The organism is Enterobacter cloacae complex sp.6700776 (assembly GCF_048284255.1).
GTDB lineage: Bacteria > Pseudomonadota > Gammaproteobacteria > Enterobacterales > Enterobacteriaceae > Enterobacter > Enterobacter intestinihominis.
The window spans coordinates 57,672-114,483 of sequence record NZ_JBLVYK010000011.1; the positions used below are offsets into that span (position 1 = coordinate 57,672).

The following is a 56,812-nucleotide window of genomic DNA, read 5'->3' on the forward strand; positions in this document are numbered from 1 at the left end:
AGCTCGGTGATAATCGGAGCCGCCACAATGATTTTGCTTTCGCTGCTGCCGAAATCGTCTTCCGTCCAGGCCTGCGCCATCAGACGCAGTTCGCCGTTGAAATCACCGATCGGCAGCGTGATGGTGCCTTCACCGTTGGCATCAAGCGTAACCGGCTGCGCCTGCTGAGCAATAATGGTGACATGGTTCACCGGTGGCTTACCGCCGCGTTTCAGTTCATCGCCGTCTCCGCCAAAGCGCAGTGCGGCCAAACGTCCCTGACCTTCAATCACCTGGCCGTAAACATCATAGATGTCCGCGCCATAGCGCTTCTGACCGAAGAAAGCTTCCCACGGATCCGGCGTGACGTAGTCGGTAATGTTCAGCACGCCGCTATCAACAGCCGAGACCAGCACGTTCACCTTCTGTGGCACAGCCCCCTCTTTTACGCTGGCTTTCACTTTCACAGAAAGCGTCTGGTTCGGACGCATTTTTTGTGGGTTATCAAGTGCGATGCTCAGGCGACGATTTTCGTCCCCCATTGGCAGATGCAGCAGACCAACCGCGCGTTTTGGCGTGGCGGATTTAGATTTATCGCCAGGACGAACCACCAGCGTGCTGAGGTAGAGATCGTGACGTTTCCAGGCCTTATCCACCGGAATGGCGAGATCCAGACCGTTAACCGGTACGTCGATCTCTTTCCACCACAGTGGCCCTTCGCTGGATTCGATCATTGCATAGCCCTTGCCTGCGGCCGGCGCTGCAATATGCAGGTTGATGGTATCGCCTGGCTGATAGGATGGCTTGTCCAGTTTCAGCGTCACACGATCCGGGCGTGCAGCACCCGTGCCATCGCTGTTATCCTGCCAGCTGTACCCCGCCCAGAAGCGCACGCTGCTGACCATGCTATCAGGGGCTTTCACTTCCAGACGGTATGAGCCCCACTCCACCGGGAAGGTGACTTTACCGGTTTCATCGGCCTTGAGGTTAAGTTCCTGCTCGCCCTCAACCAGATCTTTTTGATCAAACTGAGACTGCCAGCCCTCGCTCTCGGACCAGTTCCAGAAGTAGTCGCGACGCTCACGGACCAGACGCACCTGCAGACCAGATACCGCTTTTTTCGCCCCGCTGGCATCGGCATAGACGATGTCAAAGCTGGCGTTGCCGTTCTCATCAACAATCGGCTGGTTGACGGTGGTATCGGTGCGGTAGTCGTACACGGCCTTGCTGGCGAACTGTGGGCGGATCCCCGGAAGTTCAGCCGCAGGCCAGATAGCCTGCTCGGCGCGTCGCGTTACCGGACGCCCGCCTGATTCCAGCAGGCTGGCTTGCAAAATCAGTTGCAGCGGCGAGTGCACCTCTTTCCACTGGCTTTCGGTGGTAACCTGTCCGCGCCCCTGTTCGTCCAGCGTAAGCTGCACTTCATCCAGGCTGCGGCTCAGGTTCTCCTCGGCAATATCACCGAACTGGAAGCCAGGCAGTGCAGGCACCGCGTCACGCAGCGGACGCAGGAAAAGCAGGCCTTGCAGAGAATTACCGTTAGCCGGCGCGCCATACAGGTAATAGCCCACAACGTTAAAGTCCACATCCTCCTGCGGGGAAACCGGCGTTTTTTGCCCGGTCAGATTCAGCGCCATACGCTCAGGCATAAAATCTTCGACGTGGAAATCCCACATGCGCTGCTGGTTATCCCCCGTATTCGCGCGAATATGCCACATGCCGGTCTGGGCGCTGCTATCAAGCGGATAGTTGAAGCGATAGAGACCGTTCTCAGGTTGCACAACGACCGTACGCGCTACCTGGCCGTCCGGACGCAGCACGTCAAGTTTTACAGGCTGCTCGGGAAGCGGTTTGCCATCGCTGTCGCGAAGCAGGCCGTTAAGGATCACCGTTTCACCCGGACGATAGAGATCGCGCGGGCCAAACATAAAGAACTGTTTGCTGTAACCCGGGTTACCGGCGATATCAAACTCCGCCAGATCCAGCGCCGGAAGTTTGAGGTCAAGAAGCGTGGTCTGGCCATCTTTACTGGCCAGGATCAGCGCGGCTTCTTTATCGGTTTCCAGTTTCGCATGACCATCGGCGTCGCTGTTCGCCTCGGCCAGGGTCTGTCCTTTATCGTTCAGAAGGGTAATGGTCACGCCTGACTGCGCCGCACCGTTTTCAAGACTCTGGGTGAAGATGTCCAGGCGGTTATGATAACGGTGAGCGGACAGCCCAATATCACTTAAGGTAAAGAGCGTCGCGGCGTTACTGTAGTTATAGTGACCAGCCTGATTCATCACGGCGATATAGACGCCAGACTGCTGGAGCGGCTTAATATCTTTGAGCGGCAGGAGCAGTTTTTCACGCGTGTTGCGCGCCGGGTTGAGGTCGAAACGGCCGGTGTAGACCAGTTCCGCCATCTTCAGCAGGTTGTCAGATTCCCAGTTGGTCAGCGAGTTACGGTACTCCCACTGGCTGACAAACGAGGCCAGCGACTCCGGCTTAACGCGGTAGAAGTTCACGTCCACATTGTTGACGTTGAGCGCCATCACCGGCAACCCTTCCACCACTTTACCCGGCAGCAGCGATCCGCGGCTGGCGAATCCGACCGTCGGTTCAACATCCCGGGTGGTGATCGCTTTTTCATAGTCAATGCCGAATGTCGCTTTGTTCAGCGCGAGCAAATTACGCTCGACGGTGACGACCAGATTACGATTCGGCTCCAGATGGCGCAGGCGCAGCTCTTTGAGATTGGGGGCCAGTTCCCAGGCGCCGTCCACTTTGCCACTTTTTTTATCCACCACATGCACCGTTTTCGCAAAATCCTGGCTGGGATCCAGCGGGACAGAGAAGGTCAGAACCAGTGTCGCAGCACCGTCGAGTTGCACTTCAGAGGCATCCAGCAGCGTCAACGCCTTACCCTGACTCTGCGCGGCCAGCTTAGCCAGCTTTTCAGGATCCGGTTTTGCCGGGGTTTTCTGTTCTGATGTAGTAGACGCTGCGGGGGCAGCGGCCTGAGGTTTGTCATCGCTGTTATCACAGCCGGCAAGCGTAAAGGTGGTGAGCAGCGCGAGAGAGATCGCAGCTAAGCGAAACGGTTTCATCCTATGTCCCTGGCCTGAGGGGCCTGTTGGTCGTCGTCCGGATAAGTATTATCCGCAAGTTTCGTTAATACAAAAAGTCCAATTTTATAACCTGGAAAGCGCCTCGCAGAATGGCATCGTACTCGCATGCGAGGGTGGAACCGCGATCACACAGCGTAACGTAACATGTTACCTTTCGCGTCATTTGTTTTTAAAACAAGAAGATAGCTGGATAAGCTCGCATCATGCCTGCTAGTTTTATGACCATGACGCACCCCGAGTGCGCGGTTCAATAAGAGAGAAAGCCATGAAACGAGCCGTGAACGCCCTACAAAATTTCGGAAAATCACTTTACGGACCTGTACTTATCTTACCTATCGTCGGTCTGTTTATCGCCTTTGGGAATGTGCTGGGTAACGGCAATCTGGCCGAGTACCTGCCGTTTCTCGGCCATCCGCTGATCCAGAGTGTCGGCCAGCTGATCGCCAAATCTGCCGTGTCGGTGCTGGTCAACCTGGCGCTGGTGTTTGCCGTCGGGATCCCCATTGGCCTGGCAACCCGAGACAAAGGCTACGCGGCGCTGATTGGGCTGGTGACCTTTATCGTATTCATTAACGCGATGAACGTGACGTTACAGCTTCAGGGAGAACTGGCCCCTGCAGAGCAGATGAAAGCCGCCGGACAAAGCATGGTTCTGGGCGTCCAGGTGCTGGAGATGGGCGTTTTCGCCGGGATCCTGACCGGGGCGCTCTCCGGTTATCTGTACAACAAATATTCCGGTGTCCAGTTTAACGGCGCGATGGCGATATACTCCGGCCACTGCTTTGTCGCGATTGTGATGTTGCCAGTCTCTATGCTGCTCGGCGTGGTCATGAGCGAACTCTGGCCGTACGCACAGCATGGAATAAGCGCCCTGGCGCTGGCGATCAAAGGGTCCGGTCCGTTTGGGGTGGCGATCTACGGTTTCCTTGAACGCATTCTGGTGCCGACGGGCCTGCATCATCTGGTCTATACGCCGTTCCTGTATACCGAACTGGGCGGTACGCAGGAGGTGTGCGGTACGGCTTACCAGGGCGCGCGCAATATCTACTTCGCCGAGATGGCCTGCCCGGACGTGAAGCAGCTCAGCAGCACCGTGGTGTGGGATGCTCGCGGCATCAGCAAGATGTTCGGCCTTCCCGCCGCCGCGCTGGCGATGTACATGACCGCGAAGCCAGAGCGTAAAGCGATTGCGAAAGCCATTCTGATCCCGGCGGCGCTGACCTCGCTGCTGGTCGGCGTAACCGAGCCGATCGAGTTCTCTTTCCTGTTTGTCGCCCCGCTGTTGTTCGTGGTGCATGCGGTGCTGACCGGCATTGGCATGATGCTGTTCACCCTGTTTGGCGTTCACGCCATCGGCGCCAACGGAATTATCGATTTTATTCTCTACAACCTGCCGCTCGGCACGGAAAAGTCCAACTGGCCCATGTACATCGTGGTCGGGCTGATCATGTTCGCCCTTTATTTCGTGGTGTTCCGCTTCCTGATTCTGCGTTTCAACATGAAAACGCCCGGTCGTGAAGATGACGATCGGGAGACGCGCCTCTACAGCAAGCAGGAGTACCAGGCGAAGGGCAATAACGACGGGCTGGGCGAATCGATCGTTGTGGGTCTGGGCGGTCGGGAAAATATAGAGGTAGTGGATAACTGCTACACCCGCTTACGCGTCACGGTGAAGGACGTCGCCATCATCGACGAACCGCGCCTGAAAGCGACCGGCGCGAAAGGGATAATCAAACAAGGTAACAACGTTCAGGTGGTCTACGGGCTGCATGTCAAAAAAATGCGAGAAGCCGTTGAGACGTTTCTCTGAAAGGAGCTAAAGATGTTTACACCCCCATTTATTCTGTCGATTGCCGGCGGCGGTAGCACCTACACGCCAGGTATTGTGAAAAGCCTGATGGTGCGTCTGCACGATTTCCCTCTGGCAGAGATCCGCCTGTATGACATCGACGAGGCGCGCCAGAACACCATTGCGCCCGTGGTGGAAAAGGTCATTCGCGACCACAGCCAGAGCATCAAATTCACCGTCACCAGCGATCCGGAGGTGGCCTTCAGCGGCGCGCATTTTGTTTTTGCTCAGATGCGCGTCGGACAGTACAAAATGCGCGAGCAGGATGAAAAAATTCCGCTGCGCCACGGGGTGGTCGGCCAGGAAACCTGCGGACCCGGCGGGCTGGCATATGGCCTGCGTACTATCCTGCCGATGGTAGAGCTGATCGATAGGGTGGAACGCTACGCGCACGAAAAGGCGTGGATCGTGAACTACTCCAACCCGGCGGCGATTGTCGCTGAGGGCGTGCGTCGCCTGCGCCCCAACGCACGCGTGCTGAACATCTGCGATATGCCTGTCGCCGCGATGCGCAATATGGGCGCCATTCTGGGCGTGGATCGTCATAAACTGGAGGTGGACTATTTTGGCCTCAACCACTTCGGCTGGTTTACCCGCGTGCTGGTGGACGGCGAGGACAAATTACCGGAGCTGCGTAAACATATCGCGAAGTTTGGCCTGCTGACGGAAGACGCGGCCAAAACCGACCCGCAGCACTCGGATCCGTCATGGGTGAAAACCTGGCGCAACATCAAGCCGATTATGGATAACTTCCCGGAGTACCTGCCGAACCCGTATCTACAGTACTACCTGATGCCGAACCAGATTGTGGAGCATCAGAACCCGGACTATACCCGTGCCAACGAAGTGATGAACGGACGTGAGAAAAAGCTGTTAGCCGCCGCCGAAGAGTACCAGCGCAGCGGAATTTTACCGGATGCTTTCCACGTAGGTGTTCACGGCGAATTTATCGTCGATGTCGCCTGCTCGCTGGCATTCAACCTGCGCCAACGTCATCTGGTGATGGTGGAAAACCGCGGGGCGATTACCAATCTGCCGTACGATGCGGTGGTGGAAGTACCTGCCTATATCACCTCCGAAGGGCCGGAGCCTGTCCGCGTGGGTCAGGTGCCGTTGTTCCACCAGACGCTCCTGCAACAGCAGCTCGCTTCTGAACAGCTGCTGGTGGAGGCAACCATCGAAGGCAGCTACGAGAAAGCGTTGCAGGCGTTTACCCTGAACCGCACCGTGCCGACCATGGAGCACGCGAAAGCGATTCTGGATGAGATGATCGAAACCAACCGCGACTACTGGCCAGCGCTGCAAAAGGCATGGCAGGACGGTGAAGCGGTGAAAAAATAGGGGCTTGCTCGCGAGTTGAACGTGGTTAACTTGTCGGTGTCAGAAAAAACACCGACAATCCTTTTTTACGGAAAAGAATGGAGGCAACCATGTCCACCTCATATTTTGTCGCCGCCGACTGGCTGATTGAGCACGGCGACGACCCGGAAGTTCAGATTATCGACGCGCGCATGGCCCCTCCGGGCCAGGAGCATCGTGACGTTCCCGCTGAATATCGCGCAGGGCACCTGCCTGGCGCGGTTTTTTTCGATATCGAAGCCCTCTCCGATCACACCTCTCCCCTGCCGCACATGCTGCCTCGTCCGGAAGCGTTTTCCGTGGCGATGCGCGAGCTCGGCATCAGCAAAGACAAACATCTTGTTGTTTATGATGAAGGTAATCTGTTTTCCGCGCCGCGGGCGTGGTGGATGCTGAAAAACTTCGGCGTGGAAAAAGTGTCGATTCTGGCGGGCGGACTTGCAGGCTGGAAGCGCGACGAACTCCCGCTTCAGCAGGGTGACGTCACGCTGCCGGAAGGCGAATTCGATGCCACGTTTGACGCACACGTGGTCAAGCGCCTGACCGACGTTCTGGTCGTGAGCCACGAAAACACGGCGCAAATCGTCGATGCGCGTCCCGCTCCACGCTTCAACGCTGAAGCGGATGAGCCGCGTCCGGGACTGAAACGAGGACATATCCCGGGGGCGCTGAACGTGCCGTGGGGCGATCTGGTGTTTGAAGGCGAGCTGAAAACCACCGATGAATTGCGTGCCATTTTTGAACGTCAGGGCGTGGATTTGCATCGTCCGGTTATTGCCAGCTGCGGCTCCGGCGTGACGGCCTGCGTGGTGATCCTGGCGCTGGCAACCCTTGGCGCGAATGACGTGACGCTGTATGACGGCGCCTGGAGTGAATGGGGTGCACGGGACGATCTGCCGGTAGAACCGGCTAAATAATGGATAACCGCCTGGCAACGCTGTTAACACGCGGGTCGTCACTGACCCGCGCGGAGTATCGCGTCCTCGCCCACCTCACTGAGCATCCGCTGCTGGTGGGCAATATCACGGTGCGCGAGCTGGCGCTGGCGACATTTGTTTCCACCGCGACGATTATGCGGCTGTGCCAGAAGCTGGGCTTCAGCGGATTTAGCGAGTTTATCTGGCACTGCAAGCAGCTGCTTTCTGACACGCCGCATATCACCGTACAGTCTGCGCAACATGCAGAAATGCCCGCGCTTTTTGCCCGGTTTATTGCCAACTATCAGCAGACCTTCCAGTGGGTTACCCAGGACAAACGCCAGCAGTTTGCCAGCCTGCTGCGCCAGAAAGAGAGCTTCTTTCTCTACGGCGCCGGGTTTTCATATCTTTTTGCCGAGTACCTGACCAAGAAGTTGCAGGTGCTGGGAAAAACCGCGTTCATCTCCGGACCGGGGGACAGCCGGAATATTTTTCTCAGCAACGCCGCACGCTATCAGGTATTTATTGCCGTTTCGCGCAGCGGCGAAACGGAGCAGGTGCTGGATAAAGCGCGGATCGCCAAAAACGTCGGCATGACGATCGTCGCGTTTACCCGCGCGTCGGCCAATACGCTGGCAGGTATGGCCGACGTGCATTTTGCCCTCTATGACGAAGCGGTACATTTCGCCGCCGAAGCCGCAGGGGTGACGTCGTTTGAGTCGAATCTGGTGCTGCTGATGGATTTACTGTTGCTGGAAGCAACGGGGTGAAGGTCACCCCGCCGTAATCAGATAATGCGGTTGGTCTTGAGATCGCGCAGGAAGCCGCCCCAGCGACGCTCGTAGAACGGGGTGATGTGCTCGGTAATAAAGTGGCTGATGCCCTGCTCACCTTTCTTCACCTGACAGATATCAATCGGCTCATCGCCCGGGAGCGTGTCGGTCGCTACGCTTCCCGCCCCCTGGATGATCTCGTCGATATCGCCATCGGCCTCAATTCCAATCAGCAGAACAGGCTTTTCGTCAGCGCTCTCTTTGATGGAGCAGAGGAACGCGCGTTTTACCGGCTTGATGGTTTTAAACAGCGTGGTCAGGGAGTCAATCATCTGCGCGGGCGGCTCGGCCACTTCAGACAGCAGCAGCGTTTCGCCCCCTTCCAGCACCTCCTGGGTGCTGAGCGGGTTGCCCTCGTCACCAATCAGATGGCTGATTTCACGCGGAGTGAACTCTTTCCCTGTCGGCAGTTTGGCGTTGAGGAACAGCGTCTGCCCCAGGGTCATTTCGAACAACGTGCGCACCGGCATCACCACGAACGCCTGTTCGTCTTCTACCGCTTCCTGCAAGGCCTCGAGCGAGGTAAAGAACGGGATCACCGACGTGCCGTCGTCTTTCTCCCAGTGCAGCAGATCCAGCGCGCTGTCTTCGACAACCTGCTCCCCTTCCGCGGCGGTGCCCGGCACCCAGACGGTGGATTCCAGCAGCGTGCGGAAAAAGGCCGGACGGTGGGCGGGCTCGGTCGCCGCCTGCTCCAGCAGGGTTTCTAATTCGTTTTTGGTTTCTGACATAGTTTGGCTACTTCACAATTGCCCGGTGGCGCTACGCTTGCACGGGCCTACGGGTTTTGTAGGCCGGGTAAGCGTAGCGCCACCCGGCAAAAAAGATCACTCAGCCGTCAGCAGGTTCGCCACGGTACGCACACCCAGACCGGTTGCGCCTGCTGACCACTGCTCAACCGCCGCTTTACGGTAGGTTGCGGAGCAGTCAATGTGCAGCCAGCCTTCATGGTAGTTCTCAACGAAGTGAGACAGGAAGCCTGCTGCTGTGCTGGCTCCCGCCGGGTACGCCGCGCTCGCGGTGTTGTTCAGCTCGGCGAAGTTAGACGGCAGCTGGCTGCGGTGGAACTCGGCCAGCGGCAGACGCCAGAACGGCTCGTTTTCCGCCGCCGCGCTGGCCAGCAGGCGAGCGGCCAGCTTGTCGTCGAAGCTGAACAGCGCATGGTAATCGTTGCCAAGGGCAGTTTTCGCCGCGCCGGTCAGGGTCGCCATGTCGATAATCAGCTCCGGCTTCTGCGCAGAGGCGTCGATCAGGCCATCGGCCAGCACCAGACGGCCTTCGGCATCGGTGTTCATCACCTCAACATTTTTACCGTTGCGGTAGCGAATGATGTCGCCCAGCTTGAAGGCATTGCCACTCACCATGTTATCCGCGCAGCACAGGTAGAGCTTCACGCGTTTGTTCAGACCACGGGTGATGGCGAACGCCAGCGCGCCGGTAATGGTCGCCGCGCCGCCCATGTCGGACTTCATGGAATCCATGAACGCGCTCTGCTTCAGGCTGTAACCGCCGGTATCGAAGGTGATACCTTTCCCGACCAGACAGGCAAAGACCGGCGCTTCTTTATCGCCGGTTGGGTTGTAATCCAGCGCCAGCAGGACCGGAGGACGCTCGGAGCCACGACCCACGGTGTGGATACCCATGTAATTTTGTTCGCGCAGGTCTTCACCTTTGGTGATGCGGTAGGACATCTTGTCGTCCGCCACGCCGCACAGCAGGTCAACCGCGCGCTGCGCCAGCTGCTCAGGCCCCAACTCTTCCGCCGGGGCGTTGATGGTGTCGCGCACCCAGTCGATAATTTTCAGGCGGCTTTCCAGCTCTTTCTGACCGGCTTCATCGAGGTTCGCCCACTCAATTTTACGGGTGCCTTTCGGCCCTTTGTAACCCGCCCAGAAAGCCCAGCTGCGGTCTGTGTCCCAGCCTTCGCCAGCCAGAGTGACATGCTTAATGCCCAGGCCGTCAATTTTACGCGCGGCGCGCTGGATCAGGCCCAAATCATCGTTACCCGTCAGGTGCAGGGTAATACCGTCGTTATTGATGCTCCAGGTGGCTTTCTCGCCCCAGCGTGCGTCGGCTGGCTGCGTGGAGAGCGTAATCTTCATCGCTTCGGTCATTTTATTTGTCCTTATTAGCAAACGGGCCGCCTGAAGGCAGCCCGTTAAGTGATTTAATCTGCTTCATCTAACCAGACTAACAGAATCGCCTCCAGAATTTTTTCATTGGATGCGTTTGGATCGTCGTCAAAATCCTCTAAATCGCAGATCCACTGATGCATGTCGGTGAATCGTACGGTCTTCGGATCGAGATCCGGGTTCGCGTCGTAGAGCGCTTCGCCGATTTCACGGCTGTCTGTCCACTTCAGTCCCATATTAATGCTCGCGTGCGTGGTTGATGGTGTAGCGTGGGAATTCCACGACCAGATCTTCATCGGTCACCGCCGCCTGGCAGCTTAAGCGGCTGTCTGGCTCCAGACCCCATGCTTTGTCCAGCATGTCGTCTTCGTCTTCGGTGCTCTCGGCGAGAGAATCAAAACCTTCACGCACGATGCAGTGGCAGGTGGTGCAGGCACAGGATTTTTCACAGGCGTGTTCCACTTCGATACCTGCACGCAGGGCTACATCGAGAATGGTTTCACCGGTCTTCGCTTCCAGAACAGCGCCATCCGGACAGAGGTCCGCATGAGGCAAAATAACAATCTTTGGCATATTAAACCTCGTCCACGGACTGGCCTTTCAGCGCGACGCGGACAGATTTGTCCATGCGGCGAGCAGCGAAGTCCTGGGTTTGTTTATCAACGTTTTTAATGGCTTCTTCTATTGCGTCAGCGTCATTGCCTTCGGCGACTACGCTTAAGCGCGCGGCAGCCTCGTCAATCACCTGGCGCTCAGCGGCGCTTAACAGCGCGGCGTCGGCAGCGAGCGCGCCGTTCAGGCTCTCCAGCACGCGTGCGGCTTCCACTTTTTGTTCCGCCAGCATACGCGCCTTCACATCCTGCTCGGCGTAGCTCATTGAGTCCTGAATCATGGAGGCGATTTCGCCATCGGTCAGGCCGTAGGACGGCTTCACCTGAATGGACGATTCGACGCCGGTGGATTTTTCCATCGCCGTCACGCTCAGGAGACCGTCCGCATCCACCTGGAAGGTGACGCGAATATGCGCCCCGCCCGCCGGCAGCGCCGGAATTCCGCGCAGCGCAAAGCGCGCCAGAGAGCGGCAGTCCTGCACCAGCTCGCGCTCGCCCTGCATCACGTGGATGGACATCGCGGTCTGGCCGTCTTTGAAGGTCGTAAACTCCTGCGCGCGCGCCACCGGAATGGTGGTGTTACGGGGAATGACTTTCTCCACCAGGCCGCCCATGGTTTCTAAACCCAGAGACAGCGGGATGACGTCCAGCAGCAGCATTTCGCTGTCCGGCTTGTTGCCGACCAGGATATCGGCCTGGATAGCGGCACCCACGGCAACCACTTTGTCCGGGTCGATAGAGGTCAGCGGCGTGCGGCCAAAGAATTCCCCTACGCGCTCACGTACCAGCGGCACGCGGGTTGAGCCGCCAACCATGACCACTTCCAGCACCTCGTTAGCCTCAACACCCGCATCTTTCAATGCGCGACGGCAGGCCAGTAGGGTACGCTTAACCAGAGGCGCAATCAGTTCGCTGAACTGGTCGCGGGTGATCTCACCCTGCCAGCCTGCGACGTTCACGCTGACGGACTGCGCATCGCTCAGGGCGATTTTGGCGTCGATGGCCGCATCCAGCAGTTCACGCTGGACGCGCGCATCGCTGCGATCGCTGATGCCCGCCTGCTCGCGGATGTAGTCCGCCAGCAGATGGTCGAAGTCATCGCCGCCGAGCGCGGAATCCCCGCCGGTGGCCAGCACTTCGAACACACCGCGGCTTAAGCGCAGGATAGAGATATCAAACGTCCCGCCGCCGAGATCGTAAACCGCAATCACCCCTTCCTGACCGGAATCGAGGCCGTAGGCAATGGCTGCCGCTGTCGGTTCGTTCAGCAGACGCAGCACGTGCAGGCCCGCCAGACGCGCGGCGTCTTTGGTGCCCTGACGTTGTGCATCGTCGAAGTAGGCCGGAACGGTGATTACCACGCCGTCCAGATCGCCACCGAGCGTCGCCGTCGCGCGCGCCGCCAGCGCTTTGAGGATGTCAGCAGAAACACGAATCGGGTTCAGCAGACCGGCAGATGTCGCAATCATCGGCAGGCCGTTTTCGCTGGCCTGTAACTGGTACGGCAGATGCGGATAACGGGTCTGGATATCCGCCAGCGAGCGGCCCATCATGCGCTTAACCGAGCTGATGGTGTTAGCCGGATCGCGCGCGGCATTGGCGCGGGCATCAAAGCCGACAGCGTGACCCTGCTGCTGGTAGTGGACCACGGAAGGCAGCAGATGGCGGCCCTGCTCGTCAGCCAGCGTTTCCGCCTGGCCGCTACGCACGGTCGCCACGAGAGAATTGGTGGTGCCCAGGTCAATACCGACCGCCAGACGACGCTGGTGCGGTGCGGCGCTAAAGCCTGGCTCACTAATTTGTAATAAGGCCATAATTGCTTCCGAAATTAAAAATCGAGCAGCTTTTCTTCGAGTTGTTCAGCACTGCTTCGCAGTTTATCGAGAAAACGGAGTTTGCGCACAGTGTCTGCCGCCACGTCCCAGGTCTCGTTGTTCAGTTGCTCAACCATCTGCTGATGGCGGGTATCGAACATGCCCTTTACGCGCTGGAGAAAACGTTCCAGACGCGCTTCGTCTTTAGCCTGTTCAATTTCATCCAGCTCTTCGCGAAGCTCCAGCTGCTCCATCAGAAACGCGGTGTCGCGCACGGTATGCTGTTCGCTCGCCAGATCAAAACCGTGGAGCGAGAGCAGATATTCTGCACGCGCCAGCGGATGACGCAGCGTTTGCCAGGCCTGGTTGATGGTTGCGGAGTGTGATACCGCAGCCAGCTGCTCTGCCTGCGTCCCGCTGGCGAATTTATCCGGATGGTACTGACGCTGGAGATCCTGAAAACGGATCGTCAGCGCCTGGAGATCAATCGGGTATTGAGCGGGTAGTCCGAAGAGAGTGAAGTAATCCATAACAATCTCAGGGGTAGCCTGTTAGAACAAACCCCACGCGTAGCACAGCCACGGTGGGGTTATACCTTCTTACTTCGCGCTGCAGATGCGTTGTCTGCGCTCGTTCACCCCAGTCACTTACTTAAGTAAGCTCCCGGGGATTCACTCGCTTGCCGCCTTTCTGCAACACGAATTAATCGGTATAACAGCGTAACGCGGTTAAACGTGGAAGCTTTCGCCGCAACCACACTCGTCTTTGACGTTCGGGTTCGTAAATTTGAACCCTTCGTTCAGGCCTTCTTTTACAAAGTCCAGCTGAGTGCCGTTGAGAAATTGCAGGCTTTTGCCATCGACCACCACCTTCACGCCCTTGTCTTCAAACACGGTGTCATCAGACGCCGGTTCGTCAACAAACTCCAGTACGTAAGCCATACCAGAACAGCCGGAGGTACGTACGCCCAGTCGCAGGCCAAAGCCTTTACCACGGTTCGCCAGAAAAGAGCTTACTCGCGCGGCAGCGCTGTCGCTAAGGGTAATCGACATACTCAAACCTCAATTATTTTGCTTCACGTTTGCTTTTGTAATCCGCAATGGCGGCTTTGATCGCGTCTTCTGCCAGAATTGAACAGTGAATTTTCACCGGCGGCAGTTCGAGTTCTTCAGCAATGTCCGTGTTTTTGATTGCCTGTGCTTCGTCCAGAGACTTGCCCTTCACCCACTCGGTGACCAGGGAGCTGGAGGCGATAGCAGAACCGCAGCCGTAGGTCTTGAAGCGCGCGTCTTCAATGATACCTTCATTGTTGACTTTAATCTGCAACTTCATCACGTCGCCACACGCTGGCGCGCCAACCATACCGCTACCGACAGATTCGTCGCTGTTGTCAAAAGAGCCAACGTTGCGCGGGTTCTCGTAATGATCGATAACTTTTTCGCTGTATGCCATGATTGAATTCTCCTTATGTACCGATTAGTGATGTGACCATTCAATGCTGTTCAGATCCACGCCCTGCTTGAACATTTCCCACAGTGGAGAAAGGTCGCGCAGACGGCCGATGGAGTTACGAACCAGTTTGATGGTGTAGTCAATCTCTTCTTCGGTAGTGAAACGACCTAAAGAGAAACGGATAGAGCTGTGCGCCAGCTCGTCAGTCATGCCCAGCGCACGCAGCACGTAGGATGGCTCCAGGCTTGCAGACGTACAGGCAGAACCGGAAGAAACGGCCAGGTCTTTCAGCGCCATGATCAGCGACTCGCCTTCAACATAGTTGAAGCTGACGTTGAGGATGTTGGGCGCGCCCTGCTCGAGATCGCCGTTCAGATAGACTTCTTCCATATCCTTCACGCCGTCCCAAAGACGGTTACGCAGCGTACGCAGGCGTGCCATCTCGCTTTCCATCTCTTCTTTCGCGATGCGATACGCTTCGCCCATCCCCACGATCTGGTGAACAGGCAAAGTACCGGAACGCATGCCGCGCTCGTGACCGCCGCCGTGCATCTGTGCTTCGATGCGGATACGTGGCTTACGACGAACGTACAGCGCGCCGATGCCTTTCGGGCCATAGATTTTGTGACCGGAGAAGGACATCAGGTCCACTTTCAGCTGGCTCAGGTCAATAGGCAGTTTGCCCACGCTCTGGGTCGCATCCACGTGGTAGATGATGCCGCGCGCACGGCACATTTCGCCGATGGTGGCGATGTCCTGCACAACACCGATTTCGTTGTTAACGTGCATGATGGAAACCAGAATGGTGTCATCACGCATCGCCGCTTCGAGCTCTTTCAGGTCGATGATCCCGTTGCTCTGCGGCGCCAGGTAAGTCACTTCGAACCCTTCACGCTCCAGCTGACGGCAGGTGTCCAGCACGGCTTTGTGTTCGGTTTTGCTGGTGATGATGTGCTTGCCTTTTTTCTGATAAAAGTTGGCTGCACCTTTGATCGCCAGGTTGTCGGATTCGGTCGCACCGGAGGTGAAAACAATTTCACGCGGGTCGGCACCGACCAGGTCAGCAATCTGATTACGGGCGATATCAACCGCCTCTTCAGCATGCCAGCCAAAACGGTGTGAACGGGAAGCTGGGTTACCAAAGTTTCCGTCCAGGGTCAGACACTGCATCATTTTCTCGGCAACACGCGGGTCCACCGGCGTGGTTGCGGAGTAGTCGAGATAAATCGGTAATTTCATTGCTCTATAAACTCCGTACATCGCTTCAATGCAAGGAATCAGGCAACCGGCTGGATGTACGACCGAGTACGCGGGGTGTGACCACCCCGGCCTGATTCTGAATACTTATCTTTTTAATTACGCGCGCAGTTTAACGTCGATGGCGTCCTGCGTGCGGGTGCTGCGTTGTGAATCCTGACTGTGCTGACGACCAGAAACATCCAGAACTTCCTGGTTATTAACCAGCTCACCCAGGGTGATGTTATTCAGGAAGCCGGTCAGACGGTCGCTCAGATCGCGCCACAGCGCGTGGGTCAGGCATTTATCGCCGCCCTGGCAGCCGCCTTTGCCCTGGCAACGGGTCGCGTCAACGGATTCGTCAACTGCGCTAATCACTTCGCCAACCGCAATACTGCCCGCGTCTTTACCCAGCAGATAACCGCCGCCCGGGCCACGAACGCTGGACACCAGTCCATTTTTACGCAGTCTGGAGAACAGCTGTTCCAGATAAGAGAGGGAGATCCCCTGTCGTTCAGAAATATCAGCCAACGGAACCGGGCCCGCTTCGGAGTTGAGCGCAACGTCCAGCATCGCGGTCACGGCATAACGCCCTTTAGATGTCAGTCTCATGTCTTACTTAACCTCAAACTCGCCCCTGCCCGGGGTTTTTTATTGTAAAATGGGGGTATTGCATAGCAGGGCCAAGTCTGACATTCCTGACTAAATTGGTCAACTATTTACTTGACTGTTTTAGTCAGGTATTTAACCTTCTGTGCCGTATTTTTTGCCCGGCGGCGCTGCGCTTGCACGGGCCTACGGGCTTTGTAGGCCGGGTAAGCGAAGCGCCACCCGGCGAACACACGGCACTACTCTTTATTCTTCTGCTCAATCGACGCCAGGATCCCGCGCAGGATGTTCAGCTCCTGGCTTTCCGGACGCGCGCGGGTGAACATACGGCGCAGCTTGTTCATCACCTGCCCTGGATGGCCTTCACGGATAAAGCCGGTAGAGAGCAGCGTCTGCTCCAGGTGGCCGTAGAAGCGCTCCAGATCGTCCACCAGCGGGTAGGCCGTCTCTTCTTTAGGTTCGACCGGTTTTTCCTGCGTCGCCAGCCATGCCATGCGCACTTCGTAGGCAATCACCTGCACCGCCATCGCCAGGTTCAGCGAGCTGTATTCCGGGTTTGCGGCAATCGCCACGTGGTAGTGACACTTCTGTAGTTCCTCGTTGGTCAGGCCAACGCGTTCACGACCAAACACCAGCGCAACCGGCGCCTGTTCCGCTTCTGAGATACTTTTCAGGCCGCATTCGCGCGGGTCCAGCATCGGCCAGGGCAGCGTACGGGAGCGCGCGCTGGTCCCCACCACCAGACTGCAACCGGCCAGGGCTTCGTCCAGGGTGTCCACAATCTGTGCATTCCCGATCACGTCGCTGGCGCCGGCCGCCAGCGCAATAGCCTGAGAGTCTGGTTTCACCAGCGGATTAACCAGCCACAGGTTCGTTAAGCCCATGGTTTTCATAGCGCGGGCCACAGAGCCCATGTTGCCGGTGTGCGATGTTTCGACCAGCACGATTCGAATGTTTTGCAGCATAATTTTTAGATGTCTGGATTCAGTGTCTGAAGAATATTCGGGCATATTATCATAAACGAGAGACATAATCCGATCCCGCTGCTATACTCTGCGCCGATTTTCCTGTTCTTTAACATCCAGTGAGAGAGACCGATGCATCCGATGCTGACCATCGCCGTGCGCGCAGCGCGCAAGGCGGGTAATGTAATTGCCAAACACTACGAAACCCCAGACTCCGTAGAAACCAGCCAGAAAGGCAGCAATGATTTCGTGACTAACGTCGATAAAGCCGCCGAAGCGATTATTATCGAAACGATCCGCAAATCTTACCCGCAGCACACCATCATCACCGAAGAAAGCGGTGAACATGAAGGTACCGATCAGGATGTTCAATGGGTTATCGATCCACTGGATGGCACCACCAACTTCGTTAAGCGCCTGCCACACTTCTCTGTGTCTATCGCAGTACGCATCAAAGGCCGTACTGAAGTCGCCGTTGTTTACGATCCAATGCGTAACGAACTGTTCACCGCGACCCGCGGTCAGGGCGCGCAGCTGAACGGCTACCGTCTGCGCTGCAGCAATGCACGCGATCTGGACGGCACGATTCTGGCGACCGGCTTCCCGTTCAAGGCGAAGCAGCACGCAACCACTTATATGAATATCCTCGGCAAACTGTTCACCGAATGCGCGGACTTCCGTCGCACCGGCTCTGCTGCACTGGATCTGGCCTACGTGGCGACCGGCCGCGTTGACGGTTACTTTGAGCTGTCACTGAAGCCGTGGGACTTCGCGGCGGGCGAGCTGATCGCACGTGAAGCTGGCGCGATTGTTTGTGACTTCACCGGCGGCCATAACTATATGTCTACCGGCAACATCGTTGCAGGTAACCCGCGCGTTGTTAAAGCCATGCTGGCAAACATGCGTGAAGAACTGAGCGATGCGCTGAAGCGTTAATCCAGTCTGTTAAGCCCGGTGGCGCTACGCTTACCGGGCCTACAAACCCCTCAGGTATGGCTAAAAAGGCCGCAACCCCCTTCCCACCGGCACCGCACTTATCCACATCGTGACCGCAGCCACCAGCAGAATCACCCCGCCCGCCAGCGCAAGCGTCGTCCAGCCAACCTGTCGCCACAATACCGGCGTTTTATTGCCGCTGAGTTTTACCGCCAGCTGACGGAAGCTGTGCACCAGCAAGGCTAACGAAGAGATAGTCAGAGATGTTCCCGCCGCCATCGCCAGCGCCGAGATCATGCCCCAGCCAAATACACCTATCACTTTGCTGAACAACAGCACCATGATTGCGCCCGAGCACGGACGCATCCCCATTGAGAGAACAATCATCAGGCGCGCATGCCAGTCGTCACCATTCTGTAATTGTTCCTGCGTCGGCAGATGCTGATGCCCGCACCCGCAGTTTTCATGGTGAAGGTGATGCGGCGTAAAGATTTTGAATTTTGGTTTTTGCAGCAACGCGCGCAATTTTTTCAGCGCCCTCAGGCAGAGGATCAGCCCCAACACGCCTACCAGCGCGTAACTTCCCTTCTCCAGCCAGAAGCTGCTCATATGCAGCTGGCGGGCCGGGAGCTGTAGCAGCGAAAGGACGACCACGACCAGCGCAATTGCCACACCGCCCTGAAGTAAAGAGGAAGCCAGCGTCAGGCCGATACTCGATTTCAGCTTCGACGGATGGGTGGCAAGCCAGGTCGTGATGACGATTTTGCCGTGCCCCGGCCCCAGGGCATGCAGCACGCCATAGATAAAGCTGAACGCCAGAAGAGAGCCGCCCGCTTTGGACGGATTTTCCGCCACGGCTTTCAGCAGCCCGCTCATCTGCTGATTAACTTCCCGCTGCCAGAGGATACTTTTCATCATCACCTGCGGCCATGCCTGCCACAGCCAGAGCGCGCCGCCAGACGCTAACAGCAAAAAGAGCGCCAGAGGCCAGAGGTGCAGCCAGCGACGCGGCTTACTGACGGGAGAGGAGATCACTGACATTGCAACGTCACCTCCTGCGCAAACTGTTTTCCTAATTCCATGTCTTCTGGGGGCGCATCTTCTTTATCAAGGGAAACGGCAAAGTTCAGCGTCTCTTCACTGGGCATCGGCGTGTGCACGGCAATTTTGCAGCTTTTTTGCAATATTTCTGGCAACTGTACGTCGCTGTCCTGGGCGTAATGCATATCGACATAGTAGGTTGGGTCAAACGTGGAAAACCTGTACTTCTGCCCGGCCAGCGGCTGAGGGTGCGCCAGCGGAAGGATAAACGTCAGCACCGCCTGATGGCCGTCGCGGGTCATACCGTACTCCGTGGGACGGTTAAGAAATTTCACCTTTTGTCCGTTGTGCCAGAACTCGGTGAAGTAGTGCTGACCCAGCACGTTGGCCATGACTTCCGCCGCCAGCTTTTTCCAGATCTCGTCGCCGGGCTTTGCGTTTCCGGCATCGTACAGCAGGTCGGCGGAGGTGATTTCATCCATCGTCCAGCGCATCTTCAGGCCGCTGAGCTGTGTGCCGTCCGTCACCAGTTCGGTTTTCAGGCTGATAAAGCTGTGAGGATGTGCGCTGGCGGCGGAGGTGATAACCGCCAAAAATAACGCTGTCACGCTTTGTTTAACTGTTTGCATCAATTCCTCACGTCAAAAATTCTGTGATGTTCGCCAGCAATCCTGAATGAAAGGCCTGCCGGCGCGCTTTTCAGCGCCCATCCTTTAGCTATTCTTATCAAACATTCACACTGGATACCCGACAGATGATGACGACGCTTGAAATTCCATCTGTGCTTTCCAGTTCGCAGCGCCGTTGCCAGGTGCTTTTGATGCTTTACCTGCCCGATGCTGCCGTCACCGCACAGAGCATAATCGCTGCCAATGGCGTGGACGACGTCCTGGCACGGCAAGATATAGCCGAGACACGCGATGAAATCCAGCGCTATCATCGGCTTGATATCGTCACGCACCATGACGGTTGCTACCGTATTGAGGGCTCCGCCCTGAATCAGCGTTTGTGCCTGCTGCACTGGCTGCGCAGGGCGCTTCGGCTGTGTCCACATTTTGTCGCCCAACAGTTTACCCCTGCCTTAAAAACCGCGCTCAAACAGCACGGCATTGCCCGCCCGCTTTATGACGATGCGAACCTTCGGGCGCTTATCAACTTTTGCGCGCGCAAGCTTCAGCGCCAGTTTGAGTCCCGCGACGTACAGTTTTTACAGCTTTATCTGCAATATTGTCTGATTCAGCATCATCTGGGCAATACGCCGGAGTTTTCACCCGTTCAGCGCAGCTGGACGCAATCGAGAGGGGAATACTTTACGGCGCAGGAAATTGTCCGTCACTGGAAACGGCGCGTCCCGCAGGGAACGCACTGTGATGAACAGCTGTTCCTGGCGCTGCTGTTTATGATGCTCCGCACACCCGACCCGGTACTGGATAAACACCAGCAGGATCAGCGCCTGCGTCGGGCCATCGTGCGTATGATTGCCCGTTTCCGGGCGCAAACCGGGATGAACTTCAGCGATGAGCAAGGGCTGACCGATCAGCTGTATATTCATCTGGCTCAGGCGCTGGACCGCTCCTTATTTGACATCGGCATCGACAACAGTCTGCCGGAAGAGATCCACCGTCTATACCCCCGGCTGCTGCGCACCACTAAAGAGGCGCTGTTTGAGCTGGAAGCCGAATTTGGCCTGCGATTCTCCGGTGAAGAGATGGCTCTGGTGGCGGTGATTTTTGGTGCCTGGCTGATGCAGGAAACCGATCTTCATGAAAAACAGGTGGTCCTGTTAACGGGGGAAGATAAAGCCTGCGAGGAGTTAATTGAGCAGCAGCTTCGCGAGCTAACGCTGCTGCCGCTCAATATTCGTTATCTTAGCCTGGAAGCGTTTAAGAAGGAGGGCGCCCCCCGCGAGGCGGCGCTGGTTATTACGCCTTATCCAACCGCCCTGCCGCTGTTCTCGCCGCCGCTCATTCATGCCGTTGAGACCCTGAACACGCAGCAGCAGGAACATATTCGCGTTATGCTCGAATCTTAGTTACGTGCGAGCAGCGACTTTAGGGCGGATGACGATGGCCGGTAAAGCGACCAGCGCCATTACCCAGAACACACCGTGGCCCAGGTACTGATAGAGGAAACCGGCAAATACGGTCATCACCGCAATACTGCCGCCCATCGCCACCGCTGAATAGACTGCCTGAAGACGAATAACGTCACCACCCTCTCGCGCCGCGATATAGCGCATCGCCGCCAAATGGCAGACGGTGAAGGTTCCGCAGTGCAGAATTTGCGCCACAATCAGCCACGGCAGATCCGTCGTCCAGCCCATGATGCCCCAGCGCGCTACGCCGCAAACGGCGGAAAGCAGCAGCAGGTCACGCGCCCCGAAACGACGGAACAGTTTTTGGCTCAGCGCGAAGATAATGACCTCCGCTACCACGCCGAGCGACCACAGGTAGCCTACCGCAGAAGCCGAGTAGCCCGCCCCCTGCCAGTAGATGGCGCTGAAGCCGTAATAGGCCGCATGCGCCCCCTGAAGCAGACAGACGCAGGCCAGGAAACGCCAGCTTTGCGCCACCAGCGAGCGCCAGGCGGGCCAGCCAGCGCTCTCCTGATGGCGGCTTTCGCCCTGCGGCATCACCGACGGACGCAGCAACATACCGAGCAGCATCGAGGCGATGCCGAGCGTTAACAGGGCCAGAATGGCGCGATAGTCATAGAGGCTGACCAGTTTCCCGACCAGCGCAGAGCCAATCACGAAGGCAATCGATCCCCACAGGCGCACGCGTCCATAGTCCATGGTGATCTGCTTTTGCCAGGTGTTCGCCAGGGCATCCGTCAGCGGTACCAGCGGGGAGAAGAACAGGTTAAAGCCAACCATTACCACCATCAGCCAGGCAAACTGATGGCTGACCCAGAAGCAGGCCGCAAAGACCAGCGTCAGCAGGGCCAGAATTCGCACCGCTTTAATCAGTAAGGAGGGATCGCTGACGCGGGGCGCAATCAGCAGACTACCCAGGAAGCGTGCCACCAGCCCCGCGCCCAGCAGGATGCCGATGGTCTCAGGCGTCAGACCAATTCCCTTGAGCCAGACGCTCCAGAAAGGCAAAAAAATACCGTAACTAAAGAAATAGGTGAAATAGCTGAGCGCCAGCCAGCGCGTGGAATGCAAGACCATGAATCCCTCCCGAAATGGAGGCGATAGTCTGGCGTTAATCCCTGACTTTAGCAAGTCGTTAGCGCGCTATAAATTAACTAAAAATTAACATCATCACCAGCCGTACAGCGTATGGCGAGAGCGGTAAAACTGTATTACGTTTATAAGACATCGCCTGAAGAGGTCGTTTGCCATGAACAGCTTACGTTATTTCGATTTCGGATCCTCTCGTTCTCTCCTGCTTTTAATTGCCCGCATTGCTATCGTGGTCCTGTTTATTATTTTCGGTTATCCCAAGCTGACGGGGTTTAGCGGCACCGTTCAGTACATGACGTCGCTCGGCGCCCCCATGCCCATGCTGGCCGCGATTATTGCGGTGGTAATGGAAATCCCCGCCGCGATTCTGATCGTTCTGGGCTTTTTTACCCGCCCCCTCGCGGTAATCTTTGTCTTCTATACGCTGGGAACGGCGGTGATTGGTCACCACTACTGGGATATGACGGGCGATGCGGTTCTGCCAAATATGATTAACTTCTACAAAAATGTGAGTATCGCTGGCGGCTTTATTTTGCTGGCGATTACCGGGCCGGGGGCCATCTCCCTCGACCGACGTTAGCCCATAAAAAAAGGCCGCATGAGCGGCCTTTTTCAGTTCTGTAACGCAGAGAATTATGCGTACACCGGGAAGCGTGCGCAGATGTCCAGAACTTTACCTTTAACGCGCTCGATAACCGCGTCGTCATTGATGTTGTCCAGAACGTCACACATCCAGCCGGCCAGCTCTTTCACTTCCGCTTCTTTAAAGCCGCGGCGAGTGACGGCCGGAGAACCGATACGGATACCGGACGTCACGAACGGGCTCTTCGGATCGTTTGGCACGCTGTTTTTGTTGACGGTGATGTTGGCGCGGCCGAGGGCTGCGTCAGCTTCTTTACCGGTCAGGTTCTTATCAACCAGGTCCAGCAGGAACAGGTGGTTTTCAGTCCCGCCAGAGACCACTTTGTAGCCACGGTTCAGGAACACTTCCACCATCGCTTTGGCGTTTTTAGCAACCTGCTGCTGATAAACCTTGAACTCTGGCTCCATCGCTTCTTTCAGCGCGACAGCTTTCGCGGCGATAACGTGCATCAGCGGGCCGCCCTGGGCGCTTGGGAACACGGCGGAGTTCAGCTTTTTGTACAGCTCTTCGTCACCGCCTTTCGCCAGGATCAGGCCACCGCGTGGACCCGCCAGGGTTTTGTGGGTAGTGGTGGTCACAACGTGCGCATGTGGAACCGGGTTCGGGTAAACGCCTGCCGCAATCAGACCGGCAACGTGCGCCATGTCGACGAACAGGTACGCGCCGATGCTGTCAGCGATTTCACGCATTTTTGCCCAGTCAACGATGCCGGAGTAAGCAGAGAAGCCACCGATGATCATCTTCGGCTTGTGCTCTTTGGCCTGCTTCGCCATGTCTTCGTAGTCAATTTTACCGGACTCATTAATACCGTAAGGGATGATGTTGTACAGTTTGCCAGAGAAGTTAACCGGAGAGCCGTGAGTCAGGTGGCCGCCCTGCGCCAGGTTCATACCCAGAACGGTATCGCCCGGCTGCAACAGCGCGGTGTAAACAGCGAAGTTAGCCTGAGAGCCAGAGTGCGGCTGGACGTTCGCGTAGTCAGCGCCAAAGAGTTCTTTCGCACGGTCAATCGCCAGTTGCTCAACGATATCAACGTATTCGCAACCGCCGTAGTAGCGCTTGCCCGGATAACCTTCAGCATATTTGTTGGTCAGCTGAGAACCCTGCGCCTGCATCACGCGCGGGCTGGTGTAGTTTTCGGAGGCGATCAGTTCGATGTGCTCTTCCTGACGTACTTTTTCCTGCTCCATAGCCTGCCACAGTTCGGCATCATAATCGGCAATGTTCATTTCACGCTTTAACATCCGCATCTCCTGACTCAGCTAACAAGTAAATTTTTGGCCTGAAAAGGCAGTCCTGTTGGACGACGGGCAACAGTATAACTGAATAGTTCTGCGATAACAGGTCTTGACAAACGATTTTACGCAAACGTTTACCTCCACGCCACGCAAGGGTTTGAGCAATAAAGCTCTCGCCATTTTCAACGGATTTCTTTTCAGCTTTGTGATGCATATTTTTCACGATGCAAAGAACCATTTACATTGCAGGGGTATTTTTATAAGATGCATATAAAATACATCATTAAAGTAACATCAGAAGGAAGCTGCTATGCTCGACGCCCAAACCATCGCTACCGTGAAGGCCACAATCCCCCTGCTGGTTGAAACGGGTCCTAAACTGACCGCTCATTTCTACGATCGCATGTTCGCGCATAACCCGGAGCTCAAAGAGATTTTCAACATGAGCAACCAGCGTAACGGCGATCAGCGCGAAGCGCTGTTTAACGCTATTGCCGCCTATGCCAGCAACATCGAAAACCTGCCGGCTCTGCTGCCTGCGGTGGAAAAAATCGCGCAGAAGCACACCAGCTTCCAGATCAAACCTGAGCAGTACAACATCGTGGGCAGTCACCTGCTGGCAACCCTGGACGAAATGTTCAGCCCGGGCCAGGAAGTGCTGGATGCCTGGGGTAAGGCATACGGCGTGCTGGCAAACGTGTTCATCAACCGTGAAGCGCAGATCTACTGCGAAAACGCCAGCAAGAATGGCGGCTGGGAAGGCACGCGTGCTTTCCGCATCGTTGAGAAAACCCCGCGCAGCGCACTGATCACCAGCTTTGAGTTTGAGCCGGTAGACGGCCAGCCAGTTGCCGATTACCAGCCGGGGCAGTATCTGGGCGTCTGGCTGAAGCCTGAAGGCTTCCCGCACCAGGAGATTCGCCAGTACTCCCTGACCCGCAAGCCAGACGGCAAAGGCTATCGCATTGCGGTTAAACGTGAGGAAGGCGGTCAGGTATCCAGCTGGCTGCATAACGTCGCCAGCGTGGGTGATATCGTTCATCTGGCCGCGCCAGCGGGTGATTTCTTTATGGCGGTGGAATCGGGTACCCCGGTGACGCTGATTTCCGCAGGTGTTGGTCAAACGCCAATGCTGGCGATGCTGGATACGCTGGCAAAATCAAACCACAGCGCGCAGGTTAACTGGTTCCACGCGGCCGAAAACGGTGATGTGCACGCCTTTGCAGATGAAGTGAAAGCGCTCGGAGCGGGTCTGCCACACTTTACCGCGCATACCTGGTATCGTTTACCCACGGAAGCTGACCGCGCAGCGGCACGTTTTGACAGCGAAGGCCTGATGAATTTAGGGCAGCACGAAGGGGCGTTTAGCGCACCGGGGATGCAGTTCTACGTGTGTGGACCGGTAGCGTTTATGCAGTATGCCGCGAAGCAGCTGGTAGACCTGGGCGTGAACAAAGACAACATTCATTACGAATGTTTCGGCCCGCATAAAGTGCTGTAATCGCCCGGCGGCGCTGCGCTTGCACGGACCTGCGAAGGGTTCTGTAGGCCGGGTAAGCGCAGCGCCACCCGGCAAGAATGTTAAATCGCCGCGTCGTCTTCTTCGCCGGTACGGATACGGATCACGCGCGCCACGTCAAAGACGAAGATTTTCCCGTCGCCAATTTTACCGGTCTGCGCCGTGCGGATGATGGTATCCACACAGGTATCGACGATATCATCGCTCACCACGATCTCGATTTTCACTTTCGGCAGAAAGTCCACCATGTACTCTGCGCCACGGTATAGCTCGGTGTGGCCCTTCTGACGACCAAAACCTTTCACTTCAGTTACGGTCATCCCGGTGATGCCTACTTCTGCCAGCGCTTCACGTACATCATCCAGTTTGAAAGGTTTAATAATCGCATCAATTTTTTTCATGGTGGGTCCTTAAACTCTTGCCAGTAAGCAGCCTCGTAATCGGTTGCTCACAGTATCATATTCAGGCGAATTTTGCGGTATTACTCTTTAAAATCGTTCGCTTCCAGCTCGTGGCGTGAGAGCAATTTATAGAACTCGGTACGGTTACGCCCGGCCATGCGCGCCGCGTGGGTCACGTTGCCTTTGGTGATTTGCAGCAGCTTGCGCAGATAGTTCAGCTCGAACTGATTTCGCGCTTCCGCAAATGTCGGTAAGGCCGTGTTTTCCCCCTCGAGCGCCTGCTCCACCAGCGCATCGCTGATCACCGGCGATGACGTCAACGCCACGCACTGCTCAATCACGTTCACCAGCTGGCGTACGTTACCCGGCCAGCTTGCGGTCATCAGGCGTTTCATCGCATCGGTGGAGAACGCGCGCACAAACGGTTTGTGGCGGTCAGCGGCCTGGCGCAAAAGGTGATTTGCCAGCAGCGGGATATCTTCCGCACGCTCGGCCAGCGCCGGGATTTTCAGGTTGACGACATTCAGTCGATAGTAGAGATCTTCGCGGAACTCGTTGCGCGCCATCACCTTGGGTAAATCACGGTGGGTGGCGGAAATAATACGCACGTTGATATCGATATCGCGGTTGCTGCCGAGCGGACGCACTTTCCGCTCCTGCAACACGCGCAGCAATTTGACCTGCAGCGGCGCGGGCATATCGCCAATTTCATCAAGAAACAGCGTGCCGCCCTCAGCCGCCTGGAACAGCCCTTCACGGCTGCTCACCGCGCCGGTAAAGGCGCCGCGGGCATGGCCGAAGAGCTCAGACTCAAGCAGCTGTTCCGGCAACGCGCCACAGTTAATGGCAATAAAGGCATTTTTACTGCGCGGGCTGGCGTTGTGGATCGCCTGGGCGAGGATCTCTTTCCCGGTCCCGCTCTGGCCGTTGATCAGCACGCTAACGTCGGATTGCGCCACCATCCGCGCCTGTTCCAGCAGGCGCAGCATCACAGGGCTACGCGTCACGATGGATTCACGCCAGGCGTCGTCGCCGGATGGCGCCGCATGCTCAAGGGCGCTGTCGATCGCTTTATAGAGGGCGTCTTTATCCACCGGTTTGGTGAGGAAGCTGAATACCCCCTGCTGCGTCGCGGCCACCGCATCAGGAATAGATCCGTGAGCGGTGAGGATAATCACCGGCATCCCGGGCTGCTGCTTCTGGATCTCCGTGAACAGTTGCAGGCCATCCATTTCATCCATGCGCAAATCGCTGATCACCAGATCGATTTTCTCACGGCTGAGCACCTTCAGCCCCTCCTGCCCGCTTTCAGCGGTGACCACGCTGTAGCCTTCGCTGACCAGACGCATCCCCAGCAGCTTTAACAGCCCGGGATCGTCATCCACCAGTAACAGATGGGCAGGTTTACGGCTTGTCATGGCTTCACATCCTCTTGTTTCGGCGTCTCACTGTCTGGCGTCGTGGCAGAGTTGCCTTTCGACCCATCAGGCAGATAGCTGCCTGCCGGCTTACGCGTCGAGAGCTGTCTTTCGATATCGGTCAGATTTTCGAGCTTGCGGGTGGTGGTTTCCAGCTGCTCGCGCAGCGACTCCTGCTGCTGGCGAAGCGCATCAAGCTCGCTGTCGCTTGACTGCTGCAATTTGCTGTAGCGGAAACGCTCTTCAGACAGCTGTAATTGCAGGGTTTGTCCGTCCCGCCAGAGCTGATAGACCGGGCGCACCTGCGGGGGAATATTGATCACGTAAGTATCCAGCCGCGTCACGTTGGCGCGGCGTTCGACAGGCGTGATTCTGGCATCCGCCATCACGATCCCGCGTTTAAATGCGTCCTGCCAGGTATCGTCCACCAGCATCGCCGCCTGGGCACGGGCCTCAGCGGGCGCCAGCCGCTGGGCGCAGTCTATTCCGCGCAGCCAGAACAGAGGATTGGATTCAACATCACGCCCCGACAGGCTCCAGATATCATCGCAACGTGTCGAAAGGAAATCAGCCAGCTGTTTTTGCGGCCATTTATCTTCCTGTTTGTGGCTAATTGCACTTTTCGGTGCATGGGTTACACAGCCTGCCAGCAGTAAGCAGGGCAGGCTGAGGCGCACATTTTTGCTGGAAAACACCGCGCGCAGTGCGCGGTAAAAGACGTGTGACATACTCACCAGGTTGTTATTCATTTCATTGATTTTTCCGGCTCAAGAGGCAGTTCGATACGAAAACAGACATCGGCGCGTTCATCACTCACGATGTTAAGCTCACCCTGCATGCGTCGTATGCAGTCGCGGGCAATACTCAGCCCCAGACCACTTCCTTTTACCGCACCTTTTCGCTGATGACTCCCCTGGAAGAAGGGTTCAAAGATCATCGTTTTTTCATCATCCGGAATCGGGCTTCCGGTATTCGCTACGTCAATAAATACCCGCGAACCGTTGTTATTGCTTCTGATATAAATGGTACCGGATTCAGTACCATAGTGCACCGCATTGGAATAAAGATTATCCAGTACGCTCATTAACAGCATCGGTTCTGCAAGACAGGCTGGCGCGTTGAGTTCCACCTGGGTATGCATCATTTTAGCTCTTGCTGGCAGGCTATGGGCGGAGATCACCATGTCCACCAGCGGTTCAATCTCAACGCTTTCAAGCACCACAGCACCATCCGCCAGCTTGCGGTTATAGTCCAGCAGTTGTTCAATAAGCTTTTGTAAATTGCGGCTGCTGGCATCCAGAATCGCCACGATCTCTTTTTGCTCAGGGGTTAACGGCCCCGCCACTTCGTCGGCCAGCAGTTCCGTACCTTCACGCATGCTGGCCAGCGGCGTTTTGAGTTCGTGTGAGATATGGCGCAGGAACTGGTGGCGCTGCGATTCCAGCCACGCCAGGCGCTCTGAAAGCCAGATGATGCGTTGACCGACCGAGCGCAGCTCGCGCGGGCCTTTAAAAACGACCGTATCCCCGAGAGATTTCCCCTCCCCCAGGCGGTTAATCATCCGCTGGATCCCCTTCACGGGGCCGATGATCATGCGGGTAAAGAGCAGCACCAGCCCCAGGCTGACGAGGAACAGCACCAGCGCCTGCCAGCCGAAGAACTGGCCGCGCTCGGCAATCTCCTGCTGGAGCTGCTGACCACGGGAAAAGATAACCGTACGGGTGGACTGAACCATCTCCGTATTGGCGTTCGCGAAGGCTTCAAGTCGGGCGGCGGCGGCGGCATCAGGACCGCTGTTTTTGCACTGGAGCTGCGCCAGATCGTTCAGATCCTGACGCAGCGCCTGATAGAGTTTGTCATCTGGCAGCACCCCGGCGTGGGCGTCCAGCATTTCGCTGTAGCGTTTACGCTGGTTCTGATAGACCCTCTCCAGCGTGCGATCGTCAAGCACGCAGTACTGGCGATAGCTACGCTCCATCTCAAGCGCGGCGTTGGTCATCGCCTCGCTACGGCGAGCATCAATAAGCGTGGTGCGGTTAGTCAGGGCCGCCTGTGCACTTAACGCGTTCAGGCTTTGCCAGGCCTGCCAGGCCAGAACCAGCAAAGGTAGCAGGATCAGCAGGAAGGCCATCATAACGAGCTGTCGCAGGGAGCGAGGGAAAGCGGGCCAGCGTTTCAACACATTACTCTCTTCATCCGGGTTTGAGGAGAGCGTAACTGAGTCTGCCCTTCAGATACAACAAAGCCGGGTAAAAACCCGGCTTTGTCATGGAATAAGGCGGTGCCTAACTCGACGTTTCGCCCTGGCCTGATAAAGCATTGCAATAATCAGTAGTTGGACGGCAGGCACCTTTTTGTGCGTCATTCGAAGTTTATGTAGCACGTCCCGAAGGGGCTGACATAAGAAGGTGAATGAGCCACTGGTTACTATTATGCAACACGCGTGCCAGATTGCAAAAATTAATGCTATCCTTATGATTAGTAATATTTTTATTATCAAAACGTATTGATTGTTACGTGAATGATTTCCAGGCTAAGTGTCGCTATTAAGCAACACCTTAACGGGAACCTGTCCTGCCGCATATAAATCAACAGGTTAAATGTCTCCTTTTGGAGACACTCAGACCAGAGAGTTGTCGCGATTTTGCGACAGAGACAAAAAAGCCCGGTGGCGCTCGCGCTTACCGGGCCTACAGTCAGGGCGTTGAAACTTAACCTAGTTGTTTACGTGCGTTGCGGAAAATGCGCATCCACGGGCTGTCCTCGCCCCAGTTTTCCGGGTGCCAGGAGTTGCTCACGGTACGGAAGACACGCTCCGGGTGCGGCATCATAATCGTCACCCGACCGCTTTCGCTGGTGACCGCGGTAATGCCATTTGCCGAACCGTTCGGGTTAGCCGGATAGGTTTCGGTGACCTTGCCAAAGTTATCAACAAAGCGCAGCGCCACCAGTCCTTTGCTTTCAAGCTGAGCCAGGTGCGCCGCATCACGGACTTCAACATGACCTTCACCGTGCGAAACCGCGATTGGCATCTGCGAACCGACCATCCCCTGCAACAGCAGGGACGGGCTTTGGGTTACTTCTACCAGGCTGAAGCGCGCTTCAAAGCGGTCAGACTGGTTACGCACAAAGCGCGGCCAGGCTTCGCTGCCCGGGATCAGCTCGCGCAGGTTAGACATCATCTGGCAGCCGTTACACACCCCCAGCGCCAGCGTCTGCGGACGGTGGAAGAAGGTTTCAAACTCGTCACGTACGCGGCTGTTGAACAGGATGGACTTCGCCCAGCCTTCGCCCGCGCCCAGCACGTCACCGTAGGAGAACCCCCCGCAGGCTACCAGTGCCTGGAAATTATCCAGCCCGATACGCCCTGCCAGCAGGTCGCTCATGTGGACGTCGATGGCGTCAAAGCCCGCCCGGTGGAAGGCCGCTGCCATCTCAACGTGGGAGTTAACGCCCTGTTCGCGCAGCACGGCCACTTTAGGACGCGCACCGGTCGCAATGTACGGCGCGGCAATGTCTTCGTTGATGTCGAAGGTGAGCTTCACGTTCAGGCCAGGATCGTTGTCGTTCGCCTTCGCGTTATGCTCCTGATCGGCACATTCCGGGTTGTCACGCAGGCGCTGCATCTGCCAGGTGGTTTCCGCCCACCACATACGCAACGTGGTGCGGCTTTCGCTGAACACCGGGTGGCCGTCGGCTTCAATCACGAAACGGTCGCCCTGCACCGCTTTACCGAGATAGTGCACGCAGTCTGCCAGACCGTGCTGCGCCAGAATCGCTTCCACCGCGTCGCGATCTGCGGCGCGTACCTGAATGACCGCGCCAAGCTCTTCGTTAAACAGCGCCGCCAGGCGGTCTTCGCCAAGCGTTGCAATGTTTGCTTCAACGCCGCAGTGGCCGGTGAAGGCCATCTCTGCCAGCGTTACCAGCAGGCCGCCATCGGAACGATCATGGTAGGCAAGCAGCTTACGCTGCGCCACCAGCGCCTGAATTGCGTCGTAGAAGCCTTTCAACTGTGCGACGTCCCGCACGTCGGCTGGCTTTTCGCCGAGCTGGCGGTAAACCTGTGCCAGCGCGGTGGCACCCAGCGCGTTATGGCCTTTGCCGAGGTCAATCAGCAGCAGGGCGTTATCTTCAGTGGAAAGCTGCGGCGTAACGGTATGACGCACGTCTTCCACGCGCGCAAACGCGGTGATCACCAGCGACAGAGGCGAAGTCATCTCGCGCTGCTCGCTGCCTTCCTGCCAGCGGGTTTTCATCGACATGGAGTCTTTACCCACCGGAATGGTCAGGCCGAGCGCAGGACACAGCTCTTCACCCACCGCTTTTACCGCTTCGTACAAGCCCGCGTCTTCGCCAGGGTGACCGGCAGCGGCCATCCAGTTCGCGGAAAGTTTGATGCGTTTGATGTCGCCAATCTGCGTCGCGGCGATATTGGTCAGCGCTTCACCGACCGCCAGACGGGCAGAAGCGGCGAAGTCCAGCAGAGCCACCGGGGTGCGTTCACCCAGCGCCATCGCTTCGCCGTAGTAGCTGTCGAGGCTCGCGGTGGTCACGGCGCAGTTAGCGACCGGGATCTGCCACGGGCCGACCATCTGATCGCGTGACACCATACCGGTCACGGTACGGTCGCCGATGGTGACCAGGAAGGTTTTCTCCGCCACCGCAGGCAGGTGCAGCACGCGGTTAACCGCTTCCGCCACAATAATGCCCTGACGATCCAGCGCTTTACCCGCCGCTTTGCGGGTTGTAACGTCGCGGGTCATCTTCGGCGTTTTGCCGAGAAGCACGTCGAGCGGCAGATCGATCGGCTGGTTGTCGAAATGGGTATCACTGAGAGTCAGGTGCTGCTCCTCGGTCGCTTCACCGATGACGGCATACGGCGCGCGCTCGCGGCGGCACAGCTCGTCAAACAGCGGCAGCTGATCGGCAGCAACCGCCAGCACGTAGCGCTCCTGGGATTCGTTACACCAGATTTCCAGCGGGCTCATGCCTGGCTCATCGCTCAGGATATCGCGCAGGTTGAAGCGCCCGCCGCGACCGCCGTCGCTCACCAGCTCAGGCATGGCGTTAGAGAGCCCACCCGCGCCCACGTCGTGGATAAACAGAATCGGGTTGGCATCGCCGAGCTGCCAGCAGCGGTCGATCACTTCCTGACAGCGGCGCTCCATTTCCGGGTTGTCGCGCTGCACGGACGCGAAGTCGAGATCCGCATCAGACTGGCCGGAAGCCATAGACGAGGCTGCACCACCGCCCAGACCAATGTTCATTGCCGGGCCGCCGAGCACGATCAGCTTCGCGCCCACGACGATCTCACCTTTTTGCACGTGATCGGCGCGAATGTTGCCGATCCCGCCCGCCAGCATAATTGGTTTGTGGTAGCCGCGCAGCTCTTCGCCGTTGTGGCTGTCCACTTTCTCTTCGTAGGTACGGAAGTAACCGTTCAGCGCCGGACGACCAAATTCATTGTTGAACGCCGCGCCGCCCAGCGGGCCTTCGGTCATGATATCCAGCGCGGTCACAATGCGCTCTGGCTTGCCGAAATCTTCTTCCCACGGCTGTTCAAAGCCCGGGATACGCAGGTTGGAAACGGAGAAACCGACCAGACCCGCTTTTGGTTTCGCGCCGCGACCGGTCGCACCTTCGTCACGGATTTCACCGCCGGAGCCGGTCGCCGCACCCGGCCACGGAGAGATGGCCGTCGGGTGGTTGTGGGTTTCCACTTTCATCAGGATATGCGCAGGCTCCTGGTGGAAGTCATAGCGCCCTGCTTCGCGGTCGGCGAAGAAGCGGCCCACCTCGGAACCTTCCATCACCGCGGCGTTGTCTTTATAGGCAGACAGCACGTGGTCAGGCGTTTGCTCCATGGTGTTTTTGATCATTTTGAACAGCGACTTCGGCTGCTGTTCGCCGTCGATAATCCAGTCGGCGTTGAAAATTTTGTGGCGGCAGTGCTCGGAGTTGGCCTGCGCGAACATATACAGTTCGATGTCGTTCGGGTTGCGATTCAGCTTAACGAATGCATCCTGAAGGTAGTCGATTTCATCTTCTGCGAGCGCCAGACCAAGACGCAGGTTTGCGTCGATCAGCGCCTGACGCCCCTGCCCCAGCAGATCCACGCTCTGTACCGGCGCAGGCTGATGGTGGGAGAACAGTTTCTGCGCATCATCCAGAGAGTCAAACACGCTCTCCATCATGCGGTCGTGCAGCTCCGCTGTGACGGCCTGCCACTGCGCGTCGCTCAGGGTTGACGCTTCCACATAGTACGCCACGCCGCGCTCCAGACGGTTAATCTGGCTCAGGCCGCAGTTGTGAGCGATGTCGGTGGCTTTGGAAGACCAGGGGGAGATGGTGCCAGGACGTGGCGTGGCGAGGATTAATTTGCCGGTCGGCGTATGGCTGCTCAGGCTTGGGCCATATTTAAGCAGACGTTCCAGCTGTACGCGCTCCTCTGCATTCAGGGGGGCATTCAGGTCAGCAAAATGGACATACTCAGCGTAAATATTGCTTACCGGAAGGTCGGCCGCCTGAAAACGTGCCAGCAGTTTATTAATACGGAAGGCAGACAGTGCAGGCGAACCACGCAGAATTTCCATCATAAGTCTCTCGTCTTCGAAGCGCCGGGGCGCTTACAGTGTGCGCAAGGGGGGAAAACGGGCGTCATTATAGAGAATCCTGAGCGCCGACGAAACCGTTTGCGTCGAAATAAAATCATCCTTTTTGTTTAACAATAGATGTGACCTGTCTCTCTAATTGGTTGCCAACTGGCGCTACTTTGCGCAAAATGCCGCTCAATCAATGGCAAACTCTACTCTTAACATGACTACAGCACACTGAGGCAACCGGCGTCGCAGAGAATTAACTAATTGAAAAAATTAAAGATTAATTATCTGCTCATCGGCATTGTTACGTTGCTGCTGGCAGTGGCCCTCTGGCCGTCTATCCCCTGGTTCGGCAAAGCCGAAAACCGTATCGCCGCCATTCAGGAGCGGGGGGAGTTGCGCGTCAGTACCCTCTCCTCTCCGCTTATATACGACGATATCAACGGTAAAACCATTGGTCTTGATTACGAACTGGCACAGCTGTTTGCGGACTATCTGGGCGTGAAGCTGAAAGTCACCGTACGGCAGAACATCAACCAGCTGTTTGATGATTTAGACCATGACCGTGCCGATATTCTCGCCGCAGGTCTGGTGTACAACAGCGAACGCAGCAAAAATTATCAGCCGGGCCCGACCTATTACTCTGTGTCGCAGCAGGTGGTTTATCGTGTGGGTAGCTTGCGCCCGCGCTCACTGGCCGACATTACCGACCAGCAATTGACCATTGCGCCGGGCCATGTGGTGATTGACGATCTGCGGGCGTTGAAAGAGAAAAAATACCCGAACCTCAGCTGGACGGTCGATCCTAAACTCGGCACTACCGAATTGCTGGAGCAGGTAAAAGATAAAAAGCTGGCCTATACCATTGCTGATTCGGTGGCGATCAGCCTTTTCCAGCGCGTTCATCCTGAAATCGCCGTGGCGCTGGATGTGACCGATGAACAGCCGGTAACCTGGTTTACCCAGTTAGACGACGATCAAACCGTCTCTGCGGCTATGCTCGATTTCTTTAATTCCATCAATGAAGACGGCACCCTGGCGCGTCTGGAAGAGAAATATCTCGGTCACGGTGACGATTTTGATTACGTTGACACCCGCTCCTTCCTGCGCGCGGTGGATAGCGTGCTGCCGGACCTGCAACCGCTGTTCGAGAAGTACGCTCAGGAGATTGACTGGAAGTTACTGGCGGCAATTTCCTACCAGGAATCGCACTGGGATGCTCAGGCCACCTCCCCCACGGGCGTGCGCGGGTTGATGATGCTGACCAAAAATACCGCGCAGAGCCTCGGCATTAGCGATCGAACCGATGCGGAACAGAGCATCAGCGGCGGCGCGCAATATTTACAGGATATGATGGCGAAAGTGCCGGAGACGGTCCCTGAAGGGGAGCGGATCTGGTTTGCGCTGGCCGCCTATAACATGGGTTATGCCCATATGCTCGACGCGCGGACGCTGACGGCAAAAACCAAAGGTAACCCGGACAGCTGGTCAGATGTAAAACAGCGCCTGCCGCTGCTTAGCCAGAAACAGTGGTACCAGAAGCTGACGTACGGCTATGCGCGCGGGCATGAAGCGTATGCCTACGTGGAAAATATTCGTAAGTATCAGATAAGCCTGGTGGGATATCTGCTGGAGAAAGAAAAAGAGGCGGCCGAGGCGCAACAGCTGGCTGAAAGCTATCCGGTGGTCGCACCGGACGAGCTTAATCACCCTGCGGTTTCAATTCTGCCTTTTGTTGCTTTTTCTGCAGCCGACGCATTCGAAAAAAGTCACTTAACAGACCCGAACATTCTGGTGCAAGTACCCCACCGATAGTTTTCACCTGGTGGTTCATCCCCGGATGCCCAAGCACGTCCATCAGTGAACCAGCAGCGCCCGTTTTTTCATCCCGCGCGCCAAACACCAGCGTACCGATTCGGCTATGCACCATCGCCCCGGAGCACATCACGCACGGTTCAAGGGTGACGTACAGGGTGGTATCAAGCAGACGATAGTTTTGCAGCACCAGTCCGCCCTGACGCAGCGCCATAATTTCAGCATGCGCGGTAGGATCGTGACGGCCAATCGGACGGTTCCACCCTTCACCAATTACCTGATTGTTATGGACCAGCACCGCGCCCACGGGAACTTCGCCCTCTTCCCAGGCGCGCTGAGCCAGCGCCAGCGCGTGGCGCATCCAGTATTCATGATTGTGTTCAGGGTTGGACAAGGGCTGATACTCCAGTCGAAAAGCGGGCGGCATTATACACAGCCGGTACAGATAAGACTATTCGAGTTGCTGAAGTTCGCCCAGAGGCGTGACGCGCCAGCGGTGCTGGCAAAAATAGAGCAGCGGGTTGTCCTGCTTGCTGTCGCTGTAGCCGCTGTACAGACGCAGCGGCGTACCGATGCGTTTCTCCAGCTGCACCACTTTTTCATGTCCGAGGCAGCGCAGGGTAAGCACCCAGCCGCCGTAGCCGCGCGCGATCTGCGTGGCGATAAGGTTTACGCGCGGCAGCCAGGGCGTATCATAATAGACCTGCTCTACCAGCGTCTGCGGGGAGCCGGTAATCAGCCAGATATCGGCATCGTTGGCGTCGAGATAGCTGGTCAGGCGCGCCTGGACCACGGGAAACGCGGCGACGTGCCCGCGAAACCAGTGGGCAAAATCCTGTTCAAGCTGCTTAAGACGCGCTTCGCTATGACCAAACGTGCATCCCCAGAGCAGCAGGCTCATCGGCCAGCGCGCTGAACGGCCTTTCACCAGTAGCGCGATGCCAATAACGGGTAAAAGGGGCAATACCAGCAACGCGTTAAGGGGCTGGCGCCGCAGCAGATAGCGCATAAAGGTGCCGAACATATCCTGCTGATGCAGCGTTCCATCCAGATCAAAAAAGACAACGCGACGCTCGTGATTTGCCAAACCTTACTCCTCTGGGTCGTTGAATCCTAATAGCCAGGTAAACAGGAACCCGGCGATCACCGCTACCAGATAGCCTAACAGATAGAGCATCACTTTTCCGGTCACGATGGTTAATGCCAGCGGTAAACCGGAAATCCCGAAGGTGATAACGGTCGCCACTTTCCAGTAGCTAATCAACGCCCCGCCCACCGCGCCACCGAGACAGGCGGCCAGGAACGGCTTGCCCAGCGGCAGCGTAACGCCGAAAATCAGCGGCTCGCCGATACCGAGCAACCCGACCGGCAACGCCCCTTTAATGACCTTTTTCAGACGCGCGTTGCGGGTTTTCATCAGCACCGCGATGGCCGCGCCGACCTGCCCAACGCCCGCCATCGACAGGATCGGCAGCAGGGCGTTATAGCCGTGCGCCTGTACCAGTTCGACGTGAATCGGCACTAGCCCCTGATGCAAACCGGTCAGCACTAACGGCAGGAAGGTTCCGGACAGCACAGCCCCCACCAATAACCCACCGCGATCGATAGCCAGAGACGCGCCGTGGGCGATGGCTTCAGAGATGGCGCCGCCTAACGGTTGCAGCGCCACAATCGCCACGCTCCCGGTAATCAATGTGGTCAGCAGCGGGTTGAGGATCAGCTCAATCGAGCCTGGCAGCACTGCGCGCAGCTTTTTCTCGATCCAGCACATCAGAATGACCACCAGCAGCACGGCAATCACCCCGCCGCGGCCAGGCTGAAGCGCCTCGCCAAACAGCGTAATCTGCGCCAGCTGCGGGCTGGAGAGGATACCCGCCATAACGCCGCCCATCGCCAGCGAGCCGCCAAACACTTTGGCCGTGTTCACCCCCACCAGAATGTTCATGATGGCAAACACCGCGCTGCCGAAAATCGCCAGAATACCCAGCAGGTTCGGATACTGCGTGGCAAAATCCCCGACAATATCCGGACGCTTAAGAATATTGATAATCCCGGTGATCAGCCCCGACGCGATAAACGCCGGGATCAGCGGAATAAAGACGTTAGCCAGTTGGCGAAGCGCATCGCTCATAGGGGCTTTGTATTTGGCTTTCGCCTGCGCTTTGGTGCGTTCCGCATCGTCAAAGGCGGGAGCCGTTTCACCGCCCGTCATCAGGGCGCGCATGGCATCTACCACCTGCGCCGCTTTGCCCGGACCGACAATCAACTGGTGCTGTTGCCCCTGCTTAACGTACCCGCTCACGCCGGGAAGCTGCTTAAGGCGCGTCAAATCAAGCTGTTCGTCGTTATGCACCTCGACGCGAACACGCGTCATACAGTTCTCAAGACGCTGAATATTTTTTTCCCCACCGATCCCGAGCAGGATGTCGCTGGCGAGCGCTGCTGTTTTGTCCATACACGCCTCTTATTGGTGTTCTAATGCCGCCCGTAAAAACCCGTGATGGGCTTCGAGTCTGGCTCTGGCCGCGGCTGCATCCAGCCCGGTTAATATCATCAGAATGGCGGGTTTTACATCGTGATCGGTCTGCTGAAGCACCTTTTCCGCCTCTTCACGACTGGCGCCTGTCGCTTCCATCACCATGCGACACGCTCTGTCCACCAGCTTGATGTTAGTGGCCTGCATATCCACCATCAGGTTTTGGTAGACCTTGCCAAATTTCACCATCGCGCCGGTGGAGATCATATTGAGCACCAGCTTCTGCGCGGTACCCGACTTCAGCCGTGTGGAGCCGGTGAGCGCTTCCGGCCCGACGACCGGAGAGATGGCAATGGCGGCCACCTGCGCAATCGGCGAGCCCGGGTTACAGGAGATGGCCACTGTGGTGCACCCGGTCTGTCTGGCATATTCCAGTCCACCAATGACGTACGGCGTACGACCAGAAGCCGCCAGGCCGACCACCAGATCCTGCGCGGTCAGGTTCAGCGCCCTGAGATCATCTTCACCAAGCTGTTTATTGTCTTCTGCCCCTTCTACCGCTTTCAGCAGCGCGCCGGGGCCACCGGCAATCAGGCCAACGACCAGCCCGTGCGGAACGCCAAAAGTCGGCGGACATTCTGAGGCATCCAGCACCCCGAGGCGCCCGCTGGTTCCCGCTCCCATATAAATAATGCGTCCTCCTGCTTTGAGAGCGTCGGCAGCGGCGTCTACGGCTTTTGCTACCTCAGGCAATGTCTCTTTGACTGCCAGCGCGACGAGGGTATCCTGTTGATTAAAGCGGTTTACCAGCTCCAGCGTGGACAGTGCATCAAGATCCATGGTTTGCGGGTTACGCGTTTCAGAAACAAGAGAGCCAAGATTCATGTTATTTACCTCTGGAATTTTTAATTCATAATAAACGCACTATAATGGAATATAAAATTCATTCAGGCGAGCAAAATTCGTATTTGCGCGGGTAATCACATTTTCGCCAGGAGACCGTATGAACTGTTTAATTCGTATTCGTCAGCGCTACGCAGGGTTTGCCCAGAGTGATAAAAAGCTGGCGGATTTTTTACTTTCTCAGCCCGATCGCGCGCGACACCTCAGCTCCCAGCAGCTGGCAGGCGAAGCCGGGGTGAGCCAGTCGAGCGTGGTGAAATTCGCCCAGAAAATAGGCTATAAGGGCTTTCCGGCGCTAAAGCTGGCGATCAGTGAAGCACTGGTGAGCAACCCGAATCCGCAGTCAATGCCGGTGCATAACCAGATCCGTGGCGACGATCCGATGCGTCTGGTGGGCGAAAAGCTGATCAAGGAGAACGTGGCGGCAATGCATGCCACGCTGGATGTGAACACAGAAGAGAAACTGCTGGAAAGCGTAGCCATGCTTCGCGACGCGCGGCGTATTGTGTTGACCGGGATCGGCGCCTCCGGACTGGTTGCGCGTAACTTTGGCTGGAAGCTGACAAAAATCGGCTATAACGCCATCGTTGAACAGGATATGCACGCGCTGCTGGCGACCGTGCAGGCCATGGATCCTGACGATTTACTGCTGGCCATCTCCTATTCCGGCGAGCGACGTGAAATTAATATGGCCACTGACGAAGCCCTGCGCGTAGGGGGAAAAATTCTGGCGATTACCGGATTTAGCCCGAATGCGCTCCAGCAACGGGCAACCCGCTGCCTGTATACCATTGCCGAGGAACAGGCCACTCGCAGCGCGGCGATTTCGTCGACGAGTGCGCAGATGATGCTGACGGACCTGCTGTTTATGGCGCTGGTTCAGCAGGATCTGGAGCGTGCGCCAGAACGTATTCGGCACAGCGAAGAGCTGGTAAAAAAACTGGTTTGAACAACGAATGAGCGTATAATGCCCGCCCTGTTTGTGATGTTTCTGAGAATTTCCTGATGGCGCTGTTAATCACCAAAAAATGCATCAACTGCGATATGTGCGAACCCGAATGCCCGAACCAGGCGATTTCGATGGGCGACAGCATTTATGAGATTAACAGCGACCGCTGCACCGAATGCATCGGCCACTATGAAACGCCGACCTGCCAGAAGGTGTGCCCAATTCCCAATACGATCTTAAAAGATCCGGCACACGTCGAGAACGAAGAACAGTTGTGGGATAAGTTTGTCCTGATGCACCATGCGGACAAAATTTAACTCTCAATAATCACCGTCGCACAGGCATAGTGGCGTTCATCTGCAAGCGTTACGTGCATGTGCGCCACGCCCAGCTTTTCCGCCAGCTTAAGCGCCTCGCCCCATAAACGCAGACGTGGCTTACCCAGCTCATCGTTAAACACTTCAAACTGGTTGAACGCCAGGCCGTTACGAATGCCCGTGCCGAACGCTTTCGCCGCCGCCTCTTTTACCGCGAAGCGCTTTGCCAGAAAGCGCACCGGCTGTTGATGCGCCTCCCAGATAGCCCATTCGTTATCGCTCAGCACGCGTCTTGCGAGGCGATCGCCGCTGCGGGCGATCACCGCTTCAATGCGGGCTATTTCAACGATGTCGGTGCCTAAGCCCAGAATAGCCATTACTGACGCGCTTCCAGCATCAGGCGCTTCATCTCGGACACCGCCTCTTTCAGGCCGCTCATCACCGCACGACCAATAATGGCGTGGCCAATGTTCAGCTCATGCATTTCCGGCAGGGCAGCAATGGCTTTTACGTTGTGATAGGTCAGTCCGTGTCCGGCGTTCACCTTCAGTCCCAGGCTCGCGGCGTAGGTTGCCGCTTTGGCGATTCGCTCCAGCTCTTTCGCCTGCACTGCGTCGTTTTCGGCATCGGCATAGCAGCCGGTGTGAATTTCAATATACGGCGCGCCCACGTCGGCAGCGGCTTTAATCTGGGTGAAATCGGCGTCGATAAATAAAGATACCAGGATACCGGCATCCGCCAGGCGTTTGCAGGCATCGCGCATTTTGTCGAGCTGCCCGGCCACATCGAGACCGCCTTCGGTGGTCACTTCCTGACGCTTTTCCGGCACCAGGCAGCAGAAATGCGGTTTGGTCTCGCAGGCAATCGCCAGCATCTCTTCTGTCACCGCCATCTCCAGGTTCATGCGGGTATCCAGCGTCTGACGCAGGATGCGCACGTCGCGGTCAGTGATGTGGCGACGATCTTCACGCAAGTGGACGGTAATGCCGTCGGCGCCAGCCTGCTCAGCGATAAATGCCGCCTGAACCGGATCGGGATACGCGGTACCGCGTGCATTACGTAACGTGGCGATGTGATCGATATTGACGCCTAACAGTAATTCAGCCATGACAATCCTCGGTATTTTTGGTCATTTACCTTCTCCCTCTCCCTCCGGGAGAGGGCTGGGGTGAGGGGTAAAACATTAGCGTTTCGGCATAAACTGCCTGAATAATTCGCGGCTCTTTAAAGGTTTGCCCCCAAGATACGGCTTGAGCGCGATTCGGGTAAAGCGTTTTGCCGCACGCAGGGTGTCGGCGTCCGGGAACTCGCGTTCATACAGTGCTCTGAGCTGGCGCCCGGTAAAAGTGCTGTTATCGACGACGACACTGGCAATAAAGCCCTTTTCCTCACGATAGCGATAGGTCATGGTGTCTTCTACCTCGTCTCCGCTTCCCGCACAGTGCAGAAAATCAACGCCGTAACCAAGGTGCCCGAGCAGCGCCAGTTCGAAACGACGCAGCACAGGCTCAGGGGTGCCGGTTGCGCCAGCAAGTGCCTGAATACAGTGCAGGTAATCAAAGAAAAGTTCAGAGAAGCGGGTCTCATGTTCAAGAACCCGTGAAATGAGTTCGTTGACATACAAACCGCTGTAGAGCGTGATACCAGAAAGAGGAAGCGCCAGGGAGACGGCTTCAGCACTGCGCAGGGTTTTGACTTCCCCTCGCCCGCCAAAGCGGACCAGCAGCGGGGTGAAAGGCTGCAAGGCACCTTTCAGATTAGAACGTCTGGAACGTGCGCCTTTGGCAACAAGGCGCACGCGACCGGACTCTTCCGTGAAGACGTCCAGCATCAGGCTGGTTTCGCTCCAGGGACGACTATGCAGGACAAAGGCGCGCTGCCATCCATCCATATGCTCGTCGTCTTAGGTTACTGATCTTCGCCGTAACCGAGGCTGCGCAGCGCACGCTCATCATCGGCCCAGCCAGATTTCACTTTCACCCACAGTTCCAGGTGAACCGGTGCTTCAAACATGTCCATCATGTCTTTACGGGCTTCGATTCCGATAGTTTTGATCTTGGCACCTTTATTGCCGATCACCATCTTCTTCTGCCCTTCTCGCTCAACGAGGATCAGACCGTTAATATCGTAGCCGCCACGCTCGTTGCTCTGGAAACGCTCGATCTCCACCGTCACAGAGTACGGCAGTTCAGCGCCCAGGAAACGCATCAGCTTCTCACGGATGATTTCAGACGCCATAAAACGCTGAGAGCGATCGGTGATGTAGTCTTCCGGGAAGTGATGAGTCGCTTCCGGCAGATGTTTACGCACGATGCCCGCGATGGTATCGACGTTCAGACCCGTTTCCGCAGACAGCGGGACGATGTCCAGGAAGTTCATCTGGCTGCCCAGCCATTGCAGATGCGGCAGCAGATCGGCTTTTTCCTGCACGTTGTCCACTTTATTGACCGCGAGGATCACCGGCGTTTTGCCGTCACGCAGCTTGTTCAGGACCATTTCGTCGTCCGGCGTCCAGCGGGTGCCTTCCACAACGAAAATCACCAGCTCTACATCGCCAATGGAGCTGCTCGCCGCCTTGTTCATCAGACGGTTGATGGCACGCTTCTCTTCCATGTGCAGGCCCGGGGTATCGACGTAGATCGCCTGATAAGCGCCTTCAGTATGGATACCGACGATGCGGTGACGCGTGGTCTGCGCCTTACGCGAGGTAATGGAAATCTTCTGTCCAAGCAGATTATTCAACAGGGTGGATTTACCAACGTTCGGACGTCCGACGATGGCAATAAATCCGCAATACGTTTTTTCTTCGCTCATTCCAGCTCCAGCATTTTTAACGCCTGTTCGGCGGCAGCCTGTTCAGCCTTACGACGGCTTGAACCCGTGCCGACCACCGGTTCACTCAGGCCACTGACCTGGCAATGGATGGTAAATTCCTGATCGTGCGCTTCGCCACGTACCTGCACCACCAGATAGGATGGCAGCGGGAGGTGACGACCCTGCAAATATTCTTGCAGACGCGTTTTCGGATCTTTTTGTTTATCGCCCGGGCTGATTTCGTCCAGACGGGTCTGATACCAGTTCAGGATCAGCTTTTCTACGGTCTGGATATCGCTGTCCAGGAACACGCCACCGATTAATGCCTCGACCGTATCGGCAAGAATGGATTCACGACGGAACCCACCACTTTTCAGCTCACCCGGCCCCAGACGCAGACACTCACCCAGCTCAAACTCGCGTGCGATTTCAGCGAGGGTGTTGCCGCGCACCAGCGTGGCGCGCATGCGGCTCATATCACCTTCGTCCACACGCGGAAAACGATGATAAAGCGCATTTGCAATCACGAAACTTAAAATAGAGTCGCCCAAAAACTCGAGACGCTCATTATGTTTGCTGCTGGCACTGCGATGGGTTAATGCCTGTTGCAACAACTCCTGATGATGAAAAGTGTAGCCCAGCTTCCGTTGAAGCCGATTAATTACGATGGGGTTCATGCGATACCAATAAATGAATGCGTCAAAAATGCAGCACACGAAACCGACCTGAGAAAACCAACGCGGTTTCGTGTGCCGTGGCACCCTTGCAGGGCCAACCTTAAACTTCGGGGGAATATTCTATACGCAACGACAGGGGATGTCGTTAGTTCAAAGAGATTTATCGCTGAAATAATTCACGTAGCGGCGAATAAAAGCCGCTACGTGTTATTTTTGACGAAAATTAATGAATTCCGCCAATACGATTCAGGCGAACGCCGGTCGGCCACTCGCCTTCCTGCTTCTCGAAACTCATCCAGATAGCGGTTGCTTTACCGACCAGATTCGCTTCCGGCACAAAGCCCCAGTAACGGCTGTCCGCAGAGTTATCGCGGTTGTCACCCATCATGAAGTAGTGTCCCGGCGGCACAATCCAGGTCGCCAGCTGCTGGCCTGGCTGCTGGTAGTACATTGCCAGCTGGTCCTGTGCGATTGGCACGGTCAGAATGCGGTGAGTGACATCGCCCAGCGTCTCTTTGCGTTCAACCAGACGAATACCGTTCTCTTTGGTTTCACCTTTTGGCACCTGGAAGAATCCGCTGGTCGCTTCACCGCCATTACGGCGGGCGAAGGTCTGCACAAAATCACCTGGCTCAACGTTGGAGTAAGTGACTGGCAGCGCATTTTCACATGCAGTTCCAGAGCTACAGCCTGGCTGAATCCTCACTTCCTTCGCTATCGGATCGTAGGTTACTTTATCGCCCGGCAGACCTACCGCGCGTTTAATATAATCCAGCCGTGGATCTTCCGGATATTTAAACACCACGATGTCGCCACGTTTCGGATGACCCGTTTCGATCAGCGTTTTCTGGTAGATCGGATCTTTGATGCCATAGGCAAACTTCTCAACCAGAATGAAATCACCGATCAGCAGCGTTGGCATCATCGATCCTGACGGGATCTGGAACGGTTCATAGATAAATGAACGCACCACCAGCACAATCGCCAGCACCGGGAAGACCGATGCCCCTGTTTCCAGCCAGCCCGGTTTTGGGCCGACTTTTTTCAGGGTTTTCGCGTCCAGCGTATCGCCCGTGGCTGCCTGCGCGGCAGCCTGACGTTCACGGCGTTTTGGGGCGAAGATAAACTTATCCAGGCACCATAACAGACCTGTTACCAGGGTAGCGATGACCAGGATCAGGGCAAACATGTTCGCCATGCCAACTCCTTAAGGTTATTTACCGTTTCCGTCTTTACCAACATGAAGGATGGCAAGGAATGCTTCCTGCGGCAGCTCAACGTTACCGACCTGCTTCATACGCTTCTTACCTTCTTTCTGCTTCTGCAACAGCTTTTTCTTACGGCTGACGTCGCCGCCGTAGCACTTAGCCAGAACGTTTTTACGCAGCTGCTTCACGGTTGAACGGGCAATGATGTGGTTACCAATGGCCGCCTGAATCGCAATGTCAAACTGCTGACGCGGGATCAGCTCTTTCATCTTCTCAACCAGCTCACGACCACGGTACGGTGCGTTATCGTTGTGGGTGATCAGCGCCAGGGCATCAACACGCTCGCCGTTGATCAGCACGTCCACGCGAACCATGTTGGAGGCCTGGAAGCGTTTGAAGTTGTAGTCCAGTGACGCATAGCCACGGGAGGTAGACTTCAGACGGTCGAAGAAGTCGAGCACCACTTCCGCCATCGGAATTTCATAGGTCAGCGCCACCTGGTTACCGTGGTACACCATGTTGGTCTGCACGCCACGCTTCTCAATACACAGGGTGATCACGTTGCCGAGGAACTCCTGCGGCAGCAGCATGTGACACTCTGCGATAGGCTCGCGCAGTTCCTGAATATTATTCAGCGGCGGGAGCTTGGAAGGGCTGTCGACGTAGATGACCTCTTTCGACGTGGTTTCTACTTCGTAGACAACCGTCGGGGCGGTGGTGATCAGATCCAGATCGTATTCACGCTCCAGACGTTCCTGAATGATCTCCATGTGCAGCAGACCGAGGAAGCCACAGCGGAAGCCGAAGCCCAGCGCCGTTGAGCTTTCTGGCTCATAGAACAGGGAAGCATCATTGAGGCTCAGCTTTCCGAGCGCATCGCGGAAGTTTTCGTAATCGTCGGAGCTGACCGGGAACAGACCCGCATAAACCTGCGGTTTCACCTTTTTGAAGCCTGGCAGCGCTTTATCTGCCGGGTTACGTGCGCCGGTCAGGGTATCGCCCACTGGCGCGCCGAGGATGTCTTTAATTGCACAGACCAGCCAACCCACTTCGCCGCATTTCAGTTCGGTACGGTCAACCTGTTTTGGCGTGAAGATGCCAAGGCGGTCAGCGTTGTAGACCTGCCCGGTGCTCATGACCTTGATTTTGTCGCCTTTACGCATGGTACCGTTTTTAATACGCACCAGCGAGACAACACCCAGGTAGTTATCAAACCAGGAGTCGATGATCAGCGCCTGGAGCGGCGCATCCGGGTCACCTTCCGGCGGCGGAATGTCACGCACCAGACGTTCCAGTACATCCGGAACACCTACGCCGGTTTTTGCCGAGCAGCGCACTGCATCGGTCGCATCGATACCGACGATGTCTTCAATTTCTTCCGCTACGCGCTCAGGATCGGCGGCTGGCAGGTCGATTTTATTCAGAACCGGCACTACTTCGAGATCCATTTCCATGGCGGTATAGCAGTTTGCCAGCGTCTGGGCCTCTACGCCCTGCCCGGCATCCACCACCAGCAGCGCGCCTTCGCAGGCCGCCAGCGAGCGTGACACTTCATAAGAGAAGTCAACGTGCCCTGGGGTGTCGATAAAGTTCAGCTGGTAGGTTTCACCATCGGAAGCCTTATAGTCGAGCGTCACGCTCTGGGCTTTAATGGTAATACCGCGTTCGCGTTCCAGGTCCATGGAGTCCAGAACCTGGGCTGCCATTTCACGATCAGACAGGCCACCGCAAATCTGGATAATACGGTCAGACAGCGTCGACTTACCGTGGTCAATGTGAGCAATGATCGAAAAGTTACGTATGTTCTTCATATAGTTAAATAATTATGCCTTACGAATTCCTGGAGGCCGCTGTTCTTAGCCTGACGTTTTTCAGTGCGAAAACGCAGCATTCTACACTACAACCTCGTCTGCTGGAAATGCACTTAGAGTCAGGTATAGCGCGAAGAGACGGCGTTTACTTTATTGCGATGTAAATAATAATAAAGCCCGGCAGATCACCGGGCCTCAGAAGAGAGCGTCTCAACACGAAGTTGGTCGGGTGCCAGTGCAACGCTGAGAATGACGGGCTGCCAGGCTTCCCGGGCGGTAAGCCTTGGGGAAACGCCTTTAGCAAGCCAGAACCCGCCCACACCGCCCAAGGCGGCACCGCACATGGCGGCCAAATCTGTGCCGAACAGCATCTGGAAAACCCCGCCCATCACGAAAAGTCCGGCGAGCGGAGAAAGGTAAACCAGTATGGCGGAAGTGAGCAGGCTGCCTTCAGCGATGCCGAGCTCCACTTTTTGCCCTGCCACCAGCGGCTGATCGCTCGACACAGCAATAGTGTGCGACGTTTGCGGCCCCAGCTTATTCAATACGCGGCTGCCGCAACCGGCTCGCGAAGCGCAGCTGCTGCATGATGCTTTAACGTCACAGCTGACAAGCGCTACGCCATCCTGCCAGGATACGACCGTCGCCCACTCTTTAATCATTGCGCAGCCCTGAATTTGATGCTGTCTGAAATACGTTTTGCTGTTGGCGGCGGTAATTCACCAACAATGGTAATTTCCGCATTATCGCGTACCGTCGTGCTAACCGTCCGGCGACCGGTACGGAGCATCTGTTCGGAACTGTTCGCCGTAGCGCGATTGATATTCACCGAGAAGCTAAATAGCCCATCGGAATAGAGGCGCGACTCAACCGGTGTTTCGATAGTCGGCAGCTGGCGACGGCTGCTGGATACTTCGCTGAATCCTTGCGGGATCCAGGAAGGTACCCAGTTGAAATTGACAGAATCGCCGGCAGGTACGGAAAGCAAAGGCGGCAGGCTGGCTTTGGCCAGATTCTGCATACTGTTGCCAACCTGACCGTTCACGTCGAAGGAGATCACGCGGAACTGCTCCAGCGTTTCACCGTCGCGATCGAGCAGATCAACGCGCATCGGCAGCTTCGTCTCTGCGTCAATCCAGACGATATAGCTGTAACGTGTCCCATCCCGCGCGACTACGCGGATCACTTCGCACAACCTGTCGGCAATACGCGTTCGCCCCACCGAGATAAAATCATAGTAGGGGGCGAGACGTTTAAAATCGGTGTAAATGAGCGATGGCAGGGAATCAACGATGTAGTCACCATTGAGCGTAAACGGCTCAAGGCCTGGCTCGAAATAGCTGATTTCGTTCCCACGCTGGACCACTTCCCGACGCGGGCCATCCATCTGTAAAAGCTGGGCGAGCGGCTGATTATCAAGGCGGGCGTGGCGATAGCGTAACGATTCGACACCCTGCTTATTGATGCTAATAAATGCCAACTCGTAATTGAGTGACTGGCTGGCCAGATTCATTTGCTGCAACAACGCCCCGGATGAAACATCAGCCGAGGCGTTAGCAGAGAAGAACAGGCTACCCGCCATCAAAGACATGGCGAACCAAAGTTGCTTCATTACTGCGATTGCGTTCCTAAAGTTTGGTTTCCTGGCACCTGCACAGCAGCCTGCTGGGTTTGGGCCTGCTCAAACTGAAGCTGCTCGGAGTGCAGACGACGCTGCAACTCGTAATCCTGCAACATCGCATTAATGCGACGACGCTGCTCCTGTACCTGCTGTTGCTGTCCGCCGCTTGCGGAGGCATCTGCCGGTACGCCCAGGCTAACCGGACTGGCTTTACCCATCATCGGCAGCGTATTGAACACTGGCGCTTCAGGCTGCTGACTGGCTTCAGACTGGGTATTATAGTGCTGGACCCCAACGATAACTGCAAGCGATACACACGCAGCGACTCCCATCTGGGTGAGCTGGCTGGCCCATGGACGCACCTTGTGCCAGAACGGCATTTTCTGCCATTGGTGAGGTGCAGGCTGCGCTTCAGGAATAAGCGGCGTGGTCTGATGAACAGGTTCGTTCTCAATGGCCGCCATAACGCGTGCTGAGATATCGAAATGGAGAACATCGCTGGTATCACCCCGCAGAGTGTCGCGGATAAGATGATAGTTCTCCCAGGTCTGTTGCATTTCGGGAGAATGAGACAACTCATCGAGCAGCTCATTATCCAGCATTTCACCATCCATTAAAGCGGAAAGTTTTTCTTTCTGCATGCCTAATACCTTTTCCAGTATCCCGCTATCGTCAACGCCTGATAAGCGGTTGAACTTTATTATCAATGGCTTCTCGCGCACGGAAAATTCGTGAACGAACCGTGCCGACCGGACAATCCATGATGGCGGCTATCTCTTCATAGCTTAGGCCATCCAGCTCCCGTAACGTAATTGCCATGCGTAAATCTTCCGGGAGCGACTCGATCGTGCGAAAAACGATTTGTCTCAGTTCTTCTGACAACATTAAGTTCTCAGGGTTCGAAATTTCTTTCAGCGCGCCGCCACTTTCGAAGTTTTCTGCATCGATAGCGTCAACATCACTTGAAGGCGGACGACGCCCCTGAGCAACCAAATAATTCTTAGCCGTATTGACTGCAATACGATACAGCCAGGTATAAAAAGCACTATCCCCCCGGAATGAATCCAGCGCGCGATAGGCCTTAATAAAAGACTCTTGTACCACATCAGGAACATCGCCTGACGGTACATAGCGGGAAACCAGACTCGCTACCTTATGCTGGTAGCGCACCACCAGTAGGTTAAAAGCTTTCTGATCTCCCTTCTGGACCCGTTCAACCAGGACCTGGTCCGTTAACTGCTCGCTCATCCGAGGTAATGTCTCCCCAAACCAAATTCCACGCGTTATCGAAACGCCACTCTAACAACATTGCACTTTGAGCAAGCACCGAATTAGAGCGTCTGTTCTTCAATAAGTTCCGTAACGCCTTTGTTTTTGTTCATCGCGCCGCAGACCGTTCATTTTCTCTCATTATAAGTCTGTTCACGATACGCACCCGCTTTCTGACAAGAATCATTAACTTTATCGTCAGAAGAGTAACGCAACACAGGCTTTATTTCACCACAAAATCTGAAGCTAACGATCTGCTTCGCAAAATAATTCCAGTCATTTAGCGATGATTTAACTTCCGGCCATCCGTTTAGTCATTGCAACACGCTTCAAAAAAAACGTGCGATAACTCGCATCACAATGCTATTCTGCCCAGACCATGTTTAGTAAATTAAACAAACATCATGAATACAACGCCTGAACTCCATTGTGATGTACTGATTATCGGCAGCGGTGCTGCTGGCCTCTCCCTCGCGCTGCGCCTGGCGGAACATCAGAACGTAATCGTGCTGAGTAAAGGGCCGATGAGCGAAGGTTCCACCTTCTATGCACAAGGCGGTATTGCCGCCGTGTTTGATGAAACGGACAGCATTGCCTCACACGTAGAAGACACTCTGATTGCCGGTGCCGGGATCGTGGATGAGCATGCCGCAGAGTTTGTCGCCAGCAATGCCCGCCACTGCGTGCAATGGCTTATCGACCAGGGCGTGCTGTTTGATACGCAGGTTCAGCCTAATGGTGAAGAGAGCTATCATCTGACCCGTGAAGGCGGGCACAGCCATCGCCGTATTCTGCACGCTGCTGATGCAACAGGAAAAGCGGTTGAAACCACATTGGTCAGCAAAGCCCTCAGCCATCCCAATATTCGGGTGCTGGAGCGCAGTAACGCCGTCGACCTGATTATTTCCGATAAAATTGGCCTGCCCGGCACGCGCCGTGTTGTCGGCGCATGGGTGTGGAATCGGAATAAAGAGAAGGTGGAAACCTGCCAGGCTAAAGCCGTTGTGCTGGCGACCGGCGGCGCCTCCAAGGTTTACCAGTACACGACTAACCCGGATATCGCCTCCGGAGACGGTATCGCCATGGCCTGGCGCGCAGGCTGCCGCGTAGCGAATATGGAGTTTAATCAGTTCCATCCTACCGCCCTGTTCCACCCGCAGGCACGTAACTTCCTGTTAACTGAAGCGTTGCGCGGCGAAGGCGCGTATCTCAAGCGACCGGACGGTTCCAGGTTTATGCCGGACTTCGACCCCCGAGGTGAACTTGCCCCGCGGGATATCGTGGCCCGCGCCATTGACCACGAGATGAAGCGGCTTGGCGTGGACTGTATGTATCTGGACATTAGCCATAAACCGGCAGACTTTATTCGCCAGCACTTCCCGATGATTTATGAAAAGCTGCGGAGTCTGGGTATCGATTTAACCCGCGATCCGGTGCCGATTGTGCCTGCCGCCCACTATACCTGTGGCGGGGTGATGGTTGACGATCATGGTCGTACCGACGTGGATGGTTTGTATGCGATCGGCGAGGTCAGCTACACCGGCCTGCATGGTGCGAATCGCATGGCATCAAACTCATTGCTGGAGTGTCTTGTGTATGGGTGGTCGGCTGCGGAAGATATAACCAAACGCATGCCCTATGCACGTCCAACAACGCACCTGCCAGCATGGGATGAAAGTCGGGTAGAGAACCCGGACGAACTGGTGGTTATCCAGCATAACTGGCACGAGCTGCGGCTTCTCATGTGGGATTATGTCGGGATTGTACGCACAACGAAGCGTCTGGAACGCGCGTTACGCCGCATCATGATGTTGCAGCAGGAAATTGATGAATATTACGCCAACTTCCGCGTTTCCAATAATCTGCTGGAGCTGCGCAACCTTGTGCAGGTTGCCGAGCTGATTGTACGCTGTGCGATGATGCGCAAAGAGAGTCGTGGCCTGCATTATACGCTGGACTATCCCGACCCGCTGGAAACGTCCGGCCCGTCGGTGTTGACGCCGCAGGTTCACATAAACAGATAAAAGGCCTGGGTCAGGGCAGTGTAATCTTCGGAATAACGCTGGTCTGGCCCGCGAATAACCATCCTGTCGGTAAAGCACTCCCCCTCTTTCGGCGAGAGCGCCAGCAACACGCGGTGCGGTAAGCGACCTTCCGTATCCGAAATATCGGTACGAAGACGCAAACTCCAGCCGATATCCCGAGCGATCTCAATGAAGGTGTTACCCGTGCTTTCGGGCAAGACCACGCAGAAAAATCCCTCTTCCGAGATGAGTTCCGCCGCGCTGGTCAGTAGCGCCTTGTGATCGAGCGAGCCGGTGTAACGTGCCTGCTCGCGTTCCGGCGTTCCACACTCCACACCTGGCGTGAAATACGGCGGATTGCTGACGATCAAATCGTAACGCGCAGTCTGCTCCAGTGCCCAGGTCAGGACATCGGCACATTCCACCCTGATCCGTTCTGCCCACGGAGAATCGGCAGCGTTTTCGCTTGCCTGCTGGGCCGCCTGAGGATCAAGCTCAACGGCGTCGATAGTGACGTGTTCTTCGGTACGCTGCGCCAGCATCAGCGCCTGAAGTCCGCTGCCCGTACCAATATCCAGAATGCGTTTTACACCTGCGACAGGGGCCCATGCACCCAGTAAAATACCGTCTGTACCGACTTTCATTGCGCAACGATCGTGCGCCACAAAAAATTGTTTAAACGTAAAACCATCGCGGCGCAACTGCGCTTTGAGTTGAGACATGTCAGGGCAACCTTCTGTGTGAAACTGGAGTAGCATAGGGGAAAGCGAAGTGGTCGAAAAGCGATATCCATACAAACAGATGAAGATTACAGCCGTAACGTCTATAATCAGCGCCCCACACAGAGGTAGAACATGACTGTAACGACTTTTTCCGAACTTGAACTCGATGAAAGCCTGCTCAATGCTCTTGAGAGTAAAGGCTTTACACGCCCGACCGCCATTCAGGCCGCGGCCATTCCGCCTGCGCTTGAGGGCCGCGATGTGCTCGGTTCTGCGCCAACCGGCACGGGGAAGACAGCAGCCTACTTGCTGCCTGTGTTGCAGCATTTGCTCGATTTTCCGCGTAAAAAATCAGGGCCGCCGCGCATTTTGATCCTGACCCCGACCCGTGAACTGGCGATGCAGGTTGCCGAACACGCGCGTGAGCTGGCGGCGAACACCCATCTGGATATCGCGACCATCACCGGCGGCGTAGCGTATATGAACCACGCCGAAGTGTTCAGCGAAAACCAGGATATCGTTGTCGCGACGACAGGCCGTCTGCTGCAATACATAAAAGAAGAGAACTTCGACTGCCGGGCGGTGGAAACGCTGATTCTCGATGAAGCTGACCGCATGCTGGACATGGGCTTTGCCCAGGATATCGAACACATCGCGGGTGAAACGCGCTGGCGTAACCAGACAATGCTGTTCTCGGCAACCCTTGAAGGGGATGCCATTAAAGATTTCGCCGAACGTCTGCTGGAAGATCCGGTGGAAGTGTCCGCTACGCCATCGACGCGTGAGCGTAAGAAGATCCACCAGTGGTACTACCGCGCAGATAACCTTGAGCATAAGGTTGAGTTGCTGAAACATCTGCTGAAGCAGGAAGAAGCAACCCGTACCATCGTCTTCGTACGTAAACGCGAGCGCGTGCATGAGCTGGCAGAAATGCTGCGCAACGCTGGCATCAACAACTGCTATCTCGAAGGTGAAATGGCACAGGTTAAGCGTACCGAAGGGATTAAGCGCCTGACCGATGGTCGCGTGAATGTGCTGGTTGCAACCGACGTTGCCGCGCGCGGGATCGACATCCCGGACGTGAGCCATGTGATCAACTTTGATATGCCGCGCAGCGGTGATACTTACCTGCACCGTATTGGTCGTACCGGCCGTGCGGGCCGCAAAGGGATTGCTATTTCTCTGGTAGAAGCGCACGACCATCTGCTGCTCCAAAAAATTGGCCGCTACGTTGATGAGCCGCTAAAAGCTCGTGTGATTGACGAACTTCGTCCGACGACACGTGCGCCGAGTGAAAAAATGACGGGTAAACCGTCCAAGAAAGCGCTCGCGAAACGTGCTGAGAGAAAAGAGAAAGAAAAAGAGAAGCCGCGCGTGAAGCAGCGCCACCGCGATACCAAAAATATTGGTAAGCGCCGTAAGCCAAGTTCTGCTGCGCCAGAGACAAAAACTGAAGAGTAAAAAAAGCCGGGACATTCCCGGCTTTTTTATTCCACCCCCGAAGCTGAAACCTTACAGGCTTTCAGTAAAGGTACGGGCGATAACGTCGCGCTGCTGTTCCGGAGTCAGAGAGTTGAAACGCACCGCATAGCCAGACACACGGATGGTCAGCTGCGGGTATTTTTCTGGGTTCTCAACAGCATCCATCAGCGTTTCACGACGCAGGACGTTAACGTTCAGGTGCTGACCACCTTCCACGCGCACTTCTGGTTGCACTTGCATTGGAATTTCACGGTATTCAATTTCGCCCAGTTTGCTCACCGGAACGATTTCGTCTTCCGCAAAACCTGCTTTCGCTACTACACAGCGCGCTTCGTTTTTCTCGCTGTCCAGCAGCCAGAAAGAGTTCAGCAGATCGTCATTTGCAGCTTTAGTAATCTGGATACCTGTAATCATGTGTTGCCTCCCTTAGGCTACATTAACTGATGCTGGCCTTTTGCGGCCAATTGGTAAAACCATTGTTTGTTGTGTGTATATATAACATTCAGACCCGGGTGATTTATTGATTTAAATCAACAAAATCACTAACCACATAAAGAGTGTGGTCTGAATTTTTTGTTTTAGATCAATTTTAATGATTTACCAATTCAACTTACCCTGCCTGGTTTTCAACATAAATTGAGACACTTAGCCGCTTTTCCGCGGGTAATTTTGCTCACCAGGCATTAGCAGGTAAGCTAGGCAGAGAATGAAATTCGCAGGAGAGCGAGATGACAACACCTTTAACCTGGCATGACGTGCTGGCAGAAGAGAAGCAGCAGCCCTATTTTATTAATACCCTCAGTACCGTTGCGGCTGAACGGCAGGCCGGCCAGACAATTTATCCACCGCAGAAAGATGTATTTAACGCCTTTCGCTACACCGAACTGAGCGACGTGAAGGTGGTTATACTGGGGCAGGATCCGTACCATGGTCCCGGGCAGGCTCACGGACTGGCATTTTCCGTGCGTCCGGGCGTGGCCATTCCCCCTTCTCTGCTGAATATGTATAAAGAGCTGGAAGGAACGATTCCGGGTTTCACCCGCCCTAATCACGGTTATCTGGAAAGCTGGGCGCGCCAGGGCGTGCTATTGCTGAATACCGTATTAACCGTCCGGGCGGGTCAGGCACACTCCCACGCCAGTCTGGGATGGGAAACCTTTACCGATAAGGTTATCAGCCTGATCAATGAGCATCGTGAAGGCGTCGTGTTTTTACTCTGGGGTTCACATGCCCAAAAGAAAGGGGCGATTATCGATCGTCAGCGTCATCACGTACTGAAGGCACCGCACCCGTCGCCGCTGTCTGCGCATCGCGGTTTCTTTGGCAGTAACCATTTTGTTCTGACGAATGAGTGGCTGGAAAAGCGTGGCGAAAAGCCGATTGACTGGATGTCTGTGTTACCGGCAGAGAGTGAGTAGGGTTTGAATGTGCCGGGTCAGGCCCGGCACATAAAAGGCTTATGCTTTGTTCTGACGCCACCATTCGGCCAGCAGCACGCCGGTCGCAACGGATACGTTCAGGCTTTCAACGTTGCCAGTGCCGTCGATAGAAACGCTCATGTCAGCGCTGGAGAGTGCCGCATCAGACAGACCATCGCGCTCCTGACCTAACACCAGCACCATTTTGCGCGGCAACGTCGCTTTAAACAGCGGCGTAGCGGCACGGCTTGAGGTGGTGACAATGGTGTAGCCCGCGTTACGGAATTGCTCAAGGGCCTCCAGCACGCTGTCGCCGGTGATCGGCTGAACATGCTCAGCACCGCCTTCCGCGGTACGGATTGCCGCACCGGATTCCAGCAGCGCGGCATCCTGCAACAGAACGCCTTTCACGCCAAAGTGCGCGCAGCTACGCATCATAGCGCCCAGGTTATGCGGGTTACCCACATCTTCCAGCGCCAGCACACAGTCATCGGCATCCGCCTGGCTGACCCACTGCTGCACGGTGGTGCCGTTACGTTTTTTGATCAGGAAGCAGACGCCGCCGTGGTGTTCAGTCCCGGACGCTTTTGTCAGCTCGGCATCGTCAACCACGTGGTAGGCTTTACGGTTCGCCGCCATCCAGCGCAGCGCTTCTTTAAAGCGCGGGGTCACGCTCTGGATAAACCATGCGCGAACGATACACTCCGGGCGGCTCTGGAACAGGGCCTGACAGGCGTTCTCGCCATATACACGGGTTTCTTCCGCACGCTGACGACGCAGCACTTCCGGATCGATAAAGCTTTTTCCGCTGATACCGCCGTGATCGGCTTTTTCGGTCGCCTCTTCACCGGGCGCACGCGAAACGGTACGCCATGGCGATCCACCGTCGCGGACAAAATCATCGCGTTTGCGATCGTCACGCTTACGGTCATCACGTTTGCGGTCATCGCCGCGGTTATTTCTGTCATCGCGGGCGGGGCGACGGCCACCGTCTGCACGAGAAGACGCCGGACGCCCGCCACCTTTTCCGGTACGCGGATTTTGGGTGCGTTTATCAGAGTCATCATCACTGCGGACATACATCACTTTGACCTTGCCGCTTTTGTTTTTCATTTCGTCGTTCATGCTTTTCTCCACCAGCGCTGCGCGAAGCGCGCAGATTACCCGATGTGCAAGCTCATAGCCATAATTTCGTACAAAAGCCTGTGACTATTGTTCCCATTGAATAAAACGCGTTGTCGATTTATACAGGCTCACTGATAATATGTAACATATCAGAAACATTATCGGCGTTCTGCCGTTGTTCCACGGCTCTATCAGAGGTTAGTTATGAATACCGTATGTGCCAACTGTCAGGCTTTAAACCGCATTCCGGACGATCGGATGGATGACGGTGCGAAATGCGGGCGTTGTGGCCACGAATTATTTGATGGCGATGTTATTAACGCGACGGGT

At 56.1% G+C, this 56,812-nt stretch carries 54 protein-coding genes (2 of these 54 only partly in view); 15 read left to right on the plus strand and 39 right to left on the minus strand.

Annotation, left to right across the window (positions count from 1 at the left end; all coding sequences use genetic code 11):
• On the minus strand, positions 1-3,068 hold the 5' portion of the coding sequence (locus tag ACNQ0T_RS16005) for an alpha-2-macroglobulin family protein (protein WP_417930227.1). The gene continues 1,885 nt to the left of window position 1, outside the view; the window shows 3,068 of its 4,953 coding nt (coding positions 1-3,068); it begins with the start codon at positions 3,066-3,068; the stop codon falls past the left edge of the window.
• 286 nt (positions 3,069-3,354) lie between these two features.
• Between ACNQ0T_RS16005 and ACNQ0T_RS16010 the strand changes: the two genes are divergently transcribed.
• The 4 genes from ACNQ0T_RS16010 to ACNQ0T_RS16025 all read left to right on the plus strand — a co-directional run bounded on the left by ACNQ0T_RS16010 (position 3,355) and on the right by ACNQ0T_RS16025 (position 7,984).
• On the plus strand, positions 3,355-4,899 hold the full coding sequence (locus tag ACNQ0T_RS16010; protein WP_058676979.1) for a PTS transporter subunit EIIC: 1,545 nt from the start codon (positions 3,355-3,357) through the stop codon (positions 4,897-4,899).
• A gap of 12 nt (positions 4,900-4,911) precedes the next feature.
• Positions 4,912-6,279, plus strand: a complete 1,368-nt coding sequence (locus ACNQ0T_RS16015) for a 6-phospho-alpha-glucosidase (RefSeq protein WP_417930228.1) — start codon at positions 4,912-4,914, stop codon at positions 6,277-6,279.
• Positions 6,280-6,368: 89 nt separating this feature from the next.
• A complete protein-coding gene (sseA, locus tag ACNQ0T_RS16020; protein WP_023300716.1) occupies positions 6,369-7,214 on the plus strand; it encodes a 3-mercaptopyruvate sulfurtransferase in 846 nt (281 codons plus the stop codon).
• Complete coding sequence (locus ACNQ0T_RS16025) at positions 7,214-7,984, plus strand: MurR/RpiR family transcriptional regulator (protein ID WP_023306706.1); 771 nt, start codon at positions 7,214-7,216, stop codon at positions 7,982-7,984. Before sseA ends, ACNQ0T_RS16025 begins: the two co-directional genes overlap by 1 nt.
• 17 nt (positions 7,985-8,001) lie before the next feature.
• On the opposite strand, the gene sseB is transcribed toward ACNQ0T_RS16025, so the two are convergent.
• The 11 genes from sseB to trmJ form a co-directional block, all read right to left on the minus strand.
• On the minus strand, positions 8,002-8,778 hold the full coding sequence (gene sseB, locus ACNQ0T_RS16030; protein WP_417930229.1) for an enhanced serine sensitivity protein SseB: 777 nt from the start codon (positions 8,776-8,778) through the stop codon (positions 8,002-8,004).
• A 96-nt stretch (positions 8,779-8,874) separates the two neighbouring features.
• The gene (gene pepB / locus ACNQ0T_RS16035; RefSeq protein ID WP_022649015.1) at positions 8,875-10,161 is read right to left on the minus strand and encodes an aminopeptidase PepB; all 1,287 of its coding nucleotides are present in this window, start codon (positions 10,159-10,161) and stop codon (positions 8,875-8,877) included.
• Positions 10,162-10,214: 53 nt separating this feature from the next.
• Positions 10,215-10,415 (minus strand): Fe-S cluster assembly protein IscX, encoded by a 201-nt coding sequence (gene iscX, locus ACNQ0T_RS16040; RefSeq protein WP_417930230.1) that lies wholly within the window; start codon positions 10,413-10,415, stop codon positions 10,215-10,217.
• Position 10,416: 1 nt separating this feature from the next.
• Positions 10,417-10,752, minus strand: coding sequence for an ISC system 2Fe-2S type ferredoxin (gene fdx / locus ACNQ0T_RS16045; RefSeq protein ID WP_003860652.1), 336 nt, complete (start codon positions 10,750-10,752; stop codon positions 10,417-10,419).
• Position 10,753: 1 nt separating this feature from the next.
• Entirely contained in the window at positions 10,754-12,604 is a 1,851-nt protein-coding gene (gene hscA / locus ACNQ0T_RS16050; RefSeq protein WP_417930231.1) for a Fe-S protein assembly chaperone HscA, read from the minus strand.
• A gap of 14 nt (positions 12,605-12,618) precedes the next feature.
• Positions 12,619-13,134 carry a co-chaperone HscB gene (gene hscB, locus ACNQ0T_RS16055; RefSeq protein ID WP_022649017.1) on the minus strand — a complete coding sequence of 172 codons (516 nt, stop codon included), beginning with the start codon at positions 13,132-13,134 and terminating at the stop codon, positions 12,619-12,621.
• Between the two features lie 198 nt (positions 13,135-13,332).
• A complete protein-coding gene (gene iscA, locus ACNQ0T_RS16060; RefSeq protein WP_003860659.1) occupies positions 13,333-13,656 on the minus strand; it encodes an iron-sulfur cluster assembly protein IscA in 324 nt (107 codons plus the stop codon).
• A 13-nt stretch (positions 13,657-13,669) separates the two neighbouring features.
• Positions 13,670-14,056, minus strand: coding sequence for a Fe-S cluster assembly scaffold IscU (gene iscU, locus ACNQ0T_RS16065; RefSeq protein WP_003860661.1), 387 nt, complete (start codon positions 14,054-14,056; stop codon positions 13,670-13,672).
• A gap of 24 nt (positions 14,057-14,080) precedes the next feature.
• Positions 14,081-15,295, minus strand: coding sequence for a cysteine desulfurase (gene iscS, locus ACNQ0T_RS16070; RefSeq protein WP_006176692.1), 1,215 nt, complete (start codon positions 15,293-15,295; stop codon positions 14,081-14,083).
• Positions 15,296-15,412: 117 nt separating this feature from the next.
• Complete coding sequence (gene iscR / locus ACNQ0T_RS16075) at positions 15,413-15,904, minus strand: Fe-S cluster assembly transcriptional regulator IscR (RefSeq protein WP_003860665.1); 492 nt, start codon at positions 15,902-15,904, stop codon at positions 15,413-15,415.
• Positions 15,905-16,140: 236 nt separating this feature from the next.
• The gene (gene trmJ / locus ACNQ0T_RS16080; protein WP_015572157.1) at positions 16,141-16,866 is read right to left on the minus strand and encodes a tRNA (cytosine(32)/uridine(32)-2'-O)-methyltransferase TrmJ; all 726 of its coding nucleotides are present in this window, start codon (positions 16,864-16,866) and stop codon (positions 16,141-16,143) included.
• Positions 16,867-16,998: 132 nt separating this feature from the next.
• On the opposite strand from trmJ, the gene suhB reads away from it, so the two are divergent.
• Positions 16,999-17,802: an inositol-1-monophosphatase gene (gene suhB / locus ACNQ0T_RS16085; RefSeq protein WP_022649020.1), complete on the plus strand. Its 804-nt coding sequence runs from the start codon at positions 16,999-17,001 to the stop codon at positions 17,800-17,802.
• 60 nt (positions 17,803-17,862) lie between these two features.
• Here suhB and ACNQ0T_RS16090 read toward each other — a convergent pair whose 3' ends face one another.
• Positions 17,863-18,843 (minus strand): nickel/cobalt transporter, encoded by a 981-nt coding sequence (locus ACNQ0T_RS16090; protein WP_417930232.1) that lies wholly within the window; start codon positions 18,841-18,843, stop codon positions 17,863-17,865.
• On the minus strand, positions 18,834-19,472 hold the full coding sequence (locus ACNQ0T_RS16095; protein WP_417930233.1) for a DUF1007 family protein: 639 nt from the start codon (positions 19,470-19,472) through the stop codon (positions 18,834-18,836). Before ACNQ0T_RS16095 ends, ACNQ0T_RS16090 begins: the two co-directional genes overlap by 10 nt.
• Positions 19,473-19,597: 125 nt before the next feature.
• Here ACNQ0T_RS16095 and csiE point away from each other — a divergent pair, with 125 nt between their 5' ends.
• Complete coding sequence (gene csiE, locus ACNQ0T_RS16100; RefSeq protein ID WP_023300722.1) at positions 19,598-20,875, plus strand: stationary phase inducible protein CsiE; 1,278 nt, start codon at positions 19,598-19,600, stop codon at positions 20,873-20,875.
• Here csiE and ACNQ0T_RS16105 read toward each other — a convergent pair whose 3' ends face one another.
• Positions 20,876-22,015 carry a 3-phenylpropionate MFS transporter gene (locus ACNQ0T_RS16105; protein WP_417930234.1) on the minus strand — a complete coding sequence of 380 codons (1,140 nt, stop codon included), beginning with the start codon at positions 22,013-22,015 and terminating at the stop codon, positions 20,876-20,878. It lies immediately after the preceding gene.
• Positions 22,016-22,187: 172 nt separating this feature from the next.
• Here ACNQ0T_RS16105 and ACNQ0T_RS16110 point away from each other — a divergent pair, with 172 nt between their 5' ends.
• Positions 22,188-22,610 (plus strand): DoxX family protein, encoded by a 423-nt coding sequence (locus ACNQ0T_RS16110; RefSeq protein ID WP_417930235.1) that lies wholly within the window; start codon positions 22,188-22,190, stop codon positions 22,608-22,610.
• A gap of 53 nt (positions 22,611-22,663) precedes the next feature.
• On the opposite strand, the gene glyA is transcribed toward ACNQ0T_RS16110, so the two are convergent.
• A complete protein-coding gene (glyA, locus tag ACNQ0T_RS16115) occupies positions 22,664-23,917 on the minus strand; it encodes a serine hydroxymethyltransferase (RefSeq protein ID WP_417930236.1) in 1,254 nt (417 codons plus the stop codon).
• A gap of 304 nt (positions 23,918-24,221) precedes the next feature.
• On the opposite strand from glyA, the gene hmpA reads away from it, so the two are divergent.
• Positions 24,222-25,412 (plus strand): NO-inducible flavohemoprotein, encoded by a 1,191-nt coding sequence (hmpA, locus tag ACNQ0T_RS16120; RefSeq protein WP_417930237.1) that lies wholly within the window; start codon positions 24,222-24,224, stop codon positions 25,410-25,412.
• A gap of 80 nt (positions 25,413-25,492) precedes the next feature.
• On the opposite strand, the gene glnB is transcribed toward hmpA, so the two are convergent.
• The 5 genes from glnB to purL form a co-directional block, all read right to left on the minus strand.
• Entirely contained in the window at positions 25,493-25,831 is a 339-nt protein-coding gene (gene glnB, locus ACNQ0T_RS16125) for a nitrogen regulatory protein P-II (protein WP_003860685.1), read from the minus strand.
• A gap of 80 nt (positions 25,832-25,911) precedes the next feature.
• The gene (glrR, locus tag ACNQ0T_RS16130) at positions 25,912-27,249 is read right to left on the minus strand and encodes a two-component system response regulator GlrR (protein WP_015572150.1); all 1,338 of its coding nucleotides are present in this window, start codon (positions 27,247-27,249) and stop codon (positions 25,912-25,914) included.
• Positions 27,246-27,998: a two-component system QseEF-associated lipoprotein QseG gene (qseG, locus tag ACNQ0T_RS16135; protein WP_032623754.1), complete on the minus strand. Its 753-nt coding sequence runs from the start codon at positions 27,996-27,998 to the stop codon at positions 27,246-27,248. The genes glrR and qseG overlap by 4 nt, the downstream gene beginning before the upstream one ends.
• Positions 27,995-29,428: a two component system sensor histidine kinase QseE/GlrK gene (gene qseE, locus ACNQ0T_RS16140; protein ID WP_032622390.1), complete on the minus strand. Its 1,434-nt coding sequence runs from the start codon at positions 29,426-29,428 to the stop codon at positions 27,995-27,997. The genes qseG and qseE overlap by 4 nt, the downstream gene beginning before the upstream one ends.
• Before the next feature lie 532 nt (positions 29,429-29,960).
• Positions 29,961-33,848, minus strand: coding sequence for a phosphoribosylformylglycinamidine synthase (gene purL, locus ACNQ0T_RS16145; RefSeq protein WP_417930238.1), 3,888 nt, complete (start codon positions 33,846-33,848; stop codon positions 29,961-29,963).
• A gap of 267 nt (positions 33,849-34,115) precedes the next feature.
• On the opposite strand from purL, the gene mltF reads away from it, so the two are divergent.
• Positions 34,116-35,666 carry a membrane-bound lytic murein transglycosylase MltF gene (mltF, locus tag ACNQ0T_RS16150; RefSeq protein ID WP_023300728.1) on the plus strand — a complete coding sequence of 517 codons (1,551 nt, stop codon included), beginning with the start codon at positions 34,116-34,118 and terminating at the stop codon, positions 35,664-35,666.
• Here mltF and tadA read toward each other — a convergent pair.
• The 4 genes from tadA to murQ are packed head-to-tail and all read right to left on the minus strand — an operon-like array spanning position 35,554 to position 39,027.
• The gene (tadA, locus tag ACNQ0T_RS16155; RefSeq protein ID WP_023300729.1) at positions 35,554-36,093 is read right to left on the minus strand and encodes a tRNA adenosine(34) deaminase TadA; all 540 of its coding nucleotides are present in this window, start codon (positions 36,091-36,093) and stop codon (positions 35,554-35,556) included. The genes mltF and tadA overlap by 113 nt on opposite strands.
• A 24-nt stretch (positions 36,094-36,117) precedes the next feature.
• Complete coding sequence (gene yfhb / locus ACNQ0T_RS16160; RefSeq protein ID WP_022649033.1) at positions 36,118-36,753, minus strand: phosphatidylglycerophosphatase C; 636 nt, start codon at positions 36,751-36,753, stop codon at positions 36,118-36,120.
• Between the two features lie 3 nt (positions 36,754-36,756).
• Positions 36,757-38,121: a PTS transporter subunit EIIC gene (locus tag ACNQ0T_RS16165; RefSeq protein WP_023306720.1), complete on the minus strand. Its 1,365-nt coding sequence runs from the start codon at positions 38,119-38,121 to the stop codon at positions 36,757-36,759.
• 9 nt (positions 38,122-38,130) lie between these two features.
• A complete protein-coding gene (gene murQ / locus ACNQ0T_RS16170; RefSeq protein WP_023306721.1) occupies positions 38,131-39,027 on the minus strand; it encodes an N-acetylmuramic acid 6-phosphate etherase in 897 nt (298 codons plus the stop codon).
• Between the two features lie 118 nt (positions 39,028-39,145).
• On the opposite strand from murQ, the gene ACNQ0T_RS16175 reads away from it, so the two are divergent.
• Both ACNQ0T_RS16175 and ACNQ0T_RS16180 read left to right on the plus strand, forming a co-directional pair.
• Positions 39,146-39,994, plus strand: coding sequence for a MurR/RpiR family transcriptional regulator (locus ACNQ0T_RS16175; RefSeq protein ID WP_023300733.1), 849 nt, complete (start codon positions 39,146-39,148; stop codon positions 39,992-39,994).
• Positions 39,995-40,050: 56 nt separating this feature from the next.
• Positions 40,051-40,311 carry a YfhL family 4Fe-4S dicluster ferredoxin gene (locus tag ACNQ0T_RS16180; RefSeq protein ID WP_023300734.1) on the plus strand — a complete coding sequence of 87 codons (261 nt, stop codon included), beginning with the start codon at positions 40,051-40,053 and terminating at the stop codon, positions 40,309-40,311.
• Here ACNQ0T_RS16180 and acpS read toward each other — a convergent pair.
• The 11 genes from acpS to rpoE all read right to left on the minus strand — a co-directional run bounded on the left by acpS (position 40,308) and on the right by rpoE (position 49,690).
• A complete protein-coding gene (gene acpS / locus ACNQ0T_RS16185; protein WP_015572144.1) occupies positions 40,308-40,688 on the minus strand; it encodes a holo-ACP synthase in 381 nt (126 codons plus the stop codon). The two genes, ACNQ0T_RS16180 and acpS, sit on opposite strands and share 4 nt — an antisense overlap.
• Positions 40,688-41,419, minus strand: coding sequence for a pyridoxine 5'-phosphate synthase (gene pdxJ, locus ACNQ0T_RS16190; protein ID WP_063139288.1), 732 nt, complete (start codon positions 41,417-41,419; stop codon positions 40,688-40,690). Before pdxJ ends, acpS begins: the two co-directional genes overlap by 1 nt.
• A 75-nt stretch (positions 41,420-41,494) precedes the next feature.
• Entirely contained in the window at positions 41,495-42,202 is a 708-nt protein-coding gene (gene recO / locus ACNQ0T_RS16195; protein ID WP_015572142.1) for a DNA repair protein RecO, read from the minus strand.
• Between the two features lie 17 nt (positions 42,203-42,219).
• Positions 42,220-43,125, minus strand: coding sequence for a GTPase Era (gene era / locus ACNQ0T_RS16200; protein ID WP_022649038.1), 906 nt, complete (start codon positions 43,123-43,125; stop codon positions 42,220-42,222).
• Positions 43,122-43,802 carry a ribonuclease III gene (rnc, locus tag ACNQ0T_RS16205; RefSeq protein WP_003860711.1) on the minus strand — a complete coding sequence of 227 codons (681 nt, stop codon included), beginning with the start codon at positions 43,800-43,802 and terminating at the stop codon, positions 43,122-43,124. Before rnc ends, era begins: the two co-directional genes overlap by 4 nt.
• Before the next feature lie 223 nt (positions 43,803-44,025).
• The gene (lepB, locus tag ACNQ0T_RS16210) at positions 44,026-45,000 is read right to left on the minus strand and encodes a signal peptidase I (protein ID WP_022649040.1); all 975 of its coding nucleotides are present in this window, start codon (positions 44,998-45,000) and stop codon (positions 44,026-44,028) included.
• A gap of 15 nt (positions 45,001-45,015) precedes the next feature.
• A complete protein-coding gene (gene lepA, locus ACNQ0T_RS16215; protein WP_022649041.1) occupies positions 45,016-46,821 on the minus strand; it encodes a translation elongation factor 4 in 1,806 nt (601 codons plus the stop codon).
• Between the two features lie 185 nt (positions 46,822-47,006).
• Positions 47,007-47,483 (minus strand): SoxR-reducing system protein RseC, encoded by a 477-nt coding sequence (rseC, locus tag ACNQ0T_RS16220; RefSeq protein ID WP_022649042.1) that lies wholly within the window; start codon positions 47,481-47,483, stop codon positions 47,007-47,009.
• A complete protein-coding gene (gene rseB / locus ACNQ0T_RS16225; RefSeq protein WP_022649043.1) occupies positions 47,480-48,433 on the minus strand; it encodes a sigma-E factor regulatory protein RseB in 954 nt (317 codons plus the stop codon). The genes rseC and rseB overlap by 4 nt, the downstream gene beginning before the upstream one ends.
• A complete protein-coding gene (gene rseA / locus ACNQ0T_RS16230; RefSeq protein WP_417930239.1) occupies positions 48,433-49,083 on the minus strand; it encodes an anti-sigma-E factor RseA in 651 nt (216 codons plus the stop codon). Before rseA ends, rseB begins: the two co-directional genes overlap by 1 nt.
• A gap of 31 nt (positions 49,084-49,114) precedes the next feature.
• Positions 49,115-49,690 (minus strand): RNA polymerase sigma factor RpoE, encoded by a 576-nt coding sequence (gene rpoE, locus ACNQ0T_RS16235; protein ID WP_006176728.1) that lies wholly within the window; start codon positions 49,688-49,690, stop codon positions 49,115-49,117.
• A gap of 425 nt (positions 49,691-50,115) precedes the next feature.
• On the opposite strand from rpoE, the gene nadB reads away from it, so the two are divergent.
• Entirely contained in the window at positions 50,116-51,735 is a 1,620-nt protein-coding gene (nadB, locus tag ACNQ0T_RS16240; protein WP_023300738.1) for an L-aspartate oxidase, read from the plus strand.
• Here the strand turns inward: nadB and trmN are convergent.
• Complete coding sequence (gene trmN, locus ACNQ0T_RS16245; RefSeq protein ID WP_058677483.1) at positions 51,720-52,457, minus strand: tRNA(1)(Val) (adenine(37)-N(6))-methyltransferase TrmN; 738 nt, start codon at positions 52,455-52,457, stop codon at positions 51,720-51,722. The genes nadB and trmN overlap by 16 nt on opposite strands.
• 132 nt (positions 52,458-52,589) lie before the next feature.
• On the opposite strand from trmN, the gene srmB reads away from it, so the two are divergent.
• The gene (gene srmB, locus ACNQ0T_RS16250) at positions 52,590-53,918 is read left to right on the plus strand and encodes an ATP-dependent RNA helicase SrmB (protein ID WP_022649047.1); all 1,329 of its coding nucleotides are present in this window, start codon (positions 52,590-52,592) and stop codon (positions 53,916-53,918) included.
• A gap of 51 nt (positions 53,919-53,969) precedes the next feature.
• On the opposite strand, the gene grcA is transcribed toward srmB, so the two are convergent.
• Complete coding sequence (grcA, locus tag ACNQ0T_RS16255) at positions 53,970-54,353, minus strand: autonomous glycyl radical cofactor GrcA (RefSeq protein WP_022649048.1); 384 nt, start codon at positions 54,351-54,353, stop codon at positions 53,970-53,972.
• A gap of 314 nt (positions 54,354-54,667) precedes the next feature.
• On the opposite strand from grcA, the gene ung reads away from it, so the two are divergent.
• Positions 54,668-55,357 carry a uracil-DNA glycosylase gene (ung, locus tag ACNQ0T_RS16260; RefSeq protein ID WP_400168582.1) on the plus strand — a complete coding sequence of 230 codons (690 nt, stop codon included), beginning with the start codon at positions 54,668-54,670 and terminating at the stop codon, positions 55,355-55,357.
• A gap of 39 nt (positions 55,358-55,396) precedes the next feature.
• Here ung and ACNQ0T_RS16265 read toward each other — a convergent pair whose 3' ends face one another.
• Positions 55,397-56,482 (minus strand): tRNA/rRNA methyltransferase, encoded by a 1,086-nt coding sequence (locus ACNQ0T_RS16265; protein WP_023300740.1) that lies wholly within the window; start codon positions 56,480-56,482, stop codon positions 55,397-55,399.
• Between the two features lie 204 nt (positions 56,483-56,686).
• Here ACNQ0T_RS16265 and trxC point away from each other — a divergent pair, with 204 nt between their 5' ends.
• On the plus strand, positions 56,687-56,812 hold the start of the coding sequence (trxC, locus tag ACNQ0T_RS16270; RefSeq protein ID WP_003860733.1) for a thioredoxin TrxC. 294 nt of this gene lie beyond the right edge of the window; 126 of the gene's 420 nt are visible here — the first part of the coding sequence; the start codon lies at positions 56,687-56,689; its stop codon lies beyond the right edge, outside the window.

Excerpts from the sequence above, each read along its gene's own strand:
- ACNQ0T_RS16010 (WP_058676979.1), top strand. The coding sequence starts at position 3,355 with ATGAAACGAGCCGTGAACGCCCTACAAAATTTCGGAAAATCACTTTAC.
- ACNQ0T_RS16015 (WP_417930228.1), top strand. The coding sequence starts at position 4,912 with ATGTTTACACCCCCATTTATTCTGTCGATTGCCGGCGGCGGTAGCACC.
- sseA (WP_023300716.1), top strand. The coding sequence starts at position 6,369 with ATGTCCACCTCATATTTTGTCGCCGCCGACTGGCTGATTGAGCACGGC.
- ACNQ0T_RS16025 (WP_023306706.1), top strand. The coding sequence starts at position 7,214 with ATGGATAACCGCCTGGCAACGCTGTTAACACGCGGGTCGTCACTGACC.
- sseB (WP_417930229.1), bottom strand. The coding sequence starts at position 8,778 with ATGTCAGAAACCAAAAACGAATTAGAAACCCTGCTGGAGCAGGCGGCG.
- pepB (WP_022649015.1), bottom strand. The coding sequence starts at position 10,161 with ATGACCGAAGCGATGAAGATTACGCTCTCCACGCAGCCAGCCGACGCA.
- iscX (WP_417930230.1), bottom strand. The coding sequence starts at position 10,415 with ATGGGACTGAAGTGGACAGACAGCCGTGAAATCGGCGAAGCGCTCTAC.
- fdx (WP_003860652.1), bottom strand. The coding sequence starts at position 10,752 with ATGCCAAAGATTGTTATTTTGCCTCATGCGGACCTCTGTCCGGATGGC.
- hscA (WP_417930231.1), bottom strand. The coding sequence starts at position 12,604 with ATGGCCTTATTACAAATTAGTGAGCCAGGCTTTAGCGCCGCACCGCAC.
- hscB (WP_022649017.1), bottom strand. The coding sequence starts at position 13,134 with ATGGATTACTTCACTCTCTTCGGACTACCCGCTCAATACCCGATTGAT.
- iscA (WP_003860659.1), bottom strand. The coding sequence starts at position 13,656 with ATGTCGATTACCCTTAGCGACAGCGCTGCCGCGCGAGTAAGCTCTTTT.
- iscU (WP_003860661.1), bottom strand. The coding sequence starts at position 14,056 with ATGGCATACAGCGAAAAAGTTATCGATCATTACGAGAACCCGCGCAAC.
- iscS (WP_006176692.1), bottom strand. The coding sequence starts at position 15,295 with ATGAAATTACCGATTTATCTCGACTACTCCGCAACCACGCCGGTGGAC.
- iscR (WP_003860665.1), bottom strand. The coding sequence starts at position 15,904 with ATGAGACTGACATCTAAAGGGCGTTATGCCGTGACCGCGATGCTGGAC.
- trmJ (WP_015572157.1), bottom strand. The coding sequence starts at position 16,866 with ATGCTGCAAAACATTCGAATCGTGCTGGTCGAAACATCGCACACCGGC.
- suhB (WP_022649020.1), top strand. The coding sequence starts at position 16,999 with ATGCATCCGATGCTGACCATCGCCGTGCGCGCAGCGCGCAAGGCGGGT.
- ACNQ0T_RS16090 (WP_417930232.1), bottom strand. The coding sequence starts at position 18,843 with ATGTCAGTGATCTCCTCTCCCGTCAGTAAGCCGCGTCGCTGGCTGCAC.
- ACNQ0T_RS16095 (WP_417930233.1), bottom strand. The coding sequence starts at position 19,472 with ATGCAAACAGTTAAACAAAGCGTGACAGCGTTATTTTTGGCGGTTATC.
- csiE (WP_023300722.1), top strand. The coding sequence starts at position 19,598 with ATGATGACGACGCTTGAAATTCCATCTGTGCTTTCCAGTTCGCAGCGC.
- ACNQ0T_RS16105 (WP_417930234.1), bottom strand. The coding sequence starts at position 22,015 with ATGGTCTTGCATTCCACGCGCTGGCTGGCGCTCAGCTATTTCACCTAT.
- ACNQ0T_RS16110 (WP_417930235.1), top strand. The coding sequence starts at position 22,188 with ATGAACAGCTTACGTTATTTCGATTTCGGATCCTCTCGTTCTCTCCTG.
- glyA (WP_417930236.1), bottom strand. The coding sequence starts at position 23,917 with ATGTTAAAGCGTGAAATGAACATTGCCGATTATGATGCCGAACTGTGG.
- hmpA (WP_417930237.1), top strand. The coding sequence starts at position 24,222 with ATGCTCGACGCCCAAACCATCGCTACCGTGAAGGCCACAATCCCCCTG.
- glnB (WP_003860685.1), bottom strand. The coding sequence starts at position 25,831 with ATGAAAAAAATTGATGCGATTATTAAACCTTTCAAACTGGATGATGTA.
- glrR (WP_015572150.1), bottom strand. The coding sequence starts at position 27,249 with ATGACAAGCCGTAAACCTGCCCATCTGTTACTGGTGGATGACGATCCC.
- qseG (WP_032623754.1), bottom strand. The coding sequence starts at position 27,998 with ATGAATAACAACCTGGTGAGTATGTCACACGTCTTTTACCGCGCACTG.
- purL (WP_417930238.1), bottom strand. The coding sequence starts at position 33,848 with ATGATGGAAATTCTGCGTGGTTCGCCTGCACTGTCTGCCTTCCGTATT.
- tadA (WP_023300729.1), bottom strand. The coding sequence starts at position 36,093 with ATGCCGCCCGCTTTTCGACTGGAGTATCAGCCCTTGTCCAACCCTGAA.
- ACNQ0T_RS16165 (WP_023306720.1), bottom strand. The coding sequence starts at position 38,121 with ATGGACAAAACAGCAGCGCTCGCCAGCGACATCCTGCTCGGGATCGGT.
- murQ (WP_023306721.1), bottom strand. The coding sequence starts at position 39,027 with ATGAATCTTGGCTCTCTTGTTTCTGAAACGCGTAACCCGCAAACCATG.
- ACNQ0T_RS16175 (WP_023300733.1), top strand. The coding sequence starts at position 39,146 with ATGAACTGTTTAATTCGTATTCGTCAGCGCTACGCAGGGTTTGCCCAG.
- ACNQ0T_RS16180 (WP_023300734.1), top strand. The coding sequence starts at position 40,051 with ATGGCGCTGTTAATCACCAAAAAATGCATCAACTGCGATATGTGCGAA.
- acpS (WP_015572144.1), bottom strand. The coding sequence starts at position 40,688 with ATGGCTATTCTGGGCTTAGGCACCGACATCGTTGAAATAGCCCGCATT.
- pdxJ (WP_063139288.1), bottom strand. The coding sequence starts at position 41,419 with ATGGCTGAATTACTGTTAGGCGTCAATATCGATCACATCGCCACGTTA.
- recO (WP_015572142.1), bottom strand. The coding sequence starts at position 42,202 with ATGGATGGATGGCAGCGCGCCTTTGTCCTGCATAGTCGTCCCTGGAGC.
- era (WP_022649038.1), bottom strand. The coding sequence starts at position 43,125 with ATGAGCGAAGAAAAAACGTATTGCGGATTTATTGCCATCGTCGGACGT.
- rnc (WP_003860711.1), bottom strand. The coding sequence starts at position 43,802 with ATGAACCCCATCGTAATTAATCGGCTTCAACGGAAGCTGGGCTACACT.
- lepB (WP_022649040.1), bottom strand. The coding sequence starts at position 45,000 with ATGGCGAACATGTTTGCCCTGATCCTGGTCATCGCTACCCTGGTAACA.
- lepA (WP_022649041.1), bottom strand. The coding sequence starts at position 46,821 with ATGAAGAACATACGTAACTTTTCGATCATTGCTCACATTGACCACGGT.
- rseC (WP_022649042.1), bottom strand. The coding sequence starts at position 47,483 with ATGATTAAAGAGTGGGCGACGGTCGTATCCTGGCAGGATGGCGTAGCG.
- rseB (WP_022649043.1), bottom strand. The coding sequence starts at position 48,433 with ATGAAGCAACTTTGGTTCGCCATGTCTTTGATGGCGGGTAGCCTGTTC.
- rseA (WP_417930239.1), bottom strand. The coding sequence starts at position 49,083 with ATGCAGAAAGAAAAACTTTCCGCTTTAATGGATGGTGAAATGCTGGAT.
- rpoE (WP_006176728.1), bottom strand. The coding sequence starts at position 49,690 with ATGAGCGAGCAGTTAACGGACCAGGTCCTGGTTGAACGGGTCCAGAAG.
- nadB (WP_023300738.1), top strand. The coding sequence starts at position 50,116 with ATGAATACAACGCCTGAACTCCATTGTGATGTACTGATTATCGGCAGC.
- trmN (WP_058677483.1), bottom strand. The coding sequence starts at position 52,457 with ATGTCTCAACTCAAAGCGCAGTTGCGCCGCGATGGTTTTACGTTTAAA.
- srmB (WP_022649047.1), top strand. The coding sequence starts at position 52,590 with ATGACTGTAACGACTTTTTCCGAACTTGAACTCGATGAAAGCCTGCTC.
- grcA (WP_022649048.1), bottom strand. The coding sequence starts at position 54,353 with ATGATTACAGGTATCCAGATTACTAAAGCTGCAAATGACGATCTGCTG.
- ung (WP_400168582.1), top strand. The coding sequence starts at position 54,668 with ATGACAACACCTTTAACCTGGCATGACGTGCTGGCAGAAGAGAAGCAG.
- ACNQ0T_RS16265 (WP_023300740.1), bottom strand. The coding sequence starts at position 56,482 with ATGAACGACGAAATGAAAAACAAAAGCGGCAAGGTCAAAGTGATGTAT.